Below are 42,473 nucleotides of genomic sequence, written 5' to 3'. Positions count from 1 at the left end.
TCCCCCGTGTGGTCGCCCACCACTGGGGGGCGCTGGGGCGGGGCGCAGACCGCGCCTCCCCGCCTGGGGTTGGTCAACGCGGTCGCCGGGGGGCGGTTGAACCACCGCCCCGGGCCTCCGGCGTTCCCGGCCGGGCCGGTCAGCCCTGGCTGCCCTCCATGGCCCGCCGCAGGCTGAGCGGGCGCATGTCGGTCCACACCTGGGCGACGTGCCCCAGGCACTCCTGGCGGGTCCCCTCGAAGCCCTCCGCCCGCCAGCCGGCCGGGACGTCCCGGTCGGCCGGCCAGACGGAGTACTGCTCCTCGTCGTTGAGGACCACCAGGTGCCGGCGGTCGTCGTCGGGCTCGCTCACTGTGTCTTCCTTCCGGAGGGGCGGGGACCCTAGCCGACGGCGTAGCCGGGCAGGGGGAACTTGGCGGCCAGTTCGGCGACCTGGGAGGCCACCGAGTAGCGGACGTCGTCGGGCAGTTCGTAGCTGCGCGGCCCGAGCGGCGTGACGGCGGACAGCACGGTGTCGATCAGCTCGGCGCAGCGCGCCGCCTCGGCCCCGGACATCCCTCGGTGCGCGGCGCTGTTGGAGCCCAGCCGCACACCGCCGCCGACCAGCGGCGGGGTGGTGTCGCCGGGCACCCGGTTCTTGTTGACCACCATCCCGCACTCCTCCAGCGCCTCCTCGGCCACCAGGCCGCTGAGGCCGCGGGGGCGCAGGTCGACCAGGACGGTGTGGTTGTCCGTCCCGCCGGAGACGATCGGGTAGCCGCGCCGGCCGAGTTCGGCCGCCATGCCGCGGGAGAAGGAGACGATCCGCTCGGTGGTGGCCGCGAAGGCCGGGGTCGCCACGATCGCCAGCGCGCGGGCCTTGGCCGCGATGCTGTTGAGCGCGGGGGCGCCCTGGTAGTACGGGAAGATCGCGCGCTGCAGGAAGGAGGCGAGGTCGCCGTTGCCCTTGGGCGCCGGGGCGTCGTGGTCCCGGCCGACCAGGATCAGGCCGCCGCGCGGCCCGAACAGCTGCTTGTGGGTGCAGGCGGTGGTGATGTGGGCGTGGTCGACCGGGCTGGGGTGCAGGCCGGTCGCGACCAGTCCGGCGACGTGCGAGATGTCGGCCATCAGGTAGGCGCCGACCTCGTCGGCGATCGCCCGGAAGCGGGCGAAGTCGACGATCCGGCTGTAGGCGGTGGCCCCGCAGATGATCACCCGGGGCCGGTGCTCCCGGGCCAGCTCGGCCACCTGGCCGTAGTCGATCATCCCGGCCGCGTCCAGCCCGTACCCGACGGCGTCGAAGTACTGCCCGGCGTACGCGGCCGGGCTGCCGTGGGTGAGGTGGCCGCCCTCGGCCAGGTTCATCCCCAGCAGGGTGTCCCCGGGGTTCAGCAGGGCGGACAGCACCGCGTAGTTGGCGGTGGTCGCCGAGTGCGCCTGGACGTTGGCGTAGCGGGCGCCGAAGACGCTCTTGGCGCGCTCGATCGCCAGGCTCTCGATGTCGTCGATGACCCCGCAGCCGGCGTGGTAGCGGCGGCCCGGGTAGCCCTCCGCGGTCACGTTGACCGCGGTCGAGGCCTGGGCGGCCAGCACCGAGGGGTCGACCACGCTGGAGGAGGCCACCAGCGACAGGGTGGCGTTCTGCCGGGCCTGCTCACGGGCCAGCACCCGGTGGAGTTCCGGGTCGTCGGCGGCGAGCTTCTCGGCACCGGCGACCAGCAGGTCGCGCACGGTGTCCTCGGTGTCGTCCGCGTCCTCCGGGGCGCGGCCGGGGGCGGGTGAAACTGACATGGGACCGTCCTTCGTCAGAGCGGCCGGGCGAGTTCACGTGCCAACTCGGCCACGGTGGGAAAGTCGAACAGGGTCCAGACGTCGATGTCCACTCCGAGGGCGGCCCGGATCCGGGTCGCCAGCTTGACGGCGGCCAGCGAGTGGCCGCCCAGCTCGAAGTAGTCCTCGTGCAGGCCGACTTCGGCGACGCCCAGCGACTGGGCGAACAGCGCGCGCAGGGTCGTCTCCAGGTCGGACCCGGTGTCCTCGGCGCCCGCCGCGTCCCCGGCGCCGTCGGCGGGGGCGGGGGCGGGGGCGGGAACAGGGGCGGGGGCGGCCTGGGCCGGGGCAGCGGCGGCCTGGGCGCAGCCGGCCAGCGCACGGCGGTCGAGCTTGCCGTTGGTCGAGGTGGGCAGCGCCGCCAGCTCGGTGAACTGCTTGGGCACCATGTAGCCGGGCAGCAGCTCGGACAGCGCGGAACGGCACTTCTCCGGGTCGAAGGCGCCCGGCCCGGCGGGCACCACGAAGGCGGCCAGCCGCCGGGCGCCGTCCTCGCCGACCGGGAGCACCGCGGCCTGCCCGACCCCCGGCAGACCGCGCAGCACGGTCTCGATCTCGCCGAGTTCGATCCGGAAGCCGCTGATCTTGACCTGGTCGTCCAGCCGCCCGAGGTACTCGATCTGCCCGTCGGTGCGGTACCGGGCGAGGTCGCCGGTGCGGTACAGCCGCCCGCCCGGGGTGAAGGGGTCCGCGACGAACCGCTCCCGGGTCAGTTCCGGCTGCCGGTGGTAGCCGAGGGCGACCTGGACGCCGCCGATGCACAGCTCGCCCGCGACGCCGACCGGCACCGGTTCGAGCCGCTCGTCGACGACGTACAGGCCGGTGTTGGCGATCGGGCGCCCGATCGGCACGTCCCGCCCGGCGAAGTCCGGCGCGGCCTGCCAGTGCGAGACCTCGATGGAGGCCTCGGTAGGGCCGTAGAGGTTGTGCAGTTCGCAGTCCAGCTGCCGGAAGAAGGCCCGGACGGTGGTCGGGGCGAGCGCCTCGCCGCTGGCGAAGACCAGCCGCAGGCCGGCGCAGTGCCCGGCCAGGTCCTCCTCCTCCAGGAAGGCGTCCAGCATGGAGGGCACGAAGTGGATCACGGTGACGCCGCGGTCGCGGACGGTCCGCTTGAGGTAGCGGGTGTCCCGGTGCCCGCCCGGGCGGGCGACCACCAGGCAGGCGCCGGAGACCAGCGGCCAGAGGAACTCCCAGGCCGAGACGTCGAATCCGAACGGGGTCTTCTGCAGCACCCGGTCGGCCGGGCCGAGCGGGAAGCGCCGGCGCCGCCAGTGGACGGTGTTGAACACGCCCGCGTGCCGGTTCAGCACGCCCTTGGGACGGCCGGTGGAGCCCGAGGTGTAGATCAGGTAGATGGGGGTGTCGCCGGTGATCTCCGGGCGGCCGGTCTCCGGCGCCTGCGCGCCCTCCCATTCGGCCTGGGCGACCGTCAGCGCGGTGACGCCGGGCCGGGCGAGTGCCTCGACGTCCTCGGGGCGGCACAGCACGGTGGCGGCGCCGGAGTCCTCGACCATGTACCGCACCCGGTCGGCGGGGAGCTCGGGATCGAGCGGCACGTAGGCGAGCCCGGCCTTGAGCACCCCGAGGATCGCCACCACCAGCTCGACCGAGCGCTCCAGGTGGATCCCGACGAAGCCGGCGGTCGCACCCGCGTTCAGTCGGCGGCTCACCAGGGCGGCCCGCCGGTCGAGTTCGGCGTAGCTGAGCACGGTGCCCTCGAACTCCACGGCGGGCGCGGCCGGGGTGGCCCGCGCCTGCTCCTCGAAGGCCGCCACCACGGTCGAGTCCGGGTAGGGCGTCCGGGTGCCGTTCCAGTCCGCGAGGATCCGCTCGCGCTCCCGCGCCGAACCGAACCGGGCCCGGCGGACCGGTCCGCCGGGGTCGGTGACCAGCGCGGCCAGCAGCCGGGCGGTGTGCTCCAGCACCCGGTCGGCGGTGGCCCCGTCGAGCAGCGCCGGGTCGTACCCGGCCTCCAGCAGGGCGCCGGCCCCGGCCGGGCGCAGCCGGACGGTCAGCGGGGCCTCGGCCCCGTCCGCCCGGCGCTCCACCGCGGGCTCCACCGTTGGTTTCGCCTCGGCGAGTTGACGCACCACCTGCTGCCGGATCCCGCGCAGGTCGGCGTCCGCCTCGACGGAGATCCGCACCGGCCCCGGCCCGTCCAGCGTCAACTCGACGTCCTGCTGCCCGGCGTAGTGGTGCAGCAGCACCGCGAGCACGGCCGCGAGCACCGCGTCCGCGCCGCCGTCGGGTTCCTGCGCCAGGCCCAGGAATCGCTCCAGGACCGGCTCCGGAACCGGGTGCGTACGCGAACTGCTGTGTTCGGTCGGGTGATTGGCGAGCCACCGGTCGCACGGCAACCGCACCAGGCCCACGGCCGCCGTTGTGACGAGGCCGCCGGCCACGTGTGTGCCGGTCATTCGCGACTCCCGGAAGTGAGCATGCACCGGACAGGTTCGAGATCAAGGGATACCGCACCGGCCGAGGTATGACAACCAACTGCCTTTCCCGCTGGACTTTTCCGGCCCACCCCCGGGGAGGATCTTCCGCAGAGTGCGTACGGCTGACAGACTGGGGCGATGATCGCCCGCCCGCCGGCGCACTCCCTCCCGGCGGCGCACTCCTTCCGGCGCGGTCGAGGAATTCGGGCGGCTCTGCCCCGCCCCCCGCCCCCGCCCTCGCCAGATCCCGACCTCGCCCCGACGTTCCGACACTTCGATGGGAGCACGATGCCCGGTTCCGTCGGCGCGGCCGACCCGGCCGAGCGGTACGAACTGTCCTCCGGCCAGGAGGCGCTGTGGATGTTCGAGCAACTGGTGCCCGGCACCGCCGCCTACCACGTCCCGCTGGCCTTCCGGTTGCGCGGCCCGCTGCGGCCCGAGCTGCTGCGGGCCGCGCTGACCCTGGTGGCGCGCCGGCAGGAGGTGCTGCGCACCGCCTTCCGCGCGGACGACGGTGACCCGTACCAGCTGGTGCTGCCGCCCGGCGAGGCCGAGTTGCCGCTCTGCGACACCGCCGACGGGGCCGAGCTCGCGGCCGAGCTGCACCGGGAGGCGCGCGTGCCCTTCGACCTGGCGGCGGGCCGGCCGTTCCGGCTCCGGCTGTTCCGGCTCGGGCCCGAGGAGCACGTGCTCAGCCTGGTGATGCATCACATCGCCACCGACGGCTGGTCGTTGCGAGTGCTGCTCCACGAGCTGTCCGCCGGGTACACGGCGCTGCTGGCCGGGCAGGACCCGGAGGCCGTGCTGCCCGAACTGCCGGTGCCGTACCGGCGGTACGCCCAGTGGCAGCGGGAGTACTACCAGGGGCCGGAGCTGGAGGAGATGCTCGACCACTGGGAGAAGGAGCTGCGCGACCTACCGGCCGTCGACCTGGCCGCCGGGCGGCCGCGCCCCCGGCGGCCGACCTTCGCGGCCGACCGCCTGGTCGTCCGGCTCGACCCGGCCCTGCACCGCGCACTCACCGACCTGGCCCGGGCCGCCAGGGGGTCGCTGTTCTCGCTGCTCGGCGCGGCCTTCGCGCTCGCCCTGACCGAGCGCACCGGCCGCCCCGACACCGCGTTCGCCACCCTGCTCGCCGGCCGCGGCGAGCCGGAACTCGAACCGCTGATCGGCTACTTCGTCAACATGGTGGTGCTGCGCGCGGACCTCACGGACGACCCCGCCTTCTGCGAGCTGGCCGCCCGGCTGAACGTCTCCAGCGTGCGGTCCATCGACTACGAGGTGCCGTTCGGCAGCGTGGTGCGCCGCCTCGCCCCCGCCCGCCGGCCCGGGCGCAACCCGCTGGCCCAGGTCACCCTCCAGCTGCGCACCGGCGGCAGCGCCCCGGGCCGCCCCGAGCTGCCGGGCGTGGTCAGCGAGGACGTCGACCTGTACCCCGGGCAGCACGCCTTCGACGCCACGGTGACCTTCATCGAGGACGGCCCGGACTTCCTGCTCAGCATCGAGTACTCGACCGAGGCGTTCGACGCGCCGTGGGCCGCCGGCCTGGCCGACCAGCTGCAGGAGCTGCTCCGGACGGCCGTGGACCGCCCCGGCGCCCGGGTCTCCCGGCTGCTGGCCGCCGTCGCCCCTCACCAACCCCCTCAGGGAGCCTCCTCATGACCGAGCACGCCGATCCCGTCCTCCCGGTGCTGTGGCGGGCCGGCACCGCCGCCGTCGAGTCCGCGCCGCTGACCGGCCTGCGGGCCGGAGCTCCCGCGGACCTCGCCGCCGGGCTGTGCGCGCTGGTGCTGCGCTACGGCGGCCTGCGGCCGGTCACCCTCTGGGGCCGCGCCGAGGGCGGGGACGCCTGGACGCAGTGGCAGGTCGACCCCGCCGAACTGGCCGGAACCGGCCCCTCCGCCCCCACGCTGGGGGCCTGCCGGGCCGCCTTCGCCCGGCGCGGGGCGGCGTTCGACCAGGGGCTGGAGCTGTCGGTGGACCCGCAGTCCTCGCCGGCCGTGTTCGCCCTCTCCCCGGCCGCCGACGGCAGCTGGACGCTCCGCCTGCGCGCCACCGCCCGGCCGGACGACGAGCAGGCGCCCGCCCGGATCACCGCGCACCTGGCCGCCTACCTCGCCGCCCCCGACGAGCTGCGGATCGACCAGGTCGAGCACCTCACCGCCGCCGAGCACGAGCTGGTCGCGGAGGTGAACCGCCCGCAGCCGCCGCTCACCGAGCCGCACTGCCTGCACCACCGGGTGGAGCGGCAGGTGGCCGCCGGCCCGGAGCGGACCGCCGTGGTCCAGGGCCCGCTGAGCCTCACCTACGGCGAACTCGACGCCCGGGCCAACGCCCTGGCCGTCCGGATCGCCGCCCACGGCGTCGGGCCCGGCGGGCGGGTCGGGGTGGCGGCGACCCGCAGCGTGGAGCTGGTGGTGGCGGCCTACGCGGCGTTGAAGACCGGCGCCGCCTTCGTCCCGCTGGACCCGATGCTGCCCGCCCACCGCCGCGAGGTGCTGCACCGGCTGGGCCGGGTGGACGTGGTGGTCGCCGACGCGGCGGGCGCCGCCCACCCGGCCACCGGTGTGCCGGTGATCGCGCTCGGCCCGGTCGAGGAGCTGCCGACCGCCTCCCGGGAGGCGCTGCCGGAGGTCGACGTGACCGGCCGGGACCTCGCCTACGTGATCTTCACCTCCGGCTCTTCCGGCGAGCCGAAGGGCGCCCTGCTCGACCACGTCGGCCGGACCAGCATGATCCTCGACCTCAGCTCCCGCTACGGCCTCGGCCCCGGCGACCGGATCCTCGGCGTCTCCTCACCGAGCTTCGACATGACGGTCTACGACATGTTCGCCGCGCTGATGACCGGCGCCACGCTCGTCCTGCCGGAGCGCGGGCGGGAGAACGACGTCGAGCACTGGGCCGAGCTGGTCGAGCACGCGGGCATCACCGTCTGGCACTCCGTCCCGTCCTCGCTGGCGCAGTTCCTGCGCACCTGGGGTGAGGAGGAGCGGACCGGCGCGCTCCGGGCCTTCCTGCTGGGCGGGGACTGGATCCCGCTGGCCCAGCCGGAGTCGACCCGCAAGGCGTTCCCCGAGGCCCGCTTCATCAGCCTCGGCGGCGCCACCGAGGTCTCGGTGGACAGCACCTACTACGACGTGGCCGCCGTCGACCCGCGCTGGCGCTCGATCCCGTACGGGCGGGCCATGACCAACCAGAGCGCCTACGTGCTGGACGCCTTCGGCACGCCCGCCGCGGTGGACCAGCTCGGCGAGCTGTTCCTCGGCGGGCTGGGCGTCGGCTGGGGCTACCAGGACCGGCCCGCCTTCACCGCCGAACGCTTCCTGCCCGACCCGTTCTCCGCCGTCCCCGGCGCCCGGCTGTACCGCACCGGCGACCTGGCCCGGCTGCGGGCGGACGGCGAGCTGGAGCTGATCGGCCGGGTCGACCACCAGGTGAAGATCGGCGGGGTGCGGATCGAGCTCGGCGAGATCCAGTCCTGCCTGCGCGAGCACCCGGCGGTGGCGGACGCCATCGTGGTGCCGGTGCGCGACTCGGCGGGCATCGCCCAGTCGCTGGCCGCCTACGTGTCGGTGGCCGAGGCGGCCGAGGCGGCCGAGGCCTCGGTCGAGGAGCTCCGGGCCCACCTGCGCCGGCGGCTGCCGGAGAGCATGGTCCCGGCCCGGGTGTTCGCGCTCGCCGAGCTGCCGGTCAACCAGAACGGCAAGATCGCCCGGCCGGAGCTGGAACGGCTCGCCGCCGAGGCCGCGGCCGCCCCCGCCGCACCGGAGCGCCCCACCGACCCGGCCGTCCGGGCCGCCGTCGGCGAGACCTGGCACGAGGTGCTGGGCCTGGCCGAAGTCCCGGGCTCCGCCGCCTCGTTCATCGACCTGGGCGGCAACTCGCTGGCCGCGATCCAGGTCGTCGGCCGGCTGAACCGCCGCTTCGGCACGGCGTTGAAGGTCGCCGACCTGATCACCGCCGACACCGTCGCCGAGGTCGCCGCCATCGTCACCGAGCGCCGCGGCACCAGCACCCGCCCCTCCCTGCGCTGACCCGGGCCACGCACAGCGAGGGCCGGTACCCGTGGCGGGTACCGGCCCTCCGTGGGTGCCGTCAGCGCGCGGCGAGGGTGCGGGCCACCGCGTCCCGGTCGACCTTGCCGCTGTGGGTGCGCGGCAGCGCGGCCACCGTGGTGAAGGAGCGCGGGATGTACGGGTCCGGCAGGGTGCGGCGCAGCTCGTCCGCCGCGCGGGCCGCGTCCAGCGGCTCGGCGCCGGCGTCCACCGTCACCGCGCAGTGCAGCGAGCGCGAGCCCTGCCCGTCGTCCAGGGCGACGCAGACCGCAGCGGAGACGGTCGGCAGCTCCAGCAGCCGCACCTCGATCTCCAGCAGGTTGACCCGGTAGCCGCGGATCTTGACGTCCTTGTCCCGGCGGGCCAGGAAGGTCACCGCGCCGTCCTCCAGCCGGACCAGGTCGCCGGTACGGAAGGCCGCGGTGTGCCCCTGCGGGGTCGGGTCGACGGTGACGAAGCGCTTGGCGTTCAGCTCCGGCTGGTTGAGGTAGCCGGGCGACAACGGCGCGCCGGCCACCAGCAGTTCGCCGACGTTGGGCTCGGCCGCGTCCAGCGGGTCGATCAGCAGCTCGCAGCCCGGCAGCGGCACGCCGATCGGCGGCAGCGCGGGCCAGGAGGAGCTGGGGCCGGTCAGGGTGTGCGCCGTGACCATCGCGGACTCGCTCTGCCCGTAGTGGTTGTTCAGCCGGCACCGCGGCAGCCGGGCGAACAGCTCCCGGATGTCCGGGGTGCAGACCAGCTGCTCGCCGGCCGCGTTGACCTCGGCGAGCGCCAGGTGCTCCAGCGACTCCTCCTCGGCCGCCGCCACGGCGAGCATCTGCAGGGCGACGTACGGCAGGAAGAGCCGCTCGATCCGGTTCTCCGCCAGCCACTCCAGCAGTTCGAAGGGGTCCTGCCGCAGCTCCTCCGGCACCACCACCAGCGTGCCGCCGCCGCACAGGGTGCCGAGCACCTCCTGGAAGGAGACGTCGAAGTTGAGCGGGGCGAACTGGGCGGTGCGCAGGTCCCGGCGGACGGAGTGGCTGCGCTGCCAGTCGGCCATGGTGTCCAGGCAGCTGTGCGGCACGGACACACCCTTGGGCAGGCCGGTGGAGCCGGAGGTGTAGATGATGTACGTCCACAGCTCGGGGCGGCAGTCCACCTTCGCGGCCGTGCCGGCGGTCGGCAGGCCCGCGATCGGCAGGGCGGGCACCGGCACCTCGAACTCCGGCGGCGCGTCCGCGTACAGCAGCAGGCCGGCGCCGCTGTCCTTGAGCATGTGGGCCAGCCGCGCCGCCGGGTACTCGCTGTCCAGCGGGAGGTAGGTGGCGCCCGCCCACATGGTGCCGAGCAGCGCGGCCACCACGGCGGCGCTGCGCCGGCCGGTGACCGCGACCCGGTCCTCCGGGCCGATCCCGGCGGCGGCCAGGCCGTCGGCGATGCCCTTGACCCGGGCCAGCAGCTCGCCGTAGGTCAGGCTGAGCTCGCCGTCGACCACGGCGGTCTCGGTGGGCCTGGCGAGGGCCTGCTCCTCGAACGCGGCCAGCAGGCAGGGCGGGTGGGACTCGCCGCCCCAGAGCGAGAGTGGAGCGGGACTCATGCGGTTCCTCCAGGCGGGAAGGGGGCGGATCAGGACTGGACCTCGCGGTCGAGGTCGCCGAGGTCGCCCTCGGCGTCGTCGAAGTCGTCGAAGAGGGCGTCGTCGTCGAACAGCGCGTCGTCGTCGAAGAGTTCGTCGATGCCGAGCATGCCCGCGACGACGGCGAAGTAGCGGCCGGTCAGCTCGGGGGAGGCGGCGATGGTGCGCAGCATCTCCAGCCGGGAGGGCGTCACGGTGAGCCTGGCCAGCTCCAGGGTGCTCTGGTACGGCTCGGTCAGCTCCTCGTCCCGGCGGCGGGTGAACCGGGCCAGCGCGGCGTCCAGCCGGGCCGGGTCGGCCGTCTCCACCGCCAGCTCCTCGGCCAGGAAGGCGGCCTGGAGCAGGGCGTTGGTGATGCCGCGGGCGCTGATGGTGTCCAGGTGGTGCCCGGCGTCGCCGACCAGCACCCAGCCGGGGCCGTGCCCACGGCGGAAGTAGTTCTGCTGGTCGCCGGTACCGATGATCGCCTCGACCTGGTCCGCCTCGCAGACCTGCTGGTACAGCTCGGGCGCGGTGGAGCGGACGGCCGCCAGGTGGTGGCGGAACGGGTCCTGCTTGACCTCGGCGAAGCGGTCCTGCGGGAAGTAGGTGGAGATCAGGGTGAGGTCGTCGTGGGTGGGGATCCGGACGATCCAGTTGCCGGGGCTCTCGTGGAAGCCGAAGCCGGTGCTGATGCCCGTCCAGGCGGTGTAGTACACGCAGCTGGCCCGCGGGTCGCTCACCTCCAGTGGCGCGTCCACGAGTTGGGCCACCCGGGAGCGCATCCCGTCGGCCCCGACCACCAGCCGGGCATGCTCGGTGCGCACACCGGTGGCGGTACGGAAGCGGACACCGGTGACCCGGCCGTCGGAGTGCACCAGCTCCTGGAGGTTGGCCCGGTCGACGAACTCGACGCCCGCCTTGACGGCCGCGTCGACCAGCAGCTGGTCCAGCACCCGGCGACGCGGGGCGAAGGCGGCCGGGGCGCCCGGCATCACCGGCGCCGGGGCGGCCAGCCGGACTCCGCCGACCTCGTAGCTGATGGTGTCCAGCACCGGGCAGCCGGAGTCCAGCAGCGCCGGGAGGACGCCCCACTCGGAGAGCTTGGCCACGCCCGGCTGGTGGATGAACAGGGTGGACATGGTGTCCGAGGGGAAGGCGGCCCGGTCGATCAGCAGCACCTTGCGGCCGGCCCGGGCCAGCAGCAGGGCGGTGGCGGCGCCCGCGACCCGGGCGCCCACCACCACGGCGTCCCAGCCGCCGCTCACCGCTCGGCCCCGGCGGGCTGCGCGTCGGCCACGGGCTGCGGATCGGCGGGCTGTGCGTCGGCGGCCAGCTTCTCCGCGACCAGTTCCTCCAGCGTCCGCGCCGTGGCCCGCACCGTCGGCTCCGAGTAGAGCGTGACCAGCGGGAACTCCACCCCGAGCCGCTGGCGCACCCGCGCGGTGAACCGGGTGGCGATCAGCGAGTGCCCGCCGAGCATGAAGAAGCCGTCCTCGGCGCCGATCCGCTCGACGCCGAGCAGCTCCCGCCACACCCCGGCGACGAACTGCTCGGAGGGCGTACGCGGCGCCTCGCCGCCGGAGGCCTGTGCACCGGCCGGCGGCTCGGGCACCGTCAGCGCCCTGCGGTCCACCTTGCCGTTGGCGTTCAGCGGGAAGGCCCGCTCGACCACCAGCTGGGCGGGGATCATGTACTGCGGCAGCCACTCCTTGGCGTGCTCGCGGACCGCGTCCAGGGTCGGCGGATCGGCCGGGTCGACGGCGGTGACGAAGGCCACCAGCCGCTGCGCCGGGCCCTGCGCCGCGACCACCACCACGGCCTCCTTCACCTGCGGGTGGCCGAGCAGCGCCGTCTCGATCTCGCCGAGTTCGACCCGCATGCCGCGGATCTTGACCTGGTGGTCGCTGCGCCCGACGAAGCGGAAGCCGCCGTCGGGGTGCAGCAGGCCCTGGTCGCCGGTGCGGTAGAGCCGCTCACCGGGGCGGAACGGATCGGGCAGGAAGGCCCCGGCGGTGCGGGCCGGGTCGTTGAGGTAGCCGCGGGCCAGGCCGAGGCCGCCGATGTACAGGTCCCCGACCACGCCGATCGGCACCGGCCGCAGTTCGTCGTCCAGCACGTGCACGGTGTTGTTGTCGAACGGGCGGCCCAGGTTGACCGCTCCGGTGGCGCTCCCGTCGGCCGGGCCGCAGGTGTGGCAGGTCGAGTCGATGGACACCTCGGTGGCGCCCCAGGTGTTGTGCAGCGCGCCCGGCATCAGCCGGTGGAAGCGCTCGACGGTCGACGGGGTGAGCGCCTCCCCGCTGGAGGTGGTGTTGCGCAGCAGCGGCGGCACCCGCTCGGGCACCTGCTCCACCAGGTCGAGCACCGCGTTCAGCATGCTCGGGACGACCTGGAGGTACACCGACTCGTAGCGGGTGGCGGCCTCCAGCACCGCCACCGGGTCCCGGTGGCGGCCCGGTTCGAGCACGGCCACCCGGCCGCCGACCGAGAGCGGCCAGAAGATCTCCAGGGCGGCGTCGTCGAAGGTCAGCGTGGTCTTGTGGAGCACCGTCTCGCCCCGGGCCAGCCGGTGCTTGCGCTGCATCCAGACCATCCGGTTCACCCAGCCGCGGTGCCGGCTGGCCACGCCCTTGGGCATGCCGGTGGAGCCGGAGGTGTAGTAGACGGAGACCAGGTTCTCGGGGTGCGGACGGGGGCCCTCGGCCGGGGCTCCGGGCCCCGCGGCCGGGTCGACGCCGGCGGGGGAAATGTCGGAGGGGGAAACGTCCGCATGGTCGAGTTCCGCCGGGTCCACGGTCACCGCGCCGACCGAGGCCGCGTCGACCTCCTCGGCCAGGGCCCGCGCCGCCAGCAGCACCGGCGCGCCCGCGTCGGCCAGGATCTGCCGGATCCGGGCCGGCGGGCTGGCCGGGTCCAGCGGCAGGTAGGCGCCGCCGGCCTTGAGGATGCCGAGCAGCCCCACCACCATCTCCGCCGAGCGCTCCAGGCAGATGCCGACCGCGCGCTCGGGGCCGACCCCGCGCGCCCGCAGCTCCCGGGCGAGCGCCTCGGCCCGCCCGTCCAGCTCGCGGTAGCTGAGCCGGGCCGTTTCGGAGACCACCGCGACGTCGTCCGGGGTACGCGCCGCCTGCGCCTCGAACAGCTCGTGCAGGCAGGCGTCGGCCGGGAACTCGGCGGTGGTTCCGTTCACCTCCCGGTCGAGCCGGATTTCCGCCGCGGAACGCAGTTCGATACCGGCCAGCGGTGCCTGCGGATCGGCCAACGCCCCCTCCAGCAGAGCGCGGTAATTCGCGCCGAGCCGGGCGACGGTCGCTTCGTCGAAGAGGTCGCTGTCATAGGCGATGACCCCGGCCACGGAACCGTCCGCGGCTCGTGCGAGGTCGAACTCCAGGTCGGTCTGGACGAATCCGGTCGGTACGTTCCAGCGGCTCGTCCGCAGACCCTCCAGCGGGAGGGGGGCCGGGGACTCCTGGTGGTATCCGAATACCGCCTGAACCAGCGGCGAGTGGCTGACCGCACCCTGACTGTCCGTCACCTTGACGATTTCGTCGAAAGGCACCGACTGGTTGCGGAATCCCCCGATGAAGGTGGAACGGCAGCGCTGGAGATAGTCCGAGAAGCTCTCGCCGCGCCGGCTCCGGCTGCGCAGCGGAAGGATGTTGACGAAGAATCCGACCGTCTCGTCGAGGGCGGAGTCGTCCCGGTTGGTGACGGGCGCGCCCACCACCACGTCGCGCTCCCCGGTGTAGGCGTGCATCAGCAGGGTGAAGGCCGCCAGCAGCACCACGTAGTCGGTGGTGCGGTGCCGGGCCGCGGTCTGCCGTACCCGCTCGGCCAGGCCGGCGTCCAGCGTGAAGTCCAGCAGTTCGCCGCGGAACCGCTGCCGGGCCGGCCGGGGCCGGTCCAGCGGGAGTCGCAGCAGGTCGGGGGCGCCGGCCAGGTGCTCTGCCCAGTACGAGAGTTGGCGTTCCGCCAGGCCGTCGGCGAGCCGCCGGGCCAGCGCGGCGCCGTACTCGGCGTAGTCGTGCCCGGCCGGTCCGGCCTCCTCGGCGGCCGGCGGGCGCCCGGCCAGCACCTCCGCGTAGCCGCGGCCGATCTCGGCGGCGATCACCGCGTTCGACCAGCCGTCGGTGACGATGTGGTGCAGGTTCAGGAGCAGCGTCCACTCCGCGTCCGCCGACCGGAACAGCCGGAAGTCGAAGACTCCGGGGCGCTCCAGGTCGAACGGCTCCGCGGCGGCCTCCCGCACCCGGGCCCGGAGGGAATCGGGATCCCCCCTCAGGTCGTGCACGGGAAGGCTGAACTCCAGGTGGTCGACGATGACTTGCACGGGCTGGTCGTCGACCACGGAAAAACCGGTCCGCAGCGCGGCGTGCCGGGATATCAGTGCACGGATTGACTGTTCCAGCGCGGGGACATCGAGTCCCCCCCTGATCTCGTGCGCCACCGGGCCGTTGTAGAGCGGGAGCCGCGGATGCAGGCTGTGCAGGAGCCACAGCCTGCGCTGTTGCGGCGAGATCGGAACGACACGCTCGGGCATGGGTTGATCCCCCGCTCTCATCACTGCAAGATGCCGCGAGACTACCCTACTCGATGCGATCATGACAGAGGTCAAATCCCTTACGGGCGAGGCAAGATCTTGCCCCTTGCCGAGCGAATTCCCGCCTGTATGCTGACGTTCCTGGGGGACGCGGAGGTGTCTCCATACCCAGGAGGAAAGGGCGTCTACGAGCCGTGGACAGCGAGTTCCCCGCCCAATCGGACGCCGCGGACGAGGATCCGTTCCCGGCGTCGAAGGTCCAGGAGCAACTCTTCCTCGCACAGCAGACCGTGGGTGACGCACCGACCTTTCACATCCCGTGCTTCTGGGAAGTCCGGGGACCGGTCGACATCCGTGCACTCCGGAATGCCGTGACCGCCGTGCTCGCACGGCACGAGGCGCTGCGCACCACTTTCCGCATTCACGAACAGGGACTCCTCCAGGTCGTCCATCCGGAACCGCGGCTGGAATGGCGCCTGGCCACCTGCCGGGACGCGGAGGAACTCGAACAGCGGATGGCGCACGCCGCCCGCGCCCCCTTCGACCTGGAACACGGCCCGCTGGTCCGGGCCGGTGTGCTGAGCTGCGCCGACGGCAGCCACGTGGTGGCGCTCTGCTGCCACCACGCCGTCTTCGACGGCTGGTCGGCCAAACTGGTGCGCGACGAACTGATCGCCCACTACCAGGCGTTCACCACCGGCACCGAACCCGACCTGCCCGAGGTCGAGTACCAGTACGGCGACTACTCGCTCTGGCACGACGAGTGGCTGGAGAGCCCGGCCGGCGAACGCGCCCGGCGCGCCTGGGTCGAACTGCTCGCCGGTGAACTCCCCGTACTGGAACTGCCGGGGGACGTCCGGCCGGCCTCCCGCGCCACCCCCGCCGACCGGGAGGCCGCCGCCACCGCCCCCGGCGGCACCGCCGACCTCCCGCTGCCCGGCCCGGCCGTCGAACGGCTCGCCGCGCTGGCGACCGAGCTGCGCACCACTCTGTTCACCGTCCTGCTGGCGGCCTACGACCTGCTGCTCGCCGACCGCACCGGCCTGCGCGACGTCATCGTGGGCACCCCGGCGCTCAACCGCAGCCGGACCGAGTTCCAGCGGACCGTCGGCTGCTTCGTCAACATGATCGCGGTCCGCACCGACCTCGAAGGCCCGCGCACCTTCCGCGAGTTGGTGGAGCGGGTGCGCGCCGCCGTGCTGAGCGCCCAGGACCTCCAGGCGGTGCCCTTCGAGACGGTGGTCAAGGACGTCCGGCCGACCCGGCACCAGGACCACTCGCCGGTCTTCCAGGTCGCCTTCACCGTCGGCGAGGACTTCTTCGAGCCGGTCCGGGCCGGGGAGTTGGAGTTCCGGCCGGTCGAGGTCCCGTCGGTCACCGCCAAGTACCAGCTCGCCCTCCAGGTCAACCGCACCCCGGACGGCGCGGTCGCCGAGTTCGAGTACCGGGCGGACCGCTTCTCGCCCGGGTGGATCGCCGACTTCGGCGCCCGCTACGCCCGGGTGCTGGAGCTGGCCGCGGAGCAGCCGGACCGCCCGCTGAGCGACTTCCTCGGCTCCGCCGCCCCGTCGGCCGCCGCCGAACTCGCCACCCCGGGCGGCGATCACGCCGAGGCCGACGCCTCCCCTACCGTCGCCGAGCCCGCCGACCCCGCCCCCGCCGACACCGCCCCGCGCGACGAGACCGAGCGGGTGCTCACCGAGGTCTGGGCCGAGGTGCTGGGCCGCCCCGCCATTGGCATCGACGACAACTTCTTCGAGCTCGGCGGCGACTCCATCAGCAGCGTGCAGATCGTCGCCCGGGCCGGCGCCCGCGGCCTCGGCTTCCGGGTCCGCGACCTGCTCCGCAACCAGACCGTCCGCGAACTGGCCCCACTGGTCCGGGCCACCGAGCCCGCCGACGGCGGCGCACCCACCACCGGCCCGTTCGATCTCGTCGCGGCCGAGGACCGGCCCCGGCTGCCCGCCGACGCCGTCGCCGCCTACCCGCTCACCGCCCTGCAGTCCGGCATGCTCTACCGCAGCGGCCAGCAGGCGCACACCGCGATGTACCACGACGTGCTGGTGAGCCGGCTGCGGGTGGCCTTCTCCGCCGCGGCCTGGCGCACCGCCGTGGCCCAACTGCTGGATCGCCACGAACTGTTGCGCACCTCCTTCGCCCCCGGCGGCTTCACCGAACCGCTCCAGGTGGTGCACGGGCGGATCGCCCACCCGCCGGTCAGCTTCGAGGACCTGCGCGGCCTGCCGGAGCCGGAGCAGCGGGCCCTGATCGACCAGCGCACCGACTGGGAGGGCCGCAACCTCTTCGACTGGGAGCGCCCGCCGCTGATCCGCTACCACCTCGCCCGGCTGGCCGAGGACGAGGTCCAGCTCTGGACGGTGGTCCACCACGCCGTGATCGACGGCTGGAGCGAGCGGATCCTGTTCGGCGAGCTGCTCTCGCTCTACCTCGCCGCGCTCGCGGGCGGCCCGGCCGCCCTGCCGCCGCCGCCCCGCGCCCACTACCGCTCCTTCGTCGCCCTGGAGCGCACCGCCGTCCGCGACCAGCGGCAACTCGCCTTCTGGCAGGCGCAGCTGGACGGCCTCGCGCTCGGCTCCGTCCCGGCCGCCCCGGGCACCGGGGTGCCGGACATGACGGTGGTGCCGCGCGAGCTGCCCGCCGAACTGTCCGCCGGGCTTGGCGTGCTGGCCGCCCGCCTGCAGGTCCCGGTGCGGATCGTGCTGCTCACCGCGCACCTGCGGGTGATCGCGCTGCTGACCGGCACCGAGGACGTGGTCTCCGGTGCGGTCTACAACGGCCGGATAGCCGAGCCGGACGGCGACCGGGTGGTCGGGCTGTTCCTGAACACCCTCCCGGTCCGCTGCCGGGTGGCGGCCGCCGGGAGCTGGTCCGAGCTGATCCGGCAGGTCGCCGCGACGGACCTCGCGATCCAGCCGCACCGCCGCTTCCCGATGCCGGAGCTGCGCGGCCGGGTGGCCGGCGCGGCCGCCTTCGAGACCTTCTTCAACTACACCCACTTCCGCAACGAGTCGGACGTCCCCACCGGCGGGGTGGAGGTGCTGGACGAGTACAGCCACACCCCCACCGACTTCCTGCTCGGCTCGGAGTTCTCCCGCGACACCTCGACCGACCTGATCGGGCTCGGCCTGCGCTACGACGCCGACCGGATCGCCGCGGCCGACGCCGACCGCTACTTCGGCTACCACGTGGCCGTGCTCCGGGCCATGCTGGCCGACCCGGCCGCCTCCCCCACCGCCGCCCCGCTGCTGGCCCCGGCCGAACTCGCCGAACTGGCCGAGTGGAACCGGACGGAGCGCAGCCACCCCGGCCCGCACCTGCTGCACGAGGCGATCACCTGGCGGGCCGCCGAGCGGCCCGAGGCCCCCGCCGTGCTGTTCCGCGACCGGGTGCTGGACTACGCCGAACTGGACGGCCGGGCCAACACCCTGGCGCACCGGCTGGCCGCCCTCGGCGTCCGGCCCGGCGACCACGTCGGCCTCGTCCAGGAGCGCTCCCCGGAGCTGGTGGTCTCGCTGCTCGGCGTGCTCAAGGCGGGCGGCGCCTACGTCCCGCTGGACCCGGCCGACCCGGCCGGGCGCACGGCCGCCCTGCTGGCCGAGTCCGGCTGCCGGGTGGTGCTCACCGCCGCCGGCACCGAGGGCTTCGAACTGCCGGACGCCCCGGCCGGGTTCGTCGTCGAGTTCGTCCCGGACGACCTCCCGGCCGACACCTCGCCACCCACAGTCGCGGTGCGGCCGGCCGACCCGGCGTACGTCATCCACACCTCCGGCTCCACCGGCCGCCCCAAGGCCGTGGTGGTCTCCCACCGGGCGATCGCCAACCGGCTGGACTGGATGCAGGAGGAGTTCCGGCTGACCGCCGAGGACCGGGTGCTGCAGAAGACGCCGTACACCTTCGACGTCTCGGTGTGGGAGTTCTTCTGGCCGCTGCGCGAGGGCGCCGCGCTGGTCGTCGCCGAGCCCGGCGGCCACTGGGACCCTGGCTACCTCGAACAGGTGCTGGCCCGGCAGGCCGTCACCGTGGCGCACTTCGTCCCCTCGATGCTGCGGGCCTTCCTGGACGCCGCCGACCTCTCCGCCGCCACCGCGCTGCGCCAGGTCGTGTGCAGCGGCGAGGCGCTGCCGGCCGAGCTCCAGCGGGACTTCCTGGACCGTTCCAAGGCCGCCCTGGCGAACCTGTACGGCCCCACCGAGGCGGCCGTGGACGTGACGTACTGGCACTGCGTGCGCGAGGACGCGGACACCGTGCCGATCGGCCGGCCGATCGCCAACACCCGGATCCACCTGCTCGACCCGGCCGGCCACCCCGTCCCGGTCGGCGTGACCGGTGAGCTGTACATCGGCGGCGTCGGCCTGGCCGACGGCTACCACGGCCGCCCGGACCTCACCGCCGAGCGCTTCGTCGAGCACACCTGGCCGGACGGCGGCACCGAACGCCTCTACCGCACCGGGGACCTCGCCCGGCGCCGCCCGGACGGCGCGATCGAGTACCTGGGGCGCCGCGACGCCCAGGTGAAGGTCCGCGGCATGCGGGTCGAGCCCGGCGAGGTCGAGGCCGTGCTGTCCGCGCACCCGGACTGCGGCTCGGCCGCGGTGACCTTCGACGGCGAGCGGCTGGTCGGCCACTACACCGCCCGGCCCGGCGCCGAGCTGCCCGCCGGGGAGCTGCGCCGGCACACCGAGCGGCTGCTGCCCGGGCACATGGTGCCCGCGGTCTGGGTGCCGCTCGCCGAACTGCCGCTGACCGTCAGCGGCAAGGTCGACCGCAAGCGGCTGCCGGCCCCCGGCCGGGCCGCCCGCAGCGCCGCGCCCGCCCGTCCGCTCGGCCCGGCCGAGGCCCTGGTCGCGGCCGCCTGGACGGACGTGCTGGGCACCGCGGACTTCGGCGTCGACGAGGGCTTCTTCCAGGTCGGCGGGCACTCGCTGGCCGCCGTCCGGCTGATCGGGCGGCTGCGCCGGGACTTCGACCGCCGGCTGACCGTCGCCGAGCTGTTCACCCACGACACGGTGGAACGCCTGGCCGCCCTGCTGTCCGCGCCCGCGCCGGCCGCGGCCGGGAACGGCTGGGAGGTGCTGGCGCTGCGCCCCGGCCCCGCCGCGCCGCTGTGGCTGTTCCCCCCGGTCGGCGGCAGCGCCCTGGGCTACCTGGCCCTGGCCGGCGCGCTGGACCCGCGGCTGGCCGTGTCCGGGCTGGACTGCGCCGAGCCGGTCGGGAGCACCGTCGAGGAGATGGCCTCGGCCGCCGTGGCCCGGATCGTCCGGGACCACCCGGCCGGGCCGGTCCACCTGGCGGGCTGGTCCTTCGGCGCGGTGCTGGCCTTCGAGGCCGCGGGCCTGCTGACCGCGGCCGGGCGGGAGGTGACGCTCTGCATGGTCGACGCCGCCTTCCCCGCGCCCGAACAGCTCGACGGGCTGGACGACGACCGGACCACCGAGGCGCTGCTCCAGGACACGCTGGCCCTCACCGGTGCCCCGCCGGACGAGTCCGGCAGCGAGGCCTGGCAGGCGCGCCACCGCGTCTTCGCCACCAACCTGCGGGCGCACCACGCCTACCGGCCGCGCCGCCACCCTGGCGACGTGGTCTACCTGGAGAGCCGGGACGGTCTGGCCCTGGGCAGCGCCGAGGCCTGGCGCGCGGTGGTGGCCGGCGGGTTCCGGCTGCACCGCCTCGACACCGACCACTACGGGCTGGTCCGGCAGCCGCACGTACAGGCCGTCGCGGACGTCCTCGGCGCCGTCGCGCTCGGCGGCTGACCGCTCCGCACCACCGCTCCGGCCCCCCGCAGCACCGCTCCGCCCCGCACCACCGCTCCGCCCCCGCACCACCGCCCCACCACCGAATCGACGGGAACAAGGAGTTCACGGCGCCATGCAGACCGACGCGGGCAAATGGCTGTTCCGCCCCCCATCCGAGGACGCCCCGGCACGGATCTTCCTCTTCCCGTACTCGGGCACCGGCGCGTCGATGTACCGCGCCTGGCCCGAGCGGATCGGCGAGGTCGAGGTGTGCCTGGTGCAGCTGCCCGCGCGGGAGAACCGCCTGCGCGAGCCGCACCCGGTCACCTACCAGAACCTGGCCACGGCCGCCGCCGCGGCGCTGGCCCCGCTGGTGGACCGCCCGACCGGCTTCTTCGGGCACTGCGGCGGCGCGCTGTCCGCCTTCGCCACCGCGCTCGAACTGGAGCGGGTCCACGGCAGGGAGCTGACCGCGCTCTTCATGTCCTCCCAACTCGCCCCCGACGAGGACCCGTTCGGCCGCTGGCTGTGGCTGGAGCGGGACGACCTCGCGGTCGAGCTGAACCTGCTCGCCGAGGCGGCCGGGACCAGGATGGACCCGGACTTCCTCGACGTGGCCCTGGACGTGCTGGAGGAGGACCTCGCCGCCCAGCGCCGCTACCGGCTGGACGCCCCCGAACCGCTCGCCTGCGCCGTGCACGCGGTCGGCTGGCGGCACGACGTGGAGATCCGCCCGGAGCAGCTGGGCGGCTGGAGCCGGTACGTCCCGGCGGCCCGGCACCACCGGCACCTGCTGGACGGCGGCCACCACGCCTTCCTGGCCGCCCCGCAACCGCTGCTCGACCTGATGGGCCGCGCGATGACCTCGGAAGGACCGGCGGCATGAAGCTCGACGGACTGTGGAACCACGCGGACTTCCGCAGACTCTGGGCCGGCCAGACGCTCTCCATGCTGGGCACCAACATGGTGGCGGTGGCCGTCCCGCTGATCGCCGCGGTCAGCCTGGGCGCCTCGGTGTTCCAGATGGGCCTGCTGCTGGCCACCGAGTTCCTGCCCTACCTGCTGATCAGCCTGTTCGTCGGGGTCTGGCTGGACCGCCGGCCGAAGAAGATGATCATCGTGGCGGCGGATGCCGTCCGCTCGCTGATCCTGCTCTCCGTCCCGCTGCTGTCCTGGGCCGACCTGCTGAGCGTCCCGCTGCTGCTCGTGGTGGTGTTCGGCACCGGCGCCTGCAGCACCGTCTCGGACATCGGCAACGCCGCCATCCTGCCCGCCCTGGTCGAGCGCGAGGACCTGGTCGAGGGCAACAGCAAGCTGGAGATGAGCAGTTCGGTCTCCAACATCGGCGGCCGGACCTTCGGCGGCCTGCTGGTGCAGCTGCTCACCGGCCCGGTCGTCATCATGGTCAACGTCTTCGCCTTCGGGCTGGCGGCGGCCTGCACCCTGCGCATCCGCAAGAAGGAGCCGGTGCCGGAGCGCCCGGCCGACGGCCCGCCGTCCTCGATGTGGAAGGAGATCGGCGAGGGCCTCTCCTTCATCTTCGGCAACGCGACCCTGCGCACCCTGGTGCTGGTCACCTTCCTGATCAACTTCTCCGCCATCGCCATCGACCCGGTGTTCCTGGTGTTCATCACCCGCACCCTGGACCTGCCCGGCATCCTGGTCGGCGCGCTGCTGGCCGGTACCGGCGTGGGCTCGCTGCTGGGCGCCCTGTTCGCGGCCCGGCTGGGCAAGCTGCTGCCCTTCGGCCGGATGGTGGTCTGGTGCACTGTCGCGATGACCGGCGTCGAACTGGTCATCCCCGCCGCGACGGTGATGCCCACCGTCATCGCCTTCGCGATGCTGATGTTCGTCCAGGTCGCCTACGCCGTGCTGGTGATCGCCAGCGCCGTCAACATCCGCAGCTACCGGTCGGCGATCACCCCAGACGCCATGCAGGGCCGGATGAACGCCTCCACCCGGATGATCGTGATGGCCGGCACGCCGTTCGGCGCCATGGCCGGCGGCGCGCTCGGCAGCTGGCTGGGCACCCAGTGGGCGATCGTGGTCTGCGCCGGCGGCATCGGGATCGCCGCCGTCCTGCTGGCCCTCTCCCCGGTGCGCAGCGCCACCGGCATCCCCACCGAGGTCCCCGCCCCGGCGCCCGCCGCCGCCTGACGGCCCGTCGGACCGACCCGCTCGGCCCGGCATCCGTACGCAACCCCCACGACCAGGAAGGCCAGAAGGTCTCGTGAACGACACCGACGCGGTCGGCCGCGCCACACTGGACGCCGTCTTCGCCCAGGCGCTGGCGGAGGAGGCGGGCTCCGCGGCCGCCGCCCCCGCGACCGCCGCCGTCCCGGCCCCCCGCCCGGGCGACGGGCGGGAGCCCGCGTCGCTGGCGCAGAAGCGGCTCTGGTTCCTGGAGCAGCTGAACGGCCCCAACAGCACCTACAACGTCCCGTTCCGGCTCCGGCTGGTCGGCGAACTCGACACCGGGGCGCTGCGGCAGGCCGTCGGCGACCTGGTGGCCCGGCACGAGGGCCTGCGCACCACCTTCGCCGGTGACGAGGACGAGGTCTTCCAGCTGCTCCTCGACCCGGACGAACTCCCCTGGGAGCAGCTGGACCTGACCGAGCTCGGCGAGCCGGCGGTGATCGCGCTGATCGAGGAGGAGAGCCGGCTCCCGTTCGCCCTGGCCGGCCGGCCGCTGTTCCGGGCGAAGCTGATCCGCTCCGGTACGGAAGGGGCGGCGCCGGTCCACCACCTGGCCGTCACCATGCACCACGCGATCACCGACGGCTGGTCGGAGGGGCTGTTCTTCCGGGAGCTGGGCGCCTGCTACACCGCCCGGGTCGGCGGCCCGCCGGCCGGCCTGGCGCCGCTGCCGGTGCGCTACGCCGACTACTCGGCCTGGGAGGCCGAGCCGGCCACCGTGGAGCTCTACCGCGGCCAGCTGGCCTTCTGGCGCGAGCAGTTGGCCCGGCTGCCGGAGGAGGCCGGGATCCCGGCCGACCTGCCGCGACCGGTGCTGCTCAGCGGCGAGGGCGCCAGCGTCACGGTGCCCGTCCCGGCCGACCTCCAGCGGCGGCTGGCCGCCTGGGGCGCCGGGCACGAGGCCTCGCTGTTCGCCACCGCGGTGACGGTGCTGGCCGCGCTGCTGCACCGCTACAACGGCGAGGAGCGGGTGGTCGTCGGAGTGCCGGTGGCCAACCGGCCGCGGGCCGAGTGGGAGCCGGTGATCGGCTACTTCGCCAACACCCTGGCCGTGCCGGTGGACCTCGCCGGTGACCCGACCCTGCGCCAACTGCTGGGCCAGGTACGGACGGTGGCGGCGGAGGCGCTGTCGAACCAGAACGTGCCGTTCGACCGGGTGGTGGAGGCGCTCGGCGTCGTCCGGGACCCGTCCCGCAACCCGGTGTTCCAGGTGATGTGCAGCGTCAACCAGGTGGTGCCGCCGCCGGAGCTGCCGGGCCTGGCGGTGGAGATCGTGGAGATGCGCAACGACTCCGCCAAGTTCGACCTGGAGCTCGCGGTGAGCTACACCGCGGACGAGGTCGGCTTCGCCTTCGACTACGCCACCGACCTGTTCGAGCGGGAGACGGTGGAGCGGCTCGCCGCCGACTACCTGGCCCTGCTGGAGGCCTTCCTGGCCGAGGGCGCGGCGAGCGTCGGCGCGGTGGCGCTGGGCGCCCACGGTCCGGCCGAGGTGGACGGCGTCGAGGCGGAGGTCCGCGACCGCTACGGCAACCGGGCGCCCACCGGGGTGTACGGCGAGCTGCTGCTGGCCGGCCAGCCGAGCGGGCGCCGGGCCCGGGTGCTGGCCGACGGCCGGGTCGAGGACGCCGCCGAGCCGGCCGAGCGGGCCGAGCAGGCCCGGCCGGCCACCGACGGCTCCGCCGCCCCCGCGACCGCCACCGAGCGGGCGCTGGCCGCGATCTGGTCCCGGCTGCTGGGCACCGAGAAGGTCGGCCGGGACACCGACTTCCTGCGCGACGGCGGGGACTCGCTGCTGGCCACCCGGCTGGTCGCCCGGATCCGCCGGCAGTGGTCGGTCAAGCTGTCCGTCCGCCACGTCCTCAGGACCCCGGTCCTCGCCGACCTGGCCAAGCTGCTGGACGAGGCCGCCGCCGCGCCCGTCGAGACGCCCGCCCGCAGCGCGATCCTGGCCGCCACCGGGCCCCGGCCCGAGCTGCTGCCGCTGTCGATGGCCCAGCGCGGGATCTGGATCGTCAACCGACTCGGGCAGCAACAGGCCTTCTACCACATGCCGTTGGCGGTGCGGATCGAGGGCGAGCTGGACCTCGCCGTGCTCGCCGCCGCCGCCACGGACCTCGGCCGCCGGCACGAGATCCTGCGGACGGTCTTCCCCGCCGACGCGGGCGCGCCGCGCCAGTCGGTACAGCCGCCCGAGGCCGTCGCCCAGGTGGTCCGGGCCAGTGCCGTTCACCCCAACGGCCTCCAGCAGGCGCTGCGGGACGCGCTGGAGACCCCCTTCGACCTGACCACCGAAGTCCCGCTGCGGCTGCACGTGTTCAGCACCGGCCCGCGCTCCCACGTGCTGCTGGTGGACGTCCACCACATCGCCTGCGACGGCCTCTCGCTCGCCCCGCTCTGCCGCGACCTGGCCACCGCCTACGCCGCCCGGGCCGCCGGCCGGGCCCCCGACTGGCACGAACTCCCCATCCAGTACGCCGACTTCGCGCTCTGGCAGGCGCAGCAGCTGGGCCGGGCCGAGGATCCGGACAGCCCCTTCGGCCGGAGCCTGGAGTTCTGGACCAAGACCCTGGCCGGGCTCCCCGAGGAGCTCGCCCTGCCCGGGGCGCGCCCGCGCCCGGCCGCGCCGACCTTCCGCGGCCTGCCCACCCGGGTTGAGGCCGGCCCCGAGCTGTACCGGCGGATCACCGCGGCCGCCCACGAGCACGGCGCCAGCGTCTTCATCGTGCTCCAGGCCGCCCTCGCCGCGATGCTCACCCGCCTCGGCGCCGGCACCGACATCCCGCTCGGCACCCCCACCGCGGGCCGCTCCGACCAGGCGCTGGACGACCTGGTCGGCTGCTTCATCAACACCGCCGTGCTGCGCGCCGACACCTCCGGCGACCCGAGCTTCCGCACCCTGATCGCCCGGGTGCGGGAGACCAACCTGGCCGCGCACGACCACCTGGACCTGCCCTTCGACGAGATCGTCACCGCCCTCAACCCGCCCCGCCGGCACGGCCGCAACCCGCTGTTCCAGGTGATGGCCAGCCTCAACGGCGAGCCCGAGCCGGTCCCGGCGCTCGGCGGACTGCCCACCGAGCCCTTCGACCTCGGCACCCCCGCCACCCCGTTCGACCTCACCATGGAACTGACCGAGGACCGCGCCCGCGCCACCATCAGCGGCGTGCTCACGGTCAGCGCCGATCTCTTCGACGAGGCCGCCGGGGCCGCCCTGGCCCAGCGGCTGCTGCTCGCCCTGGAGATCGCCACCGAGCGGCCCGACCTGCCGCTCTCGCACTGGGAACTGCTGCTCCCGGGCGAGCGCGAGGCCGTCCTCGGCAGCTGGAGCACCGGCCTCCCCGGGCCCGGCGCGGCCACCTTCGCCGAGCAGTTCGAGCAGGCGGTGGCGGCCGCGCCGGACGCCCCCGCGCTGGAGACGGACGACCTCACCCTGAGCTACGCCGAGCTGGACGAGCAGGCCAACCGGCTGGCCGCCGAACTGGTCGCCCGTGGCATCGGACCGGAGAGCACCGTCGCCCTCGCGCTGCCCCGCAGCGGGGAGCTGGTGCTCGCCGTACTGGCGGTCGCCAAGGCGGGCGGCGCCTTCCTGCCGCTGGACGTCCGGTTCCCGGTCGAGCGGCTGTCCTTCATCCTCGCGGACGCCGGGGCCGCACTGGTGGTCACCGACGAGGACGGCGCCGCCGCGCTCCCGGCCGACGCCCCGCCGGTCCTGCTGCTGGACGACCCCGACCTGCTGGACGCGCTCGGCGAGCACTCCGGCGAGCGCCCGGCCACCGCCCCGGTGCACCCGGCGAACGCCGCGTACGTGCTGTACACCTCCGGGTCGACCGGGCAGCCCAAGGGCGTGGTGGTCACCCACACCGGGCTGGCCCCGCTCGCCGAGCAGCTGCACCGGGCCGTCCTGCTGCCCGAGACCGCCGCCGCGGCGGCCGGCGGGGAGCAGCCCCGGATGCTCCAGCAGGTGTCCCCCACCTTCGACATGTACGTGATGGAACTCCTGATGGCCTTCCGCTCCCGGGCCGTGCTGGTGGTGGCGCCCCCGCACCCGGTGCTCGGCGAGGAGCTGGCCGTCCTGCTCGAACAGCGGCGGATCAGCCACGCCGTGCTGACCCCGACGGCGCTGGCCGCCCTGCCCGCCCGCGACTACCCCGCGCTGCGCGCGATCGTCAGCGGCGGCGAGGCGATCGGCACCGAGCTGGTGGACCAGTGGGGGCGCGGGCACCGGCTGCACAACGCCTACGGGCCGACCGAGACCACCGTGCTCGGCACCCTGTCGGGCCCGCTGCGCCCGGCGGCCGGGCCGCCGCTCGGCGAACCGATCGCCGACTCCCGGCTGTTCGTCCTGGACGCGGCGCTGCGCCCCGTCCCGCCGGGCGTCACCGGGGAGCTGTACCTCGCCGGGGCGAGCCTGGCCCGCGGCTACCTGGGCCGCCCCGACCTGACGGCGGACCGCTTCCTGCCCTGCCCGTACGGCGCGCCCGGCGAGCGGATGTACCGCACCGGCGACCTGGCCCGGTGGACGCCCGACGGCGAGCTGCACTACCTGGGGCGCAGCGACGGGCAGGTGAAGATCCGCGGGGTGCGGATCGAGCTCGGCGAGATCGAGTCCGTCCTCGGGGCGCACCGCAAGGTCGCCAACTCGGCCGTGCTGGTGGACCGTTCGGCGGCCTCCGGGCCGCGCCTGGTCGCCTTCGTCTCCCCGGCGGACCCGGCCGACCCGGCCGCCCGGCCCACCCCGGCCGAGCTGCGGGCGCACTGCACCCGCTCGCTGCCCCGGGCCCTGACGCCGGCCCGGTTCGTGGTGCTCGGTGCGATGCCGACGCTGCCCTCCGGCAAGACCGACCGCAAGGCGCTGCGGATCCCGCCGGAGGAGGGGGCCGAGGGCCACCGCACCCCGCCGGGCACCGCCACCGAACGGGCGCTGGCCGCGATCTGGCAGCAGCTGTTCGAGACCGAGCGGATCGGGATCGAGGACGACTTCTTCGTCCTCGGCGGCCACTCGCTGGCGGCGATCCGGATGCTCGCCGAGATCCACCGCGACCTCGGCGTCGAACTGCCGCTGAGCGCCTGCTTCGAGCACCCGACGATCGCGGCGTTGGCGGCCCTGGTCGACCGGACGCCGAAGCCGGACGCCGCCGAGGAGCCGGCCGTGGTGCGGCGGCGCCGCCCGGGCCCGCGGTCCACGCCCGGGGCCTGAGCCACGACGGGAGGGCCGGCGGACCGCGCTGTGCGGTCCGCCGGCCCTCCCCCGTACGCCGCGGCTACTCGGCCTCGACCACGACCGTCAGCTCGGCCAGCGCGGCGTCCAGCGCCCCGCCCACCTCCTCGGGGCCGTCCCCGACCGCGATCACGTGCCCCAGCCGGTCGTACGCCTCCCGGACCGGCCGCACCGCGCGCCCGGCGGCCGCCGTCACGGTGACCCGCTCCACCCCGGTGACCGCGGCTGCCCGCTCGACGCCCTCGACGGCCGTCAGCCGGCCCTGATCGGCGGCGATCAGGAAGCGGATCCCCGCCGAGCGGGACCGCTCCGGGGTCAGGTTCAGCGGCAGCCCGGCGGCGGCCCGGATCTGCTGGTCCAGCAGGTCGATGCCGGTCGCGGGCCGGATCAGCTCCGGGATCATGCCGCCGGCCAGCCGGGCGTTGATCTCGATCACGGCCGGCCCGTCGGCGGTCAGCCGCAGCTCGACGTGCGCCGGGCCGCGCTCCAGGCCGACCGCCTCCAGGCTCCGCCGGGCGGTGTCGGCCATCGCCGCCGCCGTCTCCTCGGGCAGCACGGCCGGGAACAGGTGCCCGGTCTCCACGAAGTACGGCAGCTCGCTGACGGTGCGCTGGGTGATGCCGACGCAGTACGTCTCGCCGTCCGCCCGGAACATCTCGGCGCTGAACTCCGGCCCGGTCAGGTACTCCTCCACCAGCACCGTCCCGGCGCTGGCCTGGCCGCGCACGTTGCGGGTGACGGCCAGCAGCTTGCGGGCCTGCTCGGCGACGGTGGCGACGTCCTCGCACCAGAGCACCTCGTGCGAGCCGGACTCGTCCACCGGCTTCACCACGCAGGGCAGGCCCACCGCCGCGACCGCCGCCTCCACCTCGGCCGGGTCGCGCACCTCGGCGAACCGGGGCTGGCGCACCCCGTGCGCCAGCAGGGTGCGCCGGGTCGCCGACTTGTCCCGGCAGGCGGCCAGCGCCGCGGCCGGGTTGGCCGCCACACCCAGCCCCTCGGCCAGCGCGGCCGACTGGACCAGGTAGTACTCGCTGGTCGTGGTCACGCCCGCCACCTCGCGGTCGCCGGCCGCCACCTCGGCGGCCTTGCGCAGCGCCTCCGGGTCGTCGGTGTCACAGACCACCACCCGGGCGCCGGTCTCCGCCAGGCCCTGGTAGCGGGCCGGGTCCACCACGAACAGCACCGGCTCCAGGCCGAGCCGCACCGCCGTGGTCAGCGCGAGCATGCCGGTGCCGGTGGTGTTGGACTCCACGAAGAACAGCAGCGGGCGCTCCCGGCGGGATATCCGCGCGTAGGACCAGGTGCTGACCAGCTCGCCGTAGCGGACGGGGGTGGGCTCGGTGGCGATCGCGGGGGCGTCGCCGATGGCTCCGGCTCGGGCGGCTGCGGTGCCGGACACCGCGGCGTCGGCGGCGTACACCGTGTCCACGTAGCGGTCGCCGCGGTCCGGCATGATGCCGACCAGCTTGGTGCCGGGCGCGGCGTGCGCCGCCAGGTGGGTCAGCACCCGGTAGACCGAGCCGGAGGTGTTCCCGGCGAAGATCTTCTGCTCCCGGGCCAGCGCCCGGGTCGCGGCGAAGGCCTCGTCGTCGGAGAGCCAGTGCACCTCGTCGATCAGCCGGTAGTCGATGTTGTCCGGGTAGAGGCTGTTGCCGAGGCCGGACTGGCGCCGGGTCGGCACGTCGGGCTGGCCGAACAGCACGCTGCCGACGGCGTCCACGCCGACCACCGTCAGCTCGGGGAAACGTTCCAGCAGGGCCCGGGACGTCCCGCACAGCGACCCGCCGCTGCCCACCGAGCCCACCACCACGTCCACCGTGCCGAGGTCGTCCACCAGCTCCTCGGCCAGGCCCCGGTAGGCCGCCGGGTTCTGCGGGTTGGAGTACTGCTGCGGCCAGAACGCGCCCGGCAGACCGGTCATCAGCTCGGCCAGCAGGTCCAGCCGGGCCGACTGCCAGCCCTGGTCGCCCATCGCCGACACCACGTGCACCTCGCAGCCCAGGGTGCGCAGCTTGGCCAGGGTGATCGGGTCGATCCGCGGATCGGTGACGATGTGCACCGGGTGCCCGAGGTGGGTGCCCACCAGCGCCAGGCCGAGCGCCATCGTCCCCGAGGAGCTCTCCACGATCGGCGCCCCGGGCCGCAGGGCCCCGGAGCGGCGGGCCTCGGTGACGACCTGCCGGGCCACCCGGTCCTTCATCGCGAAGGCGTTCGCCAGCTCCAGCTTCGCGTACACCTCGACGCCCTCCGGCGCGGGCACCCGCAGCCGGACCAGTGGCGTGTGGCCGATGGCGTCGACGATCGATTCATGCCGCATCAGCAAGCTCCATGTCCTGAAGGGTGAGGGCCCGCACCGTGCTGGTGGTGCCGGGCAGGGTCGAACAGGCCGCCAGGGCGGCGGCGAGCCGGGGCCCGTGGTCGGCGTCGTTCTCGTCCAGCAGGACACCCAGCAGGGTGCCGCTGTGCGCGCACACCACCCCTGCGGCGCCGACCCGTTCGGCGATCGCCAGCACCGCGTCGAGGTTGCGCTTGGGCGCCAGCCGCTGGTTCAGCACCGCGCTGCGGCTGGTCACCGCCCCCACCCGGGCGAGGTCCCCGGCCCGCACCGCCGCACCCAGCTCGGCCAGCAGCTCCGCGTACTCGGCGCGCTGCGCCGGGGAGAACACCTTCGGCACCCGGTTGAACGCCACCGTGTCCAGCAGCCCGCCCTCGTCCACCGCGACCACGGTCGCCGCCGGCAGTCCGCCCAGGCGCTCGCGCAGCCGCACCTCGCGGTGCTCGAAGGCCACCACCTCGGGGTGCATCACCCCGTCGGTCGGCTCGATCGGGCGCAGCCAGCGCTCCACCTCGGCGGGCGAGGTGTCCAGGCCCACCGCGGCGCCGACCGCCCGCACGGTGGCCACCAGGTCGGCCGAGGAGCTGGCCATGCCCTTGCCGACCGGCAGGTCGCCGTCCAGCAGCAGCACCCCGCCGGCCGGGCGACCGCAGGCCGCGAGCATCGCCTCGGCCACCCGCCGGGTCTTGGTCTTGTGCGAGGGGAACACCCGCAGCGGGCCGCCCGGGTCGAGCCGGAAGCGGGCCCGCGCCCAGCGGTCGACCGGCAGCGTCACCAGGAACTCCTGGCCGCCGGGCAGGGCGCCCTGGAGCAGCTCGCCGAAGGTGCCGAAGGCGCGGGCCGAGCCGGTGCGCAGGTCGACGCCGGGGCGGGGGGAGGCGAAGGACGGGCGGCGCGGCGGCGGGACGGCGCCGGCGGACGGGGCCGCCGCCGGGGCCGGGCGCGCGGAGGAGGGCGGGGTCACCGCTGCGCCGGGGCGTCTGCCGGGGCGCCCGCCGAGGCGTCTGCCGAGGCGTCTGCCGGGGCCGCGAGCAGCGCCGCGACCTCGTCCGCGGCCGCCCGTACGACCGCGGCCCGCTGTGCCCAGCACTCGGTCAACCGCTCTTGCTCGGCGTCGAGTTCGGCGAGGGTGGCGCGGACCTGGTCGGGGTGGGTCGAGCCGACCGAGGTCTTGGCGCGCAGGCCCGCCTCGACGCTCAGCGAGGCCGCCAGCAGCTCCTGCGGCCCGGCCAGCCGGTGCCCGGCCTCCTCCGCGACCGCCGCCAGCAGCGCCGCGTCCCCGTCGGCCGGGGCCAGGCCCTTGTCCAGCGCGGCCCTGATGTAGCGCCCGGCGATGATCTGCGCCGTCCGCCAGGGCACGCCCTCGTCCAGGGTCAGCCGGTTGGCCAGGGTGAAGCCGCCGAGGAACTCGCCCTCGCAGGCCGCCCGCATCCGGTCGGTGCGGAACACCAGCCCGGTGACCACGGCGTGCGCCAGCCGCAGGGTCGAGCGCAGCGCCTCGGTCTGCACCCGCAGGTGGGCGCCGGCCTCCTTGGACACCTCGACGGTGTTGGTGTACGGGGTGTTGCGCTGGGCCGCCGCCAGCTCGGCCGCGCTGCCCGCGACCAGCGCGCAGCGGCCGCGGATCCGCTCCAGCACGGGGAAGTTCTTCTTCTGCGGCATCGCGGCGGAGATCCCGGACAGCTCGTCCGGGAGGTCCAGGAAGCCGTGGGCGCTGCCGCCCCAGGCCATCAGGTCGGTGGTGAAGCGGCTCAGCGCGACGGCGAAGTTGGCCGCCTCGGCCGCGATCGCCAGCGCCCAGCCGCGCGAGGCGACGGCGACCAGGGCGTGCGGCTGGGGCCGGGCGAAGCCGAGCAGCCCGGCCATCCGGGAACGGTCCCAGTCGAGTTCCTGCCCGGCCATGCTGCCGGCGCCCAGCGGGCAGGCGTCGATCTCGTCGTACGCGGCCAGCAGTCGGCGCACGGCGGTCAGCGTCTCGCTGGACAGCGCGGCCAGGTAGAAGCCGGGGCTGATCACCTGGGCGGCCTGGGCGTGGGTGTAGCCGGGCATCGGCACCTCGACGGCGCCCGCGGCGAGCGCCCGGACGGCCGCGTCGAAGGCCAGCAGGTCGGCGGCCAGCGCCCGGACCTGCTCACGGGCGGAGAGCAGTTGGGCGCAGACCTGGAGGTCGTTGCGGCTGCGGTCGGCGTGCCAGGCGGCGAACGGCGCGACCGGGCCGGCCGCGACGTGCCGCTCCAGGGCGAAGGAGATGTCCGACATGTTCTCGCTCGGGTTCGCCCGGATGCCGTCCTGGTCGACCGTGTCCAGGCGGGCGGCGATCGCGGCGGTGCCCGCCCCGTCGACCAGCCCCATCCGCCGGTACTCCAGCAGCAGCACCTTCTCGATCGCCACGTAGTGCCGCAGCAGGTGCTCGGCCTCGTAGGCGAACTGGGGTGCCAGCACCTCCTCGTGCCACACCTCGCTCGGGATGCCGACGATCCGACCGGTCACCGTCATTGCGTGCTCCTCAGAAGAACCGATGGGGCGGACCGGCCCTCGCCCGGACCCTCCGGCCCGGCCGGTCCGAGGCTGCCGGTGGGGAAACTCTCGGCCCGGCCGTCCCGTCGGCCGTCCCGTCGGCCGGGGTGCCCGGCCGCGCCGGGTGCCCGGCGGGCGGCGGCCGCCGCGGGCAGCCCGGCCAGCGGGGCGGCCGGTTCGGCGAGGCCGGCGGCGAGCAGCGCCAGATAGTCGTCGAGCAGTGCGCGCGCGGTGGCGGGGGCGAACAGCTCGGTGTCGTACACCAACCGGGCGGCGCGGTCGGCCACTTCGAGCAGCAGGTCGTCCTCGGCATAGCCGCAGGGGGCGCCGAGCTCGCCCTCGGCGAGGTTGAACGCCAGCTGGTGGACGGGCGCGCCCGGCGCCTGCCCGGCGGACAGCTGCGCCAACTCCGGTACGGGCAGCTCCTGGTGCTGCCAGGCGGCGGAGGCGACGCCCTGGACGCGCTCCACCAGCGCGGTGAAGGACGGGTCGCCGGAGGTGTCCAGCCGCAGCACCACCTGGCCGGCCAGGGCCCCGACCAGCGACAGCGTCTCGGGCCGGCGCCGGCCCGAGACGGGCACGCCGATCAGATGGTCGGTCCGGCCGGAGCGGTGGTGCAGCAGGGCCGCGTAGCCGGCCAGCAGCACCGGGGCCGGCGACCCGCCGAGCCGGTGGGCGCCCGCCCGCAGCGCGGCCGCCAGGCCGTACGGGAACTCGGCGCGGACCTCGGCGCCCGCGAAGGCCCGGGCGGCCGGGCGGGGCCGGTCCAGCGGGAGGCCGTGGCCGGTCGGCCGGTCGGCCAGCCGGGCGTGCCAGAACTCGGCGGTGTCCGAGGGGAGTTCCCGGCGGAGCTGCTGCTCCCTGTCGAGGTTCCCGTCCCGCTCGTGCTGCCGGTCCCGCTCGTACTGCCGGCCCGCCCGCTCGTACTGTCGGTCCCGCTCGTACTGCCGGTCCGCGAGGTCGGCGAAGTCCAGCAGCCGGTCCGGCAGCACCGGGGCCCGGCCCTGCTCCTCGGCGGCGCACAGTTCGGCGAGTTCGGCGTTGAGCAGGAACAACGAGGCCGGGTCGCAGACCAGTTGGTGGGCGACCAGGACCACCGCCCAGTCCGCCTCGCCGAGCCGGACCGCGACGGCCCGCCACAGCGGCGCCCGGGCCGGGTCGAAGGGCAGCACGGCGGCCTGGTCGGCGATCTCGGCCAGCCGCTCGGCGCGCTTGCCGTCGTCCGGGCCGCTGAGATCGGTGAACTCCACCGGCAGCTCGATCGCCGGGTGCACCACCTGCCGCAGTTCGCCGTCCAGCACCCGCACCGAGGTCCGCAGCGCGGTGTGCCGGGCGGTCAGCGCGGCCAGCGCCGACCGGAGCTGCTCCTCGTCGACCGCGGCGTCCAACCGGAAGGTGTCGGCCACGTGCTGGAGCAGCAGGCCCCCGGAGCGGCGGCCGGTCCGCCAGACCAGTTCCTGGCCGTGGGCCGCCCGGGCGATCCGCTCCCCCTCCGCGCCGGGCCCGGCCGACCCGGTGGTTCCATCCGCCATCGCAGTTCCTGACCTCGTCGTTCCAACCGTCGCGGACCGGGGCCTGCCCGTCTCGCGGCCCCCTGCCGGGGCCCGCGGCTTCAGGCCACGGGGCTCCCGATCCCGGCACGAACGGCCCGGCCGATGGCGTCCAGGTTGTCGTCGAGGAAGAAGTGACCGCCCGGCAGGACGTGTTGGGCGAACGGTCCGGTGGTGTGCGCGGCCCAGCCGGCCGCGTCCTCGGGTCGGGCCGAGGCGTCCTCGTTGCCGACGAAGGCGGTGATCGGCACCGGCACCGGCGGCTCGTCACCGCAGTCGTAGGCGTCCAGCCAGCCGAAGTCGGCCCGGCAGACGGGCAGGACGAGTTCCAGCAGCTCCGGCTCGTCCAGCACGAAGGCGGGCAGGCCACCGCCGCGGACCAGCCGCTGGAGCATGGCGTCGTCGGGCAGCGCCGACAGGCCGTCGAAGATGTCGTCGCCCCGCGGCTGGTCGGGCCGCGGGCAGCCCGACACGAAGAGGTGGACGGGCAGTTCGGCCCCGGCCCGGCGCAGCCACCGGACCACCTCGAAGGCGAGCAGGCCGCCCATCGAGTGGCCGAACAGCGCGTACGGGCGGTCGGTGGTGGCCGCGACGGCCTCGGCGATCCGCTCCACGTCGACGGCCGCGGGCTCACCGAGGCGGCGCTCCCGGCCCGGCAGGGCCAGCGCGGCGACCTCGACCTCGGGGCCCAGCGCGGCGGGCCAGCGCGCGTAGATGGACGTGCCGCCCCCCGCATAGGGGAAGCAGACGAGCCTGACCGGCGCCTCCGGACGCAATTCTCGGGAAACGAACCATTTGTCGGGGAGTATCTGGCCGTTCACGGGCGCCATCCAGGAAGTCCGGCTTTTGGCCCGAGGTCGTCCGGAAAGTCCATGGTCTCCGAAGCGGCCTTTCTGGAAAAGATGTCAGAACTCATTCGATCCGTCACTGGATCGCCGCTCTGCGGAGGCCGGTTGTGCCGCCTGGTCGGTTCTGCCATCGAGGATGATGAATAGTGTGCCGATCAACCGCTGATGACTGTACCTCAGCTGAGTGAGCACGCTCAATAGTTGGCGATAACCGGCCAGCACCCGGCAGCACCCCCTCCCGAATGGGCCGTTTCGACAACCCGCCCACCGCGCCCGGGAATCGGGGGCGCAACTCGCGGGGAACTCGCATTGGCTTATCCGGCGGCGCCCGTGCGGTACGGCCCGGCGGCGGGCGGGCACCGACCACGCGGGAACCGAGCCGGACCGGGCGATGGCCGCCACCGCCCGGACGGTCGGTCCACGAACCCGAACACCCGGGCGACGGCGCGGAGAACGGGCGTCAGCACGCCGGGGCCGGGGGCGGTGGCCGGCCGGTTCAGCCCCCGGCCAGCGGGCCCGGGAGCGGGCGGGTGTGCAGGAGGTCCAGCCGGGACACCGCGCGGGTCAGCACCACGTACAGCCGGTGCAGCCCGCGCGGTTCGGCCTCCGCGATGGCGGCCGGCTCCAGGACGATCACATGGTCGTACTCCAGCCCCTTGGCGAGCGAGGACGGCAGCAGGGTGACCCGGGCCGCGGGGGCGGCCTCCTCGGCCGGGGCGCTCGGGATCCCGGCCGCCCCGAGCGCGGCGCCGGCACCCGCCACCGCCGCGTCCGCGGCGATCACCGCGATCGAACCCTCCCGCTCCAGCGCGGCGCGCACCGCGGCCACCAGCGCCGCGTCGAGGTCGGACACCGGCCGGACGGCCACCTCGCCGTCCCGGCGCAGCGAGACGGCGGGCGGCACGTCCACGTCCAGGGCGGGCAGCAGCCGGTTGGCCAGCGCCGTCACCGCGGCCGGGACCCGGTAGCCGGTGGTCAGCGGCACCAGCGCGGCCTGCGGCTTGCCCAGGTGGGCGAGTTGCTCGGCCCAGCCGCGGGCCGACCAGGGCGCGGTGGCCTGCGCGAGGTCGCCCAGGACGGTGAGCGAGCCGAAGGCGCTGCGCCGGGCGATCGCCCGGCACTGCATCGGGGAGAGGTCCTGGGCCTCGTCCACCACCACATGGCCGAAGCTCGCCGGGCGCTCGATCAGCCCGGCCAGCTCGTCGAGCAGCAGCAGGTCGGGCTCGGACCACTTGGCGCTCTTCTCCGAGCGCGGCGGCCTGCGCCAGAGGAGCGCGGCCTGCTCCTCGGCGTCGAACAGGCCCTCGGCCGCCTCGGCCAGCACGGCGGGGTCGCCGAGCAGCGCGGCCAGCACGGCCTCCGGGCGCAGCGCGGGCCAGGCCGCCTCCAGGAACGCCGCGACCGGTCGGCAGCGGCCGACCTTCTGCTGCCAGGTGGCGTTCTTGACGTCGGTGCGGCGTTCGGCCTGCTGCTGGAGCAGGGCCACCACCCGGGCGCGGAGGTTCTCCCGTCCGATCGCGTACGGCGGTGCCTGCCCGCGGACCTCGGCCACCAGCCGGTCGAGCCGCTCGGCGGGGACCCGCCAGCGGTAGGAGCCCTCCGGGACGGCCAACGGCTCGGCACCGGTGGTCCTGATCCGGCCGTACAGCGCCCGGCGCAGCACCTCCGCCATCCGGGCGTCGTGCTTGAGCGCGGCGGCCCGCGCGCTGTCGACCGCGGTGGCCGGGCGGGTGGCGACCAGGTCCTCCACGGTGCGCTGGGAGACGTCGAGTTCGCCCAGCGCGGGGAGGACCTCGGCGATGTAGCGCAGGAAGGTCCGGTTGGGGCCGATCACCAGCAGGCCGCTGCGCCGGATCCGCTGCGGGAAGCTGTACAGCAGATAGGCGGCGCGGTGCAGGCCGACGGCGGTCTTGCCGCTGCCGGGCGCGCCCTGGACGCAGACCGACTCGGCCAGTTCGCCGCGCACCAGCGCGTCCTGCTCGGGCTGGATGGTGGCGACGATGTCGCGCATCGGCCCGGTGCGCGGGCGCTCGATCTCGGCGGCGAGGAGGCCACCGGGGCGGCCGGGCGCTGGCCCTGGCCCGGGTCCGGGTCCGGGTCCGGGTCCGGCCGCCGTGTCCAGCCGCTCGTCCTCCAGCCCGGTCAGGTCCTCCGGTCGGCCCGGGCTCGACGGCGCCCAGCCGAAGCGTCGGCGCCCGGCGAGCCCGAGCGGGTCAGTGGCGCTCGCCCGGTAGAACGCCCGGGAGACCGGGGCCCGCCAGTCGATCACCAACGGTGGCACCGTCGGGTCCTCGGAGATCCGCTGCCGCCCGACGTAGTAGCGCTGCCCCCGGTGGTCCCCGGCACCGGGCCCGTCGCCGAAGTCGAGGCGGCCGAAGAAGGCGGGGCTGTCCGGCAGCTCCCGCATCCGTTTGGCGCGGGTCCGCAGGTAGCGGCCCAGCGCCTCGGCGCTGGCACCGTCGCCCGAGACGTCCTCCCCAGCGACGACCTGGTGGGCGGCGTCCTCGACCTGCCGGGCCATCGCCGCCCGGCAGGCCTCGACGTGGGCCCGCTCGCGCGCCAGCTCGCGGTCGAGGTCCTCGGCTCCTGTCGTCATGGCTTCCTCCGCGCTCGACTCGACTGTCGTCCGAAGGATCCAGCTTAGCTTAACCGGGTAAAGATATTAACTTGGTCGGATTCCCGCTCGTGGACGGGTCGGCGGCTCAGGACACCAACGGCGCCTCCGCGACCTCGGTCAGCGTCACCGTGCACAGCCCACCGCGCTGGGCCTGCACGTCCGTGACCTCCAACTGGGTACCGGGCAGCAGGATGTACTCCTCCTCGCCCGTGAACGCCGAAAACCGCTGGATGCCCGTGGCGCGCAGCGGCCGCACCTCGAACAGCGTCCGCTTGCCCCGGCTGCCCAGGAAGGACTTCGCCACGCCCAGCTCGGACGTGCAGGAGGACACCCCCCACCACGTCACCGTCCGCCCCAGCGGGTACTGCTTGCGCAGGTCCAGCGCCACCCCGCGCCAGAGCGGCTCCGTCCGCACCGGCAGCTGCGACACCGCCGCGAACAACAGCCGCAGGTACGGCAGGTACGGCACCAGCCGGGCCCGGTCCGGGGAGCGCAGCACCGCGTTGATCTCCCGGTAGAACGCCGACTCGCAGGTGTACAGGTACAGCGCGGCGATCGCGTCCGCGGACAGCCCGTCGGGCACCCCCGCGCCGCCGCGCCCGTCCGGCCTCCCGGCCACCTGCCCGTCCACCTGCCCGGCCGCACGCTCGGCCGCCCACTCGTCCGCCCGCCGCTTGCCGAACTCGTGCGACAGCGTGACGTGCCGGTCCAGGCCGCGCAGCAGCTCGGCCACCGGGGCCACCGCCGCCCGGAAGTCCATCAGCGGCGTGTCGAACACCCCGCTGATGGCCGGGAGTTCGAGCCCCTCGTCCTTCACGCCGGCGAGCCGGTCCAGGTACAGCTGGTGCAGCTCCATGGTGGACGCGATGAACGCGCCCATCCGCTCGGCGACGCCGCCGTCCGCGCCCCCGACCGCCGCCGCGCCGACGTCCCAGCCCTTGCTCGGCAGCCAGTCGATCCCGTCCGCGCCGAGCGAGCCGAGCGCGGCGTTCACCGCGGCGAAGTGCTCGTTGTCGCAGAAGATGTCACCCTGGGCCGCCGGGTTGGCGTGGTCGATGTGCCGGACCTCGACCCCCGGGTACTTCTTCTCCAAGCGCTGCACCACACTCTTCAAGCTGCGTGCGTGCGCACCCCACCAGGCGAAGACCACACCCCGGTCCTCCTCCCCCGCCTCCTGCTTGGCCCGCAGGATCTCCTCCACGATCCGCTCGGCCACCGGGCGCCAGAACCCGGTGTGCTGCTCCGGGCCCATCGCGCCGTCCGCACTGGCGGTCAGCGCCGCGTTCAGCAGCAGCACGCCCTGGGTCAGCATCGCCTGGAACCACTCCGGCGGCTGGACCGTCTCCTCCTTCTTCAACAGCGCGCGGATGTCCGCGATCGGCGTCTTCTTGGGAATGCCGTACTTCCACATCGCCGCGGCCTTGATGATGCAGCGGATGCTGATCACCCGGCCGAACTGGCTGTCCTTCCAGTCGTGGAAGGCGTTGTCGAACATCGCGATGCCGGTGGCGCTCTCCGGGCGCGGGTACGGGTTCTGCCCGAAGACCACCACCTTCCACCGGTGCGGGGCGTGCGGCTTGAGCGCCTGGAAGGTCAGCTCGCGGACCGGCACGACCTCCGGGCTGCGCGCCGGGCCGATGAACGAGGCCGCACCGGACTGCGCCTCGATCACCGGCTTGAGCACCGGAAGCCACGGCTCGCCGCCGCCGTGGAACAGCTCCGCGAGGGCCAACGGGTCGTTCGGGTCGTGCTTTTCGGGCTGGTTGGTGGCAGAGGTGTCGGCAGCGCTCATGGTGGTACTCCGGCTGGTCGGGTCACGGAAGGCATCGGATGACGGTCCGTCAGCTTTCCGGCGGACGACACATTCCTAACAGCCGGCACTGACAATCCGGCCCGACGGCCCACCTGCCTGAACGACCCCGGACGGATTGTCAGTGCTGCGCGCTAGCGTCGGGAACGACAGGGAGAACCCCTCCCCGTACGAAAGGAGTTGCAACATGACGACGGACCGCTCGCAGTCCCCGCTCAGGGTGGTGCTGACGGACCTCAACGCCTCGGTGGTCGAGTCCTGGCGGGCCGCCTTCGCCGACACCCCCGGCATCGAGATCCGGCAGGGCTCGATCCTCACCGAGCAGGTCGACGCCTGGGTCAGCCCGACCAACTCCAAGGGCCGGATGGACGGCGGGGCGGACGCGGCGATCAAGCGCCACCTCGGGGCGGGCATCCAGCTCAAGGTGCAGCGGGCGATCCGCGACCAGCACGCGGGCGCCCTGCCGGTGGGCAGCGCGGTCTGCGTGCCCTCCGGTGCGGTCAACCCGAAGTTCCTGATCTCGGCGCCCACGATGCAGACCTCCTCGCAGAACGTGAGCGAGACGCTGAACGTCGCCCTCGCCTGCGCCGCCGCCTTCCAGGCCGTCCACCGGCAGAACCGGCTGGCGCCGGACAGCATCCGCTCGGTGGCCCTGGTCGGCATGGGCGCCCGGACCGGGCGGGTGCCGGCCCGGGTGTGCGCCAACCTGATGTGGACGGGCTACACCCTCTTCAACGACCACCACTTCGAGGACGACGACGAGCTGCGCGCCACCATCCTCGCCCAGCTGGACGACCTGGAGCAGGCACCCGCCACCACCCGGGTCCGCATCGCGACACCCCCGACCCGCAGCCGCTCCCAGCGGCAGTCCGGCTCCTCAGCAGTCCGGATACGTCAGTAGCCCGGAGTCGCCCCGTTCCGTCGGCAGTCCGGCACCGTCAGCAGTCCGGCGCCGAGCGGCGCGCCCCCGCCCGGTCCTCAGTCCGCGACGAGCGCCAACCGGATCCAGCGCTCCGCCTCCACCGTCGCGGTCGCCACGTCGAAGGCCTCCGGCGCGGCCGCCGCCTGCACCACCAGCCCCTTGAGCAGCCCCACGAAGGCGAACGCGAAGGCCCCGGCATCCACCCCGGCGCCCACCCCGGCCCGCAGCTCGCCGTCCGCCACGCCCTGGCCGAGCACGTCCGTCTGGCCGAGCACGTCCACCACCCAGGCGCGCGTCCGGGCGTCCAGCTCCGCCACCGCCGGCGTCAGCTCGGAGGTGCCCGCGAGGGCCTCCGCCCCCAGGACCACGAAGGCCCGGCCCAGGTCCGTCGGGTTCCGCACGCCCTCCAGCACACCCCGGGCGAAGCGGCACAGCTCCTCCGCCGCCCCGGCGCCACTGCGCTCGGGCGCGGCCGCCGCCATCGCCTCGGCCAGCGCCTCCTCCTGGAGCCGGGCGAGCAGCGCGGCCTTGGAGCCGAAGTAGTGGGTGGCCAGGCCCCGGCTGAACCCCGCCTCCTCCCCCACCCTGGCCAGGGTGACCCCGGTGCTGCCGTGCTCTGCGATCAGCCGGGCGGCGGCGGCGATCAGCGCCGCCTCGGCGTGGGCGCGCCGTTCGGCCTGGGTACGGCGGGGCTGGGCGCCCTGCGGAGCGGCCGCGCGGGCCGCCGTCGTACGGGCGGTCGTGCCGGTGGCCGGGTCATCGTGCGTGGGCATGGCACCATGCTAGGGTTGAACTTGCTTGTTGGCTAACAAGCAAGTTTGGGGTGGCGAGGCACACTCCCCCGGTCCCGCCACCCCCGGCAGAAGGGAAGTCCCGATGACCGCCACGATGCTCGCCGGCCGACTCGACGTCACCAAGGGCGCGTTCGCCGTCGAGGAAGTGCCCGTCCCGACCCCCGGACCGGGCAAGGTGCTGATCAGGGTCGAGGCCGCGGGCGTCTGCCTCTCCGACGTCCACCTCATCGACGGCACCCTCAAGCCCTTCCTCCTCCAGGGCGACAAGGTCACCCTCGGCCACGAGGTCGCGGGCACCGTGCACACCCTCGGCGCGGGCGTCACCACCGCCGCCGTCGGCGACCGGGTGCTGCTCCAGGCCGGCGAGACCCGCAACGGCCGGGTGCACACCCGCGGCGTGGACTACGACGGCGGCTGGGCCGAGTACGCCCTCGCCACCGCCACCACGCTCGTCCCGATTCCCGACGAACTCCCCTTCGAGCAGGCCTGCTTCATCCCCGACGCGGTCTCCACCCCCTGGGCCGCCATCACCGGCACCGGCGCCGTCCGCCCCGCCGAGCCGGTCGGCGTCTGGGGCGTCGGCGGGCTCGGCGCCCACGGCGTCCAACTGCTGCGCGCCATCGGCGCCTTCCCGATCGTCGCCGTCGACCCGCTGCCCGCCGCCCGCGAGCGCGCCCTCGCCTTCGGTGCCGACGCCGCCCTCGACCCCGCCGACCCGCAGTTCGCCGACCGCCTGCGCGAGGCCACCGCCGGCCGCCCCCTCGCCGCCGCCTTCGACTTCGCCGGTGTCGCGCCCGTCCGCGAACAGGCCGTGGCCGCCCTCGGCGAACGCGGCCGCCTGGTCCTGGTCGGCCTCACCGACAAGCCGCTGACCATCACCAAGGGCACCATGGTCAGCTACCTGCGCCAGCAGATCCTGGGCCACTACGGCTCCGACGGCCAGGACGTCATCGACCTGGTCGACCTGGTCCGCGGCGGCCGCCTCGACTTCGCCCGCTCGGTCAGCGGCACCTTCCCCCTGGCCGACGCCGCCCGCGCCGTCGAGGCCCTGGAGCGCAAGGAAGGCAACCCCATCCGCCTCATCCTCAAGCCCTGACCGGCCACCCCACCCCCGCACCTGCCCGACTGAGCCGGGCACGGCCCCCGGGTCGGCAGCCGCCCCCACGGCTGCCGACCCACTGGCGTCCTACTCCACCGGCGACACGTGCAACACCGGCTGCACCTGATGCACCTCCTGCACCGGCACGGCCTCGACCGGCCTCCCCGTCGCCTCCCGGTAGTACCGGGCCCGGAACACCCCGGACAGGCCCGCCGTCACCGCCAACCCACCGCCCAGGCACACCACCGCGCCCGCGACCAGCAGCGCACCGAGCACCCGGTCCTTCGAGGTGAGGCCCAGGACCAGGACCACCAGCGACGGCATCAAGGTCAGCACCACCGGCAGGGCCAGCCAGCCCGAACC

Annotated in this window: 23 protein-coding genes (1 of these 23 cut by a window edge); 8 read left to right on the top strand and 15 right to left on the bottom strand. The window is 74.7% G+C overall.

Translation table 11 applies throughout. The features are described from left to right. Positions 1-139: 139 nt before the first annotated feature. The 3 genes from AB0F71_RS19480 to AB0F71_RS19470 are packed head-to-tail and all read right to left on the bottom strand — an operon-like array spanning position 140 to position 4,226. Positions 140-352: an MbtH family protein gene (locus tag AB0F71_RS19480; RefSeq protein WP_360235602.1), complete on the bottom strand. Its 213-nt coding sequence runs from the start codon at positions 350-352 to the stop codon at positions 140-142. 29 nt (positions 353-381) lie between these two features. After that, complete coding sequence (gene glyA / locus AB0F71_RS19475) at positions 382-1,770, bottom strand: serine hydroxymethyltransferase (protein ID WP_360235599.1); 1,389 nt, start codon at positions 1,768-1,770, stop codon at positions 382-384. 14 nt (positions 1,771-1,784) lie between these two features. Further along, positions 1,785-4,226, bottom strand: a complete 2,442-nt coding sequence (locus AB0F71_RS19470) for an amino acid adenylation domain-containing protein (protein WP_360235596.1) — start codon at positions 4,224-4,226, stop codon at positions 1,785-1,787. Positions 4,227-4,535: 309 nt separating this feature from the next. Between AB0F71_RS19470 and AB0F71_RS19465 the strand changes: the two genes are divergently transcribed. Both AB0F71_RS19465 and AB0F71_RS19460 read left to right on the top strand, forming a co-directional pair. Next, the gene (locus tag AB0F71_RS19465; RefSeq protein WP_360235593.1) at positions 4,536-5,909 is read left to right on the top strand and encodes a condensation domain-containing protein; all 1,374 of its coding nucleotides are present in this window, start codon (positions 4,536-4,538) and stop codon (positions 5,907-5,909) included. Then, on the top strand, positions 5,906-8,281 hold the full coding sequence (locus AB0F71_RS19460) for a non-ribosomal peptide synthetase (protein WP_360235590.1): 2,376 nt from the start codon (positions 5,906-5,908) through the stop codon (positions 8,279-8,281). Before AB0F71_RS19465 ends, AB0F71_RS19460 begins: the two co-directional genes overlap by 4 nt. 61 nt (positions 8,282-8,342) lie before the next feature. Here the strand turns inward: AB0F71_RS19460 and AB0F71_RS19455 are convergent, their stop codons facing one another. The 3 genes from AB0F71_RS19455 to AB0F71_RS19445 are packed head-to-tail and all read right to left on the bottom strand — an operon-like array spanning position 8,343 to position 14,442. Beyond that, entirely contained in the window at positions 8,343-9,881 is a 1,539-nt protein-coding gene (locus AB0F71_RS19455; protein WP_360235587.1) for an AMP-binding protein, read from the bottom strand. 29 nt (positions 9,882-9,910) lie between these two features. After that, positions 9,911-11,167, bottom strand: coding sequence for an FAD-dependent oxidoreductase (locus tag AB0F71_RS19450; protein WP_360235584.1), 1,257 nt, complete (start codon positions 11,165-11,167; stop codon positions 9,911-9,913). Beyond that, positions 11,164-14,442, bottom strand: coding sequence for an amino acid adenylation domain-containing protein (locus tag AB0F71_RS19445; protein ID WP_360235581.1), 3,279 nt, complete (start codon positions 14,440-14,442; stop codon positions 11,164-11,166). Before AB0F71_RS19445 ends, AB0F71_RS19450 begins: the two co-directional genes overlap by 4 nt. A 194-nt stretch (positions 14,443-14,636) precedes the next feature. Between AB0F71_RS19445 and AB0F71_RS19440 the strand changes: the two genes are divergently transcribed. The 4 genes from AB0F71_RS19440 (at position 14,637) to AB0F71_RS19425 (ending at position 27,594) form a co-directional block, all read left to right on the top strand. Beyond that, positions 14,637-20,216 (top strand): amino acid adenylation domain-containing protein, encoded by a 5,580-nt coding sequence (locus AB0F71_RS19440; RefSeq protein ID WP_360235578.1) that lies wholly within the window; start codon positions 14,637-14,639, stop codon positions 20,214-20,216. Positions 20,217-20,331: 115 nt separating this feature from the next. Further along, entirely contained in the window at positions 20,332-21,084 is a 753-nt protein-coding gene (locus AB0F71_RS19435) for a thioesterase domain-containing protein (protein ID WP_360235575.1), read from the top strand. Continuing rightward, entirely contained in the window at positions 21,081-22,355 is a 1,275-nt protein-coding gene (locus tag AB0F71_RS19430) for an MFS transporter (protein WP_360235572.1), read from the top strand. Before AB0F71_RS19435 ends, AB0F71_RS19430 begins: the two co-directional genes overlap by 4 nt. A 73-nt stretch (positions 22,356-22,428) precedes the next feature. Then, a complete protein-coding gene (locus tag AB0F71_RS19425) occupies positions 22,429-27,594 on the top strand; it encodes an amino acid adenylation domain-containing protein (RefSeq protein ID WP_360235569.1) in 5,166 nt (1,721 codons plus the stop codon). 64 nt (positions 27,595-27,658) lie between these two features. Here AB0F71_RS19425 and AB0F71_RS19420 read toward each other — a convergent pair whose 3' ends face one another. The 7 genes from AB0F71_RS19420 to AB0F71_RS19390 form a co-directional block, all read right to left on the bottom strand. Further along, positions 27,659-29,935 (bottom strand): pyridoxal-phosphate dependent enzyme, encoded by a 2,277-nt coding sequence (locus AB0F71_RS19420; protein ID WP_360235565.1) that lies wholly within the window; start codon positions 29,933-29,935, stop codon positions 27,659-27,661. Continuing rightward, a complete protein-coding gene (locus AB0F71_RS19415) occupies positions 29,925-30,917 on the bottom strand; it encodes a kinase (protein WP_360235562.1) in 993 nt (330 codons plus the stop codon). The genes AB0F71_RS19420 and AB0F71_RS19415 overlap by 11 nt, the downstream gene beginning before the upstream one ends. Further along, the gene (locus AB0F71_RS19410; RefSeq protein WP_360235559.1) at positions 30,914-32,449 is read right to left on the bottom strand and encodes a lyase family protein; all 1,536 of its coding nucleotides are present in this window, start codon (positions 32,447-32,449) and stop codon (positions 30,914-30,916) included. The genes AB0F71_RS19415 and AB0F71_RS19410 overlap by 4 nt, the downstream gene beginning before the upstream one ends. Further along, positions 32,446-34,002 (bottom strand): condensation domain-containing protein, encoded by a 1,557-nt coding sequence (locus AB0F71_RS19405; protein ID WP_360235556.1) that lies wholly within the window; start codon positions 34,000-34,002, stop codon positions 32,446-32,448. Before AB0F71_RS19405 ends, AB0F71_RS19410 begins: the two co-directional genes overlap by 4 nt. Positions 34,003-34,082: 80 nt before the next feature. Then, positions 34,083-34,841 (bottom strand): alpha/beta fold hydrolase, encoded by a 759-nt coding sequence (locus AB0F71_RS19400; RefSeq protein WP_360235553.1) that lies wholly within the window; start codon positions 34,839-34,841, stop codon positions 34,083-34,085. A gap of 523 nt (positions 34,842-35,364) precedes the next feature. Then, positions 35,365-37,464 carry an AAA family ATPase gene (locus tag AB0F71_RS19395; RefSeq protein WP_360235550.1) on the bottom strand — a complete coding sequence of 700 codons (2,100 nt, stop codon included), beginning with the start codon at positions 37,462-37,464 and terminating at the stop codon, positions 35,365-35,367. A gap of 106 nt (positions 37,465-37,570) precedes the next feature. Beyond that, positions 37,571-39,277, bottom strand: a complete 1,707-nt coding sequence (locus tag AB0F71_RS19390) for an ADP-ribosyltransferase domain-containing protein (protein WP_360235547.1) — start codon at positions 39,275-39,277, stop codon at positions 37,571-37,573. Between the two features lie 205 nt (positions 39,278-39,482). On the opposite strand from AB0F71_RS19390, the gene AB0F71_RS19385 reads away from it, so the two are divergent. After that, positions 39,483-40,196 (top strand): macro domain-containing protein, encoded by a 714-nt coding sequence (locus tag AB0F71_RS19385; protein WP_360235544.1) that lies wholly within the window; start codon positions 39,483-39,485, stop codon positions 40,194-40,196. Positions 40,197-40,273: 77 nt separating this feature from the next. Here AB0F71_RS19385 and AB0F71_RS19380 read toward each other — a convergent pair whose 3' ends face one another. Further along, positions 40,274-40,990: a TetR family transcriptional regulator gene (locus tag AB0F71_RS19380; RefSeq protein WP_360235541.1), complete on the bottom strand. Its 717-nt coding sequence runs from the start codon at positions 40,988-40,990 to the stop codon at positions 40,274-40,276. A gap of 103 nt (positions 40,991-41,093) precedes the next feature. Between AB0F71_RS19380 and AB0F71_RS19375 the strand changes: the two genes are divergently transcribed. Then, positions 41,094-42,107, top strand: a complete 1,014-nt coding sequence (locus tag AB0F71_RS19375; RefSeq protein WP_360235538.1) for a zinc-binding dehydrogenase — start codon at positions 41,094-41,096, stop codon at positions 42,105-42,107. Between the two features lie 90 nt (positions 42,108-42,197). Here the strand turns inward: AB0F71_RS19375 and AB0F71_RS19370 are convergent, their stop codons facing one another. Next, positions 42,198-42,473, bottom strand: the 3' end of a protein-coding gene (locus tag AB0F71_RS19370) for a hypothetical protein (protein ID WP_360235535.1). The gene runs 465 nt beyond the window's last position; only the last 276 of its 741 coding nucleotides appear in the window; its start codon lies off the right edge, out of view — the gene reads right to left on this strand; it ends in the stop codon at positions 42,198-42,200.

This window comes from Kitasatospora sp. NPDC028055 (assembly GCF_040637885.1).
Lineage (GTDB): Bacteria > Actinomycetota > Actinomycetes > Streptomycetales > Streptomycetaceae > Kitasatospora.
The sequence above is the reverse complement of the archived record's forward strand: the minus strand, read 5'-3'. Positions and strand labels throughout refer to the sequence as shown.

Coding starts and splice junctions, on each gene's coding strand:
- AB0F71_RS19465 (WP_360235593.1), top strand. CDS start 4,536: ATGCCCGGTTCCGTCGGCGCGGCCGACCCGGCCGAGCGGTACGAACTG.
- AB0F71_RS19395 (WP_360235550.1), bottom strand. CDS start 37,464: ATGACGACAGGAGCCGAGGACCTCGACCGCGAGCTGGCGCGCGAGCGG.
- AB0F71_RS19470 (WP_360235596.1), bottom strand. CDS start 4,226: ATGACCGGCACACACGTGGCCGGCGGCCTCGTCACAACGGCGGCCGTG.
- AB0F71_RS19385 (WP_360235544.1), top strand. CDS start 39,483: ATGACGACGGACCGCTCGCAGTCCCCGCTCAGGGTGGTGCTGACGGAC.
- AB0F71_RS19410 (WP_360235559.1), bottom strand. CDS start 32,449: ATGACGGTGACCGGTCGGATCGTCGGCATCCCGAGCGAGGTGTGGCAC.
- AB0F71_RS19375 (WP_360235538.1), top strand. CDS start 41,094: ATGACCGCCACGATGCTCGCCGGCCGACTCGACGTCACCAAGGGCGCG.
- glyA (WP_360235599.1), bottom strand. CDS start 1,770: ATGTCAGTTTCACCCGCCCCCGGCCGCGCCCCGGAGGACGCGGACGAC.
- AB0F71_RS19390 (WP_360235547.1), bottom strand. CDS start 39,277: ATGAGCGCTGCCGACACCTCTGCCACCAACCAGCCCGAAAAGCACGAC.
- AB0F71_RS19430 (WP_360235572.1), top strand. CDS start 21,081: ATGAAGCTCGACGGACTGTGGAACCACGCGGACTTCCGCAGACTCTGG.
- AB0F71_RS19405 (WP_360235556.1), bottom strand. CDS start 34,002: ATGGCGGATGGAACCACCGGGTCGGCCGGGCCCGGCGCGGAGGGGGAG.
- AB0F71_RS19455 (WP_360235587.1), bottom strand. CDS start 9,881: ATGAGTCCCGCTCCACTCTCGCTCTGGGGCGGCGAGTCCCACCCGCCC.
- AB0F71_RS19420 (WP_360235565.1), bottom strand. CDS start 29,935: ATGCGGCATGAATCGATCGTCGACGCCATCGGCCACACGCCACTGGTC.
- AB0F71_RS19380 (WP_360235541.1), bottom strand. CDS start 40,990: ATGCCCACGCACGATGACCCGGCCACCGGCACGACCGCCCGTACGACG.
- AB0F71_RS19460 (WP_360235590.1), top strand. CDS start 5,906: ATGACCGAGCACGCCGATCCCGTCCTCCCGGTGCTGTGGCGGGCCGGC.
- AB0F71_RS19445 (WP_360235581.1), bottom strand. CDS start 14,442: ATGCCCGAGCGTGTCGTTCCGATCTCGCCGCAACAGCGCAGGCTGTGG.
- AB0F71_RS19435 (WP_360235575.1), top strand. CDS start 20,332: ATGCAGACCGACGCGGGCAAATGGCTGTTCCGCCCCCCATCCGAGGAC.